Source organism: Halomonas sp. KO116, assembly GCF_000734975.2.
GTDB classification, from domain to species: Bacteria; Pseudomonadota; Gammaproteobacteria; order Pseudomonadales; family Halomonadaceae; genus Vreelandella; species Vreelandella glaciei.
In genome coordinates, this window is the sequence record NZ_CP011054.1 from 115,344 (window position 1) to 172,809 (window position 57,466).

Genomic DNA, 57,466 nt, shown 5'->3' on the forward strand with positions numbered 1-57,466 from the left:
AAGCTGCGGAGCATGCCAACGCAGCCAAAGATGCCTTTTTTGAATCCATGACCGCGATCAAAGACGAATTCCCTCGGCGTCTTAGTCACATGAAATACGAGCTTGCGCACCGTAAATCACGATTTGCCTACGTCAACGAACACATGCGGCGGTCGGGGCTGGCGCGTCTGAACCTTAAGCAAACGTGGCGCCACTTGCCGATACTAGAACAGCCTGCCAGCCGAATCCGTTTAGCGTGGTATAGCAATGGCCGATCTATAAAGCGGACTACTGTTCAGGAAGCTGAGCGGAGGCTTTCGTCATACGATACTGAGGCTGCGCACATTCAGATCCAATTAAGGGCTTTGGCCTCAATACCGTCCGGTGAACAACTGGCGTTTGTGCAGGACCAAACGCCAGTAATGCGTGCAAATATCTTTTATAGCGAGCCCTTGCCTGATGGGCGCCTTAGGCGAGCGATGAACTTGCCACTGCCACTTTTTGTTCCCTCAACGGACGGTCAGCTGCCTAGCCATAATCAGCCCCTACCCCAGCCTAAAAGGAATCGTATGCGCGCAATTCGCAACGACCTAAAGCTAGACGATACCCCATTCCTTCCCTCCATCCGGGTATACCGCTATCGCACTGAGAACGAGACATAACGCGAGCGCCGGTATACGCATATAGACATAAAAAAGGCCCGCTGCAGCGGGCCTGAGTTATTCGGAAAATGATTAAACCATTTGATCGGGATCGGTCGTTGAGCCGGTTGAACTACCGTTAGCTCTTGCTTGTTTTGAACGCTGCCTTTGCTGCTCGGTTGCCACGTTATCAATGAGTACCTTTTGAATAGCCATGCCTTCGTGAAGCCCGCGGCACATCCAGCGCAATACCTTTCTCTGATCAGCTTCATCGAGGTGCGACGTAATTTCTGGTACCTCAGTTATCTGGAGGTTGCTTAGTAGCGTATCCATATTAATCTTTGAGAAGTAGTCTCGGCCAGAACGCAACTTCGCTAAATCGTGATAGGCCAAGGTCCCATTTAAACTGTGTTGAACCGCGCTGGCTACTTCGGGGGTCTTTTCGAGCATCTTTACTTTTATGCTGCTCGGTACCAATGAACATGTGCGTATAGATTCGTGCCAGCCTGCATAGTGATGCCCTGGTTGCAGCCCGCCCTCTGCCCAGTCCGCCATCAGCTGAGCGAACGCGCCACCAGCCTGTAGGTTAGCGATCGGTTGGCAGACTAATCCACCTGCCGCTATCCGCTGGGGCTCGACTCGAAAGCCTGCTGCATTACTCGCCTCAAGTACCTCTTTTGGGAATTGTTCAGCCGCAATATAGGCACTTTGCTGCGTACCACCACTGCCCATATCGGTTACCTTGTAACCAAGGTTCCCCAGCATGCGCACAGCGGTTTGGAGCTGGTGATGTATCTTCTGAATGTGTTCCTGGCGCTGGGTAGCGCCAGCGATGCCATAAAACTTTTTTACTTGCTGACGAAACACCTGGCTGGAAGTAAACATCATCCAAAATTGATCAAACCACCTACCGTCAAAGTCTTTTAACCAAAGCTGAAATGATCCCCATAGCTTCGGTTGGTTTTCTTGCCCATCAGGGCTAAATAAAATACACACGTCGATGGTTTCTTTGAGCGGCGCTTCAAAGTACACCGCGTAGTCCAGCAAAATTGAGCCGCCCATGTCTGCCTGCCGACTTGCACGTTGTGCGTTGATGACTTTCATCACAGAGCTGACCATGTTGGTTACTACCAATTAGAAATCGGTATAATCTATATACCTAGTGGAGCGTTAAGGCATATTAAATTGAGCATTAATGCATCGTGTAGCGGTGCGCCTGTTTCTCCAAAGTGGATCACGCTCCCGATACGCCCATTACCTGCTGCCCGTCGATCTGGAATCCATTCTGCTTGGCCAGCAATTGAATAGCTCGCGATACCGTTCTGTATTTAGCCCGCTGTGCAGTGACTGCTTGCATTACATCGGATGGTAATTGCTCAGCGTGTTGGTCAATCAGCCGACTAAATTTAACCAAAGAGATAGGGAATCCCCCACCCTCAGCTTCAACAATACGGCGAAGTGCTTGGCCAACCTCCGTTAAATCTACTGGGTAGTGGTGCTTGGAGTTCTTAGGCGTCACCTCGTTACGACCACCTGGCGTACGTTGGTAAGGCTGAATATCACTTCTGGACACCGTTTGGTTACCAGTAGGGCTTATACCTGTCTTATCTGCCTTGGCAGCTACATCATGGTAGACCTCAATGTGCTTTTCCGGTTGCTGTAACGTGCAGGCTTTGCAGCGTCGAACGCCGTTGATGCGCAATACGGCCAATACAGCTTCGCTATCGTCACTCAGCACCAACCAGGGTAACGTTTTGAGTTTGGGTAATTCCTGCGCTAACGCAACGCCCTGTGCAGCGAGTGCCATGTGGGTACTAAGCTCTCCACCACCCACAAAAAAGCGAAATATTTCTGCCTGCGGATATTGCAGCCCTTTCCAGCGGTGTAGCCGGCGAAGTTCACCAACGATCACCACTATGTCATTACTGATATTGAGGAAAGCTAGGTCACCGGGACGGCGAAAATCATCAGCGTTGATCAGCACAACCCGACGGTCGGCATCGTAATTAAGATGGGAAATTAGGGTATCAATCTGATTCACGTCGATAGACTCACACGGCAAAATTTATGTCGCCTATGGTAGCTTGGCCTATCGTCATTCCTTGCGGCGCTAACGGTCCCTTAAGGGCAGCATCCGAAAAATGCCACAAATAAACGCTAGCGCAGCAAAAGCGGTGGGTAGGTATCCGGTAATGTGAGCGCTGCCAACTCTCTTATCCTGGTCATTCGCGCTTCGTTTTGTTGCAATATCTCCAGCGTTTCATGACTGTGCCTCGCCTCGATCACTAAGGCATCCTTATGGATATTTGATGCTTGTATTCGCAAGTTCAGATCGTAAAACTGCACTACTAACGGCTCCGAGGGAACGTCTGGCAAGTCTATAAGCGAGGTCTGTAACGCACGCCGTCGTATTCCTTGCCAAAGTTGTCGCGCAAACTCGACCCTCGACCGGGCAACGTTTTTACCCATTACCATGTGCGTGCGGTGCATAAGCTGTTCAGTGGTCACGATGTAGCTGTTGTCATACGTAGCGTGGTAGCGAAGGTGGTAGTACACCTTATGCAATAATCCGCTACGCTCTTTGATTAGTTGCGGATGTACACCAAGCCCCTGGCCTTCAATCAAGCCGCGCCATAAGAGAGGGTGCAAGCTGAATGAGAAATACCGCATCCCTGTCGTTGGTACCCACTCCTCAGACTCAACACTTGCACTTGATTCCCCCAGGTGTCGCCCTTCTGCAGGATTTTCTAGCAGTTGGAACCGCACCCGGCTGTTTGCTTTATTGCCGGTCGCCCCAGTTAGCCGTTTCGCCAGCTCTCCCTCACGGTTGAGGTCGAATGAAAAGACGGTATTAAGGATGCGAGCCATGCCTTTTTGCAGCGCTTGGTAGGCACTACGATCGGCATCTTCTCCCATGACTAATTGCGTGATGGGCTTAAGGTCTAGGAATTGCCGGTTAACAGGCGGGCGTCCTGCCACTAGATCTTGCTCAATGCTGCTAGCGGCTTTCATTAAGATAATAAGCAGTAGCTGAGCATCGTCAGCCGTCATGATTCCGTAGTCCAGCCCCTTCTCCCAGTGGTTATAAACCCGGCCTGCCGTGGTTTTAATGTTCTCACCGGCAAGCACGATTGTGCTCTCTACGGAGTCGGCATCTTGGCGAACCGTTGAGCGGACGCAACGCTCAACTAGCTGTGCCACTAGCGCCAGCGTCAACGGGTAGCTAGCTCCTGCTCCCATTGAAAGGTCTTTTGGCTGAACGTAATCTGTTACCAGTCGATAGGTTGCTTCTATTTGGTCGCGCTCTTTTTCGACGGCCTTAGGCGCTTTCCGTAACCCAGTTTTACGATCCTTACGCCAAAGAGCTTGGTTATCCTGTGTGTCTTGTCTTCCACCGCGCCATTCCTCTTTCACTTCATTATGGCTGCGAAGTTGGTACACCATGCCCCGCTCTGTCTTGAACGGTAGCTGCTTATGACCAGCGGCAGATTCACGCCAAACAACACCACAATGTGCCCAACGAGCAATTAAGACCTTCACGGAGTGCTTTAGGTAGTCGATATCGAGGCTGGCGCTATCATCGTCATCAAGCATCACCTGGGCTATCTCCGTGACAGAGAACCCGGCGGTTTTTGGGTTTCGCTCAGACAATGTTTTCCATGCCTCTAACAGCCAACGCTCACGCTGACCGATGCTATTCACATGAGCTGACGGCGTTCTTAGGCCAGTCGATAGCCACGCCTCGATGGTTTCACTTGAGGCGCGTAGGAAATAGGGAGATTCAAAAATTATCGTAGTGCTTTGGCTCATGCTCAATACGCTCAGACGCAGCCGACGTATAACATTGCTCTAAGGGCAAATTATAAGCCACTGATTTATATGGTTCTGCCAAATGAGCAAGCGCTAGAAATGACCATAAAGCAGGTGTATTGGTCACAATAATACACCCAATAACGTATTAAAAAAAGATTAAACAATATTGATCAGGGTTGCAGTGTTTGCTAATATCTTTGGCGGGAGAGGTATGTTGTATATGAACAACTTATGTAAATACGCTTTTCCAACATAAAAAAAATCGCCAACGCCGGGAGGCGTTAGCGATATTAGTAGTAAGCATATCGAACATACAGAAACTCGATCCTGAGTTTCCGACGATGCAAAAAGTTCCTGCCAGAACCCCGCATCAACCAACGCAACAACGTTTCAATTAGCAATAAGGAGGTCTGACTATGAACTAGCACATAATCCCATTACCAAGGCTCTAGCGTAGCTATTGCCTTACACCGAGAAGTCACTGACAGCTCGATGGCGTTGCGTCGAGAGATTTAATCTCTTGAGGTAATTTTACGCCATATTCTGTGCTGTCACAACAAAACGTAACATCGTTGGACAGAGCAATGACTGAAATGGCGAGAGAGTTTTCTGGTTCCGGCCTTACTGCCGGCTACCAAGCTCTTTATAACAAGAAAATCCCCCTCGATGGGGCAGTAATAATTCGCGCCATGCTTGCCTGGGTCTCCAGTTGCCCTGCCTCGGCTTCCGAAGCCGCCCCTATCTATATTCAACAATCCAAATCTAAACCCATGCGCCTTATTAACGGTGATGGTGACGCTGACCTTTATAAAAATTGCCGTTTACGATTAGTGCTAGCCAATACCCAGCATAGTGGCGAAGGCACTGGCTCAAAACCTCAACAAATGTTGCTACCTCGCCACTTGTACCGCCTTGGGCACCTGCTCACCTGTTATAAGTACCAAACACCTGGCACGCTGATCGAACTCAGTGCAGATGATAGGCACTACCAGGGCCATTTTTCCCCTTACGAATTTATCTGCGGGCGCCTGGGGCTCAGCTTGTCTGGATCGGCGTATTCCCTTCTGGAGCAAGATCTAGCTACCCTGGCCACCACCATGGTGCATCTTCAAGAACGTAGCCCACAGGGCGGCTGGCATACACGTCACAGCTACCCGCTAATACAACGTTTGGATACCGGTCGAGTCACTTCTACGGGAGGCCGTCTTGACATTCATCAAGCTGCAAGAAGGCGGCAATTCTGGAATGTCGAGCTAGGACAACCGCTTGTTGCGATGCTCAACACTAGCGCCAGCGAATTGACGGTGACTATGCCTCCCGCGTGGGGCTCTGCAGGTAAAAACCAGACCGCTCAATGGCTAGCACTGTTCGCTGAGTCGCATGGGTATGACGGGAGGACTGTGTTTGATCACAACATAGGCACTTTGCTGCAGCGAACGCGGCTGACGCAAAGCAAAGCTGGTGAGCTGGTCGCAAAACTCACAAAGCGCACCCAACGCCAATCGCAACCACACGCACAGCCCAGTCAACAAAGCCTGTTTACTCCTAATGCGCAGTCCGCTGACCCAGTTCATCTTAGAACCAGCAGCCAACTGCTCGATGCAGTGAGAGCTCACGGCCAACGAGTACGTACTGGTGCGCGCCGTATCAATATTGCGATAGAACGCCTTATGGCTGGCGCGATGTACCGCGACTGCTCGGTTGTTTCTTGGGGCAATGCCAACCGTCGTAGTGGTCGCCAACACATTACGACAACCCTTTTGAACAAAATGCGGCTCATCCATTGGCCATCCCAGCTTCAACAATCACTGCATACTCTCACCTACGAAGCACGCCAATCCGCTGCGGCATTGATGAAACGCATACCCAGCGAAACCTTGCACCTTTATGCCGCCACGCTGGCCTCGATCCTTACTACTCCACGGCCTCTCTACCATCTGAAAGAAACGCTGGCTCGACGCCTACAACTGCTCACCATAGATAGAGCGGTGCCCATCTAGCGGTACTTTACCTTTTAGCTCCCCTTCTCTATCGCATCCTCTGCGATGGTTTGCGTTGCCTAACGCTGCTCAAAAGCCCTTGTCTGTACTCATACTTACTACTTAATCCGCTTACTTACGCGAATTTTAACCGCTGTCATTGATAACTCATTTCCCGGCATCAATTGTGCGAACTTATCCACGATTATGATGATATTTTAATGAGGTAACTCCACTGTAGGTGAAGCACCTTATTCTGAAATGCGTTAGATCGTGAGTTAGCGAGAGACAGTGGAATCTATCGCGATGATAGGAAGTAAAAAGCCGCCAAGTTTTCCAAACAAGGCGGCTTTGGGTCGCATACTTTGATAAGTAACTGAAATTGATAAGTAAAAAATGACGCTATAGGTATGTTATAGGGGGTTTATTAGTAATTATTGGTAATTATGACAATTAGGCTGGTCGCCGTTTTTTTAAAAAATGAAGTGAATGGGACAGCAAGGGCACGTTGACCACCCCTGTTAAGGTCGCTTTAAGGTTTAGCATACAGTGATACTTTGGAGGGCGAATGGGTGAGTGAGTTCACGTATACCAGCGAACAGGCAGCAATCATTAGCTATGATGGCCCGCGCCTTGTCGTTAAAGCGTTTGCGGGTACCGGAAAAACCTTCACGATGGTTCATTTCGCCCTCGCTCGACCGCATCTAAAATTCCTCTACCTGGCGTTCAATCGTTCAGTTCGAGACGAAGCTGAATTGAAGTTCCCTTCTAACGTAACGTGCATGACCTACAACCAGCTGTGCTACCACCGCTGCGGTGTTCGGTACCGTCATAAATTGGTTCAATCTCTGCGCGTAGTGGATGTGGCTGAAATTCTAGGGTTACGCAACTGGATTGAAGCTCGGGATGTGATAGCGGCGATAGATGCGTTCTGCAATAGCAACGACGACGTATTGGATTACAGCCATTTCCGGTCCCAAGCTAAGCAATCCTCACAGCACTATGTTCGTTCGGTTATCGCAAATGCGATGGCGTACTGGGCGCAAATGATTGATCCCGACAACGCGACGCCTATTCACCATAACGGCTATACCAAGGTCTTTGAGCTGTCGCGTCCTGACTTATCCATCGACTTTGATGGCATCTTGTATGACGAAGGCCAAGACAGTCCTCCTTCAACGATCAAAGTGCTGGTCATGCAGCAGAACCTACAGCTGATTATCATTGGTGATCCCGCGCAGTCCATTTACCTGTTTCGTGACGCGGTTGATGCGTTGTCGTCTCCCGAACTGGAGGATGCCACCTGCCTGACGCTAACAGAGAGCTTTCGCTTTGGCCCTGGCATCGCCGCTGTAGCCAACGTATTTCTGTTACTCAGCGGTGAACAACGTCGAGTCAAAGGCTTGGCCTTGGGGGATAGTGTTTTAGAACCAGAAAAATTCAAGTGGTCATCACACCAGGGGCAAGTTTGCATACTGGCACGCACCGTTGCGATAGTCCTTGGTGTGGCTTTGTATTTTAGTGGTAAAGGTAAGAAAGTTGGTTTTGTCGGTGGATTCGATTCTTATGGCTTTGATGATATTGAACAGGCCTTCTATTTGTATCTTGGAGATATGCCCAAATTGAAAGGGACGCGCTTAGTCCGTGAATTCCCTACCTTTCAACAATATGAAGCTTTTGCCGAGGCTACAAAAGATAACGAAATGCTCCGCACTTGTCGGATCATTGCTGACTACCCTACGCTACCCATTCAACTTGCCACATTGAAACAGCAGCTATATGCCCCGGAGGAGTGCGACATATTGGTGGGCACTGCACATAAGTCAAAAGGTCTAGAATTCCCTACGGTCTACTTGGCCAGCGACTTTCCCGATCTGTTTTCACCGGATAGCCCCTACACTGATGCGGAACTTCAACAAGAGATCAATCTATATTACGTCGCGACAACGCGTGCCCAGAAGCTTCTTGTCTTGAATGAGGGGGCTGTAGAAGCTATCAAGCGTGTAGCTAAGTATCAGAAGGAAAACCCTCGTTCTACCCCAGTGGCGCCTATGTCAGTAGCTTCGTAAGAACCGCTACAAATGCTATTCCACCTGGCCTGTCAGACGCTCAAAGTGCACTGCATGCAGTGCAAATAAACATAGGACTAATACCCTAGCCTATACATAGCAATCAAATTGCTTTTCAGCTCCATATCCCACCGCACTCCCTTAAGGGTGCCTTAGCCGCCCCCCTCATTGTTGCGTTCCGTCATAGCATACCGTCAACTGCAAATACTTCGCGGACTGCTCATGCACGCTGGATACACGAATAAGCTGTTGGCACCTTTCGCCCTCGCTATCGCGCTAGGGCCATGGGCAATGGCTGCCATTGCGAACGATATAGCCGATGCCCGCTTTACGGAGCGTAAAGAAGAAGGCTGGTTTTTCTACAATGAAACCTATGAGGAGGAGCCCGAGATAGTGGAGCCACCGCCTCCCGAGCCTCCACCTACGGTTACTGTAGTAGAGCCCCCTAAGCCTCAGGAAATGGCGCCTGCGCCCAGTGAACCACCACCACCATTGTCTGCTGAGTGGATGCGCGAGAACCTTCCTAAATATATGGATAGGGCCTGGAATGATCCATCGCCTGAAAACGTTCAAGCATTCTTTACCCTCCAGCGATACGCGATGGACCGAAGTGGTGAATTTGCCGAAGTTGCGCAGAAAGTCACCATGGGCAACGCCATGCTGGATGAATCGTCACGACGCCCATTCTCAACTTTTGCAGCTCAAGACCTCGATCGTTTCGCCGGTCAACAACGTACCGCCTTGCTCGATAAAATCGCAAGTACGGCTGGTCTGTTTGTTATCTATTCCAGTGAATGTCGGCTATGCCAAACCATGGCACCAGTGCTGGCGCATTTGAATGGTCAGTTTGAAATGACACCAATCAGTATGGATGGCAAAGACCTGCCGGGTGCCCCCTTCCCCCGGATGCGTCCTGACCAAGGCCATGCAGAGCAATTAGGCGTCCAAGCACTGCCAGCCATTTATCTGGTATCCCAAGAAGCTGAGTTTATCCCGCTGGCGCAAGGCGCTACGTCACTCACTGAGCTTCGTGAACGAATTGTATTGGGCGCCATGCAAATGGGGCTGGTCACTCAGGAGGAGTACAACCGAACCCGGACCGTCAATAACCTCCACCTTAATTTGGCTAAGCAGCCGATTAACCTTGAGAGCAATCCTGACGATCCGACCGGCTTTATCGACCCCGCTGTGTTGATTCAATCACTACAAATACCTGCCCCGTCATCATTATCACCGGAGCGTCGCTAATATGCGTGTTATTGCTTTTGCCTCACGGTTTAAAAAGACCGCCCTAGCGGCGGTCTGCTCATCTGTATTGCTGATGCCCTATGCCGATGATGTGCGGGCAAGTGGCCTCCAAAGCCAAATGGATCGCATCTTTATGGGTATGACGCATACCACGCCTCCAGGTGTATGGGAATCCCAACGGCGAGGGGTCATCACCGGAGGTAGGGTTACAACAAAAAACCCGATCATGACGGAAAGCCTCGTTCGTGTTACCCCACCCTCTTGGGCCGCAGGCTGTGGCGGGGTGGATATGCATATGGGTAGCTTCTCGTTTATAAACTCCGACCAGATGGTACAAATGCTTCGTGCCATAGCGGCAAATGCGCAGGGGTACGCCTTTCAGCTAGCCCTCGATACGGTATATCCGTTGGGGGCTAAGTGGATCGAAAACTTCCAGAAAGTTGTTCGCGCAATGAATGGTTCAATGCTGAACTCTTGCGAAGCAGCACAAGGTGTTGTGAATGACACGATCAATGCGATTGGTTTTTCGGAACATGTTCAGGGCATGACCGAAGCTAGCTCTATGGGACTGGTTGATGGTTTCTTTGATAGCTTTTCCGAAAGCTCCGGTAAAAGCACCGGTCAGTTTCTCGATGAAACGGGGGCAACGCGCCGAGCTGCAGTTCGCGGCAATATCGTGTGGAAAGAGCTTAGAAGAAATGCGGCGCATTCTTGGTTCCCAGGCGGTGATCTCGCCCTTTTAGAATCCATTATGTCGATCAGCGGCTCTACTATTGTCGGCAAGTACAACGACGATGGTGAGCAGGATCTTAATATGTTGGCTGGCAATATACTGACGCTGGAAGATTTAATGCAGGCGGGCGATATCCGTGTCTATGACTGCTCAAGTGATTCTACAGAATGCAATATTTCATCAGGTGACACGAAAATAATTAGTAATTTCGTCGGCTTCACAGAGCTTTTCCGCCGCACCCTTCTTGGCCATGACGGCTCAGGCGGTGTTCCGGCCTCTCCAGGCATCCTGCCCAAAATGGCCGCTAACATCGGCACGCTGACGAATGAAGAACAAGACTTTATGGCCTCGTTGCCCGATAGCCTAGCGTCAATGCTGCGCAATCTTGCAGCGGTCAACCCAGGTGCAGCTCAGTTCTTTGTTAATCGCTCCTTGACGACGTTATCGCTTCACATGGCACATGGCCTTGCCACGAACATGATCCACGCCAGTATAACGACGGTAAGCAATAGCAATAACCCGTGGGCACCCCAGGTTGTCGAAAACCTAATGTCTTCACAAGCTCGTCTCGAAAGTGAGTTTGCTTCGTTATCACTGCTCTATCCAGACATGAACTCAATACTATCTGATTATCATCAAACGCTTGAGTCGATCAGCCTGAATCGCTACACGCTTCAAGACATGTCAGCGCAGAGGGCTAAGTAATGTTTACGATCTACTCCATTGGCGACTCTGCGTTTCTAGAGCAAATATTGATAGCTATTGCCATGGTGACGAACACTGGAGACTTCACCAAAATGGTCTCCTCCGGCTTATTGCTGGGTGTTTTAATCATGGCATTCCAATCTTTATTCCGTGGTGGCCAGACGATCCCCTTTCAGCAAATCTTGGTGTGTTGGATTCTCTATGCTTGTGGTTTTGGCCCCACCGCTACCGTCATTATTGAAGATGCGTATACCGGCGACGCACGTGTAGTCTCCCAAGTGCCGCTTGGCGTAGCTGGAGCAGGTAGTATCATTTCGACAGTGGGATACTCGATCACGTCGCTGTTTGAAACGGGTTATGGGGTAATATCACCGAGCGTTACATCAAACCACTTTGCAGATAGCTTGAAGCTCTTGAATGATGTGCGCAAAGGTGTGGCTGATCCTGCCGTTTTTAGCGCCATAAATGGCCAGATTGGCGGCGATGCTGATTTACGTAGAAGCCTTCACACCTACATCACCGAATGCACACTGGTGAAACTCGACCGTAATCTCATTAGTGCCGAGGAAATGTTTACCAATCACACTATGTCAGCGCTTCGCTTTGATAGTGAAATTTTTGGCACCAGAGTATACGACGGCCCAGTGGGAGGAACGCATGTAAACTGCTCCGAGGGATTTGACCGCATTCAAGATATGTTATCGACCATCGGAATGCCTGACTCCCAAGACGCAATTTCTGCAGTAATGCGGGATCACGATATCTATACCGATATTTTTTCCAAGCTTGATGGTGCGATGCATGCTCTTGGCCTTGGCATGTCTGATGCTCAAAACTATGTACAGTTATCTCTTATTGAACCTGTTTATCACGAGGCTGCCGCTGGCAAGTATCGTGACTTCCGCGACTTTACCAGCAGCATGATGGTGAACCAGGCGATCCAACAGCGAAACACCCAATGGTCGGCTGAATCTTCCATGTTTATGTCGATTGTTCGGCCGATGCTGGCCTTCATCGAAGGCTTTGTGTACGCCATCACTCCCTTTATGGCCTTTCTAGTGGTGCTAGGAGGGTTTGGCATTCAGCTAGCTGTTAAGTATGGCCAGATGCTCCTTTGGACTCAGCTATGGATGCCGGTACTCGCTATCATTAATCTGTTTCTACATATGGCTGCATCTAGGGAAATGGCGTCATACAGTATGGATACAGGGGGGATATCCACCTTTTATGCCTTGTCGCGGTCCAGCGATATATTGGAAAACTGGATTGCCACAGGGGGGATGCTCGCAGCGGCTACCCCGATCCTTACGCTGGTATTAGTGACCGGTTCATCCTACGCGATGACTTCGCTCGCTGGTCGAATGCAGGGGGGCGATCATATTAATGAAAAAATGTCTAATCCCGATGCCGCTACCAACGATGCGGTGCTGAAAAATATGCCTAAACAAACCCAGGACCCGACGCAAGGCCAACGGAATACAGGCGCCGAGAAAGCAGTGGGTACTTTTGCAATTGGCTCCACCGTTGGTAGTGCAGTTTCCTCCGCTGAATCGCATATGGCTTCTGCAACACAGAACTTCACTAAGCAATTGGGTAGCTCGATTCAAGAAACTGCCGGCACTAACAGTGGGCAAGCGCTTTCCAACGGTATTGCTGCCTCAGTGCAGAGCACTGGGTCTGAAAGCTCAGAAGCAGTGATGGGAGCCTCCCAGCGCTTATCGCGTGATCTAGGTTATACCGGATCGGAAGGTAATCAGGTGGCGAACCAGATTGCAGCTGCCGCAACCGCCAATGTCGGATTTAGCACTAAACTGGGTGGCGCTGGGGCTAGTACAAGCGTAGGGACAACGAATACCGACTCCAACCAGTTCTCAATTTCGGATTCGCAGCTTCAAAGCTATATGTCCGACAACGGTGTTTCCGAAAAGCAAATGGCCCAACTTTCTCGTTCAGTTGCCCAAGACCTTACGCGCAGTGATAGGCAAGAAGATGTTCATTCACTTGGTTTATCAAATAAAGAGGATCTACTTGAATCAGCGAGTGAAGCCACCCAGGCTTCACAAACATTCTCATCCATAGATTCCCTATCAAGCTCTTATGGAGCTAATGACAGCTATGATTGGGCAACGCTATCGCAAAACCTCGTTAAACCGTCTACTGACGGTCAAACCGCTGCAGCAAAACAATTACAACAGGAAGCGGCGTTCTTAAACAGTGGTGAGGTTAATGAACGTACCGATGTGCTCCAGGAGCATCACGGATTTGGTGAAGCCCAAGCGCAAGCAATGGCTCGCCTTGAAGTCATGACGAACAGAGGTTCCTATGGTAGTGAACAAGAGTACCTAAGTGGTATGTCAAAAGCCTTGAATATTGCCGGTGGCGCCATGGGTCGTGATTTTACCGGCCAGGAAGCACCCAATCCTATGGAGCACTCATCCCTTAGCGAGCGGACCCCTGACCTGGATAGTACCCCTGTCACTGATGAGGTTCGTGGGGGTGTTACGCCTCCTACTGCCCCGAGTGGTTCAATGACTGATCTTCGTAATAATGCCAATCGTGGTATTACTCCCGAAGATGAATATTCAGCTGTGAACTTTAGCGGAAGCACTCCAGCCGCCGTTAGCAGCGCACATGCACAAAATACGTCTGCTGTTGAGGAGACGGATAGAAACAATGTTCAAGAAGTCAGCGGCAAGTCATTTGAAGCTGCAGAAACACAGCTCTCAAGATCTGCTGAGAATGCTAGAACTGACTCAAGCACCATGGAAAACGTAGTTGCTAGTCTTGGCGGAAATGGGTCTGCACAGAGTATGGGAGTGAATGAGCGACATGCTGATCATCACATTGCGTCTATGGGAGCCGAAGAAAGAGCTGAGTTAATTGCCAAAATTGATAATGGCAGTGAAACAATGGGCAACTACTTATCTAACCTAAATTCGTTAGGGCATCGAGGGGCCAAGGACGCTGATCCAGCGGTCGCTGAGGCTATTCTTAGAACGGAAGATGGAGACTATTCCTCTGTTGGTAATGTAGACCCACAAACTCTCATGCAAATAGGTCAACAGCGGGATATTCGTCAAGAAGCTGAAAGTATAGGTTCATCGGTAGGTGGTTTATTCTCAGCGGCAAAGGATTTCATAAGTGGTGATTCTGGATCTGGAGAGCAGCCTTCTCCCACTGAACGCGCTCACAATGAGCAACTGTTTGCCGCACGCTTTGATGCAAATCAGAATCTCGGTTTGTCCGAAGGTGAGACAGGCATAGTTGCCGCTATGGGCACTGGCTCAGCCCAAGAAGGATACCTAAACCACTACACCGATAAGCTTGTACAAGAGCAAACGGCGCTGCTAGAGAAGCAAGGTATTGATGACCCAGAACGTGCTCAACAAAATGCAGAGAACATAAAAGCCAACCTTATTGATAGCGTAATATCTACGGGCTCAGCTACCCCGGCATTATCTGCTATATCACAGATGCGAGATTCAGCAGAAGGCGCTTCGACGGGACAGCGAGATATTCCTGCACATGAGGGCCTTGCTCAGGATGTAGACACCTCGACGTTACCGAAACAGAGCCCAGATTATGGCCCTTTAAATGTTCAGAGTAATCCTGACGCACCGCCTTCATCGCCCTCTAGTTCAGATTACACCCCGATAGAACTGCCCCCCTCTACTGGGAATCAAACGATGGGCGGTAATAGTGGAGAAAGTGGTGGCGGTTTCACCAATTTTTTAGTTAGTAGTGCAGGAGCATCCGAGCTAGCAGAAGATGCACCTCGTGTTCCATTTAATGAGCAACAAATGCAAAGTGGCCAACCGTCACCAGGCCCAGCAGCTATGGCAAGTGAGGCACCTGCCCCGACACAAGGTGGCCAAGGTTTTACTGATACAGTTTTGAGTTCTCCTGAGCCATTAACTCAGTCCGACACACAAAGCATGCAGTATGTTCTTGGGGATGATCAGTCATTTATGAATGCAGTGTCCTCAGAGCCATCATATACACCGTTGAGCAATGAGTTAGGAAATGGCCAGCCACAAGATCCAGACTTCCAGCAAAACACTTGGTCTGAGTATGGCAATGATCCAGTGGCTCAAGAGCCGCAAAATATGCCCCAACGCCAAACTAATAATCAGTCAACGCAAAGCAGTAGCGAGGAGATAAAACCGAAGGAAAGGCGCGCACCACCAAAACCTGAATGAAACAATGTCTGAAACTGCACCCCGTATTCTAAATACGGGGTTTTTTATAGTCTAGGCCAGGAACTTGCGCTAATAGATCAGGACTGTCCATAGCTCTATGCGTCATTGAATTGAGATCATCGGCAGCGGAGCCGCCGTGATTCAGTAGGAATCCACCTTTCACATTATTTTGGCCGGATGGCCATGCTCGTTCGCTGCTATCTGAAGGGTGAATTTGTGGAAGTGTTTTGAGTCTAGCAAATCCTCCGTATGAGGCGATATGTACGAAGCGCTGATCAACAGCGAACAATGTGGAGGCTAACAACGTACCGAACACAATGGCGTATTCATTCGGGATAATGCCTACATCAATAATGCTTAGAGCCAATACCCCCACCCAACCCATGATCAAAGTCACTAGGGCTATACGGGACGCCTGTAGCATTACCGTCAAGAGAGCATTCGAGGAGGCCAGCCAGCCTAGGAAATAGGCTTTGGTAGCCATATCATTAGGAAAGGCCAGCCATCCAAAATATACAAATATCAGTATGCCTGTACATAGAAGCCATGCTGCTAGGAATACATTTGTTTTAAGTGATAGAGATTTCACGGTCTGCCCTCGCACGTTTAGTTAACCCAATTATATATGCTGATTCGCGCAAGCCTAATTAAATGGATAATTCACTGCGTATGTAACTGAAAAGATACAAAAATGCCCTTGCCGGTATTCATTACCCATTGATAATTGCCCTCATCTGTCGCTGTCAGCTTACAGCCCAAAGGTAATTATTAAATGAAAGCCTCAAAAATCCTCTCTGCACTTGCTGTAGCGTCTACGCTGACAGCGTTTCCTCTTTCTGCATCGGCGTCACTGAACCACGCACAGCAAAGTAGTCTGTTGTCCGGCACTATGTATGAGGCTCCAGCGCGAGCACATAACATTGACCCCCTCCTTCTCTATTCTGTAGCACTAGCGGAAAGCGCATGGCGCGGAGCCAACGATGGTGAAATACAACCATGGCCATATACGCTTCGTGTGGTCAGTGAACCAGGAAACTACCAGCCCGACCTTTCAGCTGCTCAAAGTGAATTACAAGGGTATCTTGAACGGTATACCTCGATTGATATAGGGCTAATGCAGGTCAACAGTCGGTACCATGGCCATCGTGTCAGTTCGCTTGCTGAGCTACTAATTCCAGAGAAAAACCTACTGGTCGGCGCAGAGATACTACGTGAAACCATTGATTCGGCACCGAATGATTTGCAGCTCGGTATTGGCCGTTATCACCACTGGTCTGATGAAGTACGTGCTCGGAGCTATGGCGCCAGGATACTAGCGATCTACAACAATCTGCTTCAAGTATTGAAGTAAACTGGAGCATCTATGCCAACCTCGATACCACATTATTCGTCGTGCCTTTATCGCTGGGATTTGAGTGTCTGGCGGATACTCCATCAGATCTCAACTCAGCAACCTGAGCAGGCAGCAGAGGCTTTTGCATTAGAGCCGCATATCGTCAGTGCGATTGCCGAACTCTCTCCACGCGAATGCGAGCAATTGTCCTCCGGGGTGATTTGCTCATTCATACCGTTATTTTCGCACATAGAGCTGGAGAACATCGTAGCGATTGGTACGGCTGAATTAGTAATATCATCGAACTCTGAGTTGAATATGGTTGAGAGGATCTACTGGGAGCTGGTTGCACGGGCAGCGTTTCAAAATCCAATGCTTGCGGCCGTTCGCTTTGGTATATCCCAAGAAACAGCAATTCTCCTTGGACAGGCCTCGCCTATTGCAATCCATGATATTTGTACAGAATTACATCTGGATTTCCGGCTCAGGTTTGAGCCAAATATTATATTAGAAATGCAACATGCCTCAGCTACCACCGCTTTAATGAAGCGTGCAGCAGCGGCACTGGCTTAAACAAGGGGTCGGGTAATGCAATTAGGTGTCGAATCAATTCAACGCATCACACTCGCACGTGAGCTAATACTTCGTGGATATGTCAATAAAATTATTGAGATCGAGTCTGGGCTAGGTACGAAAACGCTCAACAGGCTAAGAATGTCGCTCAAAGAGGAAGGCAAATCCTGGCCACAGCCTCCAAGGGGCACACGGCAGGCGCAGACAATCATCAAGAGAGTTGCACATAGGCAAGAATTTTCGATAATAATGCTGGCCTATCGCAAGTATGGTGGTGATAGCATTTTCCAGCATGTCAGCATTACCGCATTGAATAGCGCTTATGACACGTATCGTCATTTGAAAGGTGAATTCGCTCCACATACGGAGCTAGCGAACATTAATGATTGCTACACGCTTGCTGTTGATCTGCGCTCCGCAGAAGCAGAATACGAAAATTGCACTGATTGTAACGTCAGTTATTTTGTTAGCTTTTCTCAAGAATCGAGCTATCGCTGCCCTTTCTGTTTGAACCGGGAAAATGCACAAAAGAACCAAGCCCCCGCCTCACTCGCTTCATAAGATAACGCTGCTAAATAACTACCCGCTCATGTATGGGCGGGCTGCCCTCCTCTAATCAATACCCTCCCCTCCGTTAAAAAAATCCAAATCATTACTGAATATCATCTCAATTACCCAATGCAAAGCTGACTATTATTCTGCTGTAAATATACAGTCATACAAATAAAGCCTGTGTTTATAATACAAACATATATGAATGTCTATCTGTATATTTGGATATGTCCAAAAGCACGAAAAACAGGGCTTTAACAACGGCAGAGGCCTACTTGGAACGGTATAATATACATCCATACAAATAGAAACGACATAAATATATACATCTATTCCTTAATATACAGATATAATGTATAATCATATCACCATGGATGGGCCAACATATCGAACATCAATGAGGTAAAAAAATGCCAAATTCTATGAACATAGGCAGTCTCGACATAGGCTTCCATAATCTAAAAGGTGGTAAAACAACGGCTGTCAGCGTCGAACAGCTGCGTGAACGGCTTGTGGCTCCTAATGACTCAGATATCGAGCTAGAGCTGTTTTTACTGCCAGCTGGGGCATGCCCCGTACGTGAGTTGCCACATAGCCTGGGTAACCAGATAGGTGGCGAAACAGTCCTAATTAACGGGGAAAAGTGGCAAGGGGGTATTGATTTCGGACTAACACCAAATATCAATAAAGACTACTCAGATGCTTATAAGCATACGAACGAGTGGAAGGCATTGCTTTATACCGGGCTAAAACGGCTTGGAATGGATCGAATTGATTGCCTCGTATTAGGACTACCCTGCGAAGAATTCTATAAATCTCCTGTTGCAGTTAAAGATGTAATAGAGCTTAGTGTTGGGAAACATAAAATTGATGAAGATTTAACTGTTGAAGTTAAAAAAGTAATAGTTATACCCCAGCCGCTAGGGTCGTTTCATGGTTATTATCTAGCTGAGCCTGATGAAAATATCCGAAAAATACTCAAAAAAGCTATAACCGTTGTTGCCGATCCGGGTTACGGCACGTTCGATTGGGTAGTTATAAATAAAGGAGAGCATGTATTACAGCAAAGTGCTGGTTCAACTCGCCAAAGTGTAAGAGCTGTATGCCTTGAAACTGAACGGTTAATACTTGCAGAGAACCCGAATTTAAAACTAGCACCAAACGATATTGAGCAATGTATCATTACCGATGACTGGGAAGTTCTCGTTAATACTAAGTTAGTAGATGTTAAACCTTTTTTCGAGAAAGCAGCTGATAATATTGGCAAGTCCGCCTTTAAATATCTAAGAACTGCGTTAAGCTCAAGCTCTATTGATCCGCAAATATGCATCCTAACAGCTGGTGGAGCTGAAATATTCAAATCAATAGCTCTTAAGGAATCTGGTGCTGATAGGTTACTTGTTAGTGATTATAGTATTTATTTAAATGTCTTTGGATATTTGTATGAGGCTCTTAAGCGGAAAGAAATAGGCGAATGGTAATGTCATTATAGTAAAACATGGGGGTAGTTCATCTACCCCTTTTATTTAATATTTATAAAACTTTGCGATGGTGATTATTATGAGTGAAGTTATAGCAATACGTGGGCATATCCGATCTGATGTGAATCCGCTGACATACGAATGGTCAAAAGAGGGCTCTCGTTATTTTCCAAAAGCAATGGTAAGCAATGCTGAAAATATTTTGCGATTTCTAGAGCTCGGTTATACTCCAAACGTAACTGATGCGCAGAATATATTAGGCTATTTCAATCACATTGATATGCATCAAAAGAGCTACTTGATACAGGCTGTTATTGATCCCTCTCAGCATCATTTTCTCTACCGAGTATTATCACCTATTAAAACAGATGAAGGCAGGTTGAGGGAATTGTTGCGTATCCATGATATGTGGGTTTTATATTTTGGAGCTGTAGTTTTTAAAAACAATCCCATTGAACGATTGGTAGGCAATGGTGTAACAAGCCATAGAAGATGGGCAATCGTGTCAGAGCTGGATAGAGATAATAGCGACAGTTCTATTGAGTCGAACCAAGAGAAATTGAACGATAATAAAGATGGTTATGCTGTGAGCAAGAAAGACTATAGCTCAACCCCGACGAATGCCATTGGCGGTGAACAAAAAATGCCGTCAAAGCATCAAAGCTATGATGCCGAAGAAAACAACAGGCCAAAGGAATCAATACCACAACCTTCAAAATCTAAAAAACAAAACAACAGTAAAGCACCAACGAAGCCTGGAAATAGCCTCCTCGATAGTGTTATTAAGAAATAAATAGGCTCTTTCAGCATGTGTTATATCATTATGTTTAGATGGTTGTTTGGGTAAGATTTTTCCTTCGCTCGAAGGGCTTAAGCCGCGCAACCATAGGCTTTTATTCTTGTTCAGGCGGAGGTATAGGTGATGAAAGTTGACAGTTATATACCAATAGAAATAGAATCAACAACCTGTGGGCTATATACCAATATTGGTATATATGCCCTAAGTTACTATATTTATACCAATAGAAATGGCTAATTGCTTTCGTGTGATTTCCTTTCCTATTGGTGCTGGCAATACAAGTTGACTGATTTATACCAATTATTGGTATATAAAATTTTATACCAATAGATAGTAATTGGTATTCATCCTAGCAGAGAGGTCCTACATGCCACTCCAAGAAATTGCATCCTTGAGCATGACCGGTATGCAAGCGATTCTCTCGGAGCTTGATGCGGAGCTAGAACGCACCTATCAACACGCCAAAATGATATGTGATATGCATTGGGAAAATATGCTTGAGGAGGCAGATGACCGTACGCCACGATTCATCACTAGAGTACGCCCCTATAAGGGCAGCTTGCAGTGTATTTGGATGCGTGCTGGATCTCGACCTCCGAGCACGAAGGGTGGTCAAATCAAGGCAACTCACATACCTAAGGGAACGGGACGTAACAACCCCAATTACAAATCCTCAGCTTTTAACAGAGCGGAAGCCTGGGAAAGGGAGCTGATAGATGAAACAGAAGCAAACTACGCACTGCTACGTGAACGGTATATGAAACTATCGAGCGTAAGAAATGAAATACTAAAAACAAATGCGTTAGCACATAAAGCCTTTGGCAGAGTTGGGATATTATGGAAATAGTCGATCCACGCCGGAGAGGAATTGAGGAGCATTCACGCTTTCATGACCTAGTATCGGCTCATCACAACAATATAGTACGCCGCTATAAATACTACTCTTATGGTATTTTGCTTGTATCGGCCTCATTGCTTGCCAGCATTGCAATCATTTTTACCAGTCAATGGCAGGTATATATATCTAATAGCGATCAAGTGTTCGTATTTGTATTGTGTGGCATACCATTGTTATCATTTTGTCTATATCTTTGTGACTTTTTAGTATTATCGTCCGTATTTGATAGTAATGAACGTCTTTACATAAATGAAATGCCACACAAGCTATTAAGATGTGATATGTATGCTAGTGAAAAGCGTTATATAACTAATAGTCAGCCTAATGGGTTTATTCCTGATCAGCTTTTTTACAATGATGAAGCGCAGATTGTTATCTGTGATACAAAGACCCGCGATAAACTAAAAGTTTACAGTTCTGATGTAGAGCAGTTGAGCCGGTACGCCTCAGAGCTTGGCCCGATCGAAGGCCGACCTATCTGCCCAACAGCCTATATCCGCTGCGTTACGCCTTCCACAACACGATTCTTGCCGGTCAAACTCCGCTTTTAGCTCTGAGCATGCCCTTAAGGGCATGCTCAGGCCCCCCGCTACTTTCTTGTCCCTGCTACAATTCCGATCATTGTCTGATTTGGTATTTTTGCCCGTGATCTTCAAATTTTTGCGCGTTGAGCTTTCAATAAATCCTGAATCCGTGAGACCGGCCCCGGAAGCACTTCTAACCCACTGACCTGCATGGCAATATAGCCATTATCGCCATTCACCCAGACAGTGCCATGCCCAACATAAAGTTCCGCGCCAGTTGCCGCACCCTCACTAGCCACGCCGGGCTGTCCATCATCGGGCAGTGCTTCGAGATCGCTGGCGTCGACAGCATCGACAGCCGCTTCCCCACCACGCTGGGCATGCGCACCAGTGACGTGATCAAGAGCTACCTGGGCCTGCTGTGTCTGGGCATGAGCGACTATGACGCTGTCGAGAACTTCCGCCGCGACAAGCCCTTCCAACAACTGCTGACCCTGCAGAAGGTGCCGAGCGCGGCGACGCTGCGACAGCGGCTGGAGAAACTTGCCGCCAACGACCTGCAGGCGCGCACCGCCACCTGGTCCACGACCCTGCTGTCACTGATCGAAGCACCGATCACCGCCGAGACGACGCACGTCTGCCTGGACATCGACACCTTCGTCATGGACAACAGCAACTCGAAGAAGGAAGGCGTCTCGCGGACCTACCAGAAGGTCGATGGCTACACCCCGATCGCCGCCTATCTGGGCAACGAAGGGTGGTGCCTGGGTCTGGAACTGCGGCCTGGCAAGCAGCACACCATGAAGGAGAGCAACGCCTTCCTGGAGCGGGTACTGCCTCGCGCCCAATGCCTGACCAAGCAACCGATCCTGTTACGCGAGGACAGCGGCTTCGACAGCCAGGCGCACCTGGCGCTTCTCGAACAGCAACGCCAGGTCTTTGCCGACGAGGGGCGCCGGCTCGACTATGTCGTCAAATGGAACCCGCGCGGCTCGGCCACGGCTGATCGAGATACCTGGCTGGCGGTGGCGGCGGACTACTGGGAAGAGCTGCGTCCTGGCAAGCGCCAGGCGCTGTGGCCGCAGACCGTCTCGATCCACGACGACAACAAGACCGAATACGTCGTCCAACGCGTGATGCGCCTGGTAGAGCGCACCGCCGATCGCGATGGCCAGTTGCTGCTCGAACCGGACTATGAGTTGGAAGGCTGGTGGACCAGCCTGGACGAGGCGCCGGAGGCGGTGATCAAGCGCTACCAGGCGCATGCCACCCATGAGCAGTTTCACAGCGAGATCAAGACCGATCTCGACCTGGAGCGGCTGCCGTCGGGCAAGTTCGCCACCAACGATCTGATCCTGCACCTCGCCCAGCTGGCCTACAACATCCTGCGGCTGATGGGGCAGCTGGGCATGACCGGCGAGCTGAGCCCGGTTCGCCACCCGGCCAAGCGGCGCCGGCTGCGCACCGTGCTACAAGAGTTGGTGCACCGTGCGGCTCTCGTGATTCACAAGGCACGGCAGATCATCCTCGACTTCGGGCAGGACATCGGACGCATGACGGTATTGAACACCTTGCGAAGCCGCCTGCGCTATCCCCGAGGCACGCCATGCTGATCGTCAATCGGCGACACTCTATCCACAAGCAGTTCCAAGCGACACGCGATCGCCAGATATGTCGTGCCTGGCGGGTGGAAAGGCATGACAAAACGGGCCGTCAGCACCGATCAGCACGGTGGGTTTTGGCAATAACGGGCTTGCGAAAGCCAACTTGCACGGGGCGAATGATCAAAAATGCTCGCTGGCGGTGATAGGGAAAGTGTCGGCGCCGGCTTCACGGATTCAGGTCTGATGTAAAACGTCCTCGTCCTGCATACATAGGCTCTGGCATTGAAGATGTAGAGAATGAACACTTATATGAGAGTGGTCCAAACCATTTGCTTAGCTTGGGTCTGCTAAGAAAAAATTATGGAACCGTTAAAAAAGGTCAACTGCCTGACTTCGAGCCAAAGAAAGGTGATTTCAAACACAGAGTTGAAATCTCGCTGCTGGGACGGATGTTACTCAAAGAAGTCGGCATGCCTACGGCTTTCGATAAGCGGCATGACAAGTCCTGATATCCGGGACAGATACTGTTTCGTTCTATTCAAAACGTCATCTTGAGGCTCCACATGGAGCCTTGTCATATTCTACCGCCGTGGAACAACAGCTATTTACTTTTCCCTCCTCCCTGAAATTAAACTTCATCACCACGGACACAGTCCATAAAGGCGGCTGAGTCGATCTTTAATCTCAGAGAGTCAGTTCGGCAGAGTTAGGAAATTTCCATTGGTATCAAATTGGCAAAACGCAAAGATAAAGGCAACAAAACGCAACATCTGTGGAGAAACGCAACGGCTGGCCAACTATGAACTTTCGTAGTGAACGGCAGCACCGGATAGCCCCAATTAAAAACGCTTTGGGATTGCTTTTTGCAGTTACCAGTGTGGTTATAGTGACCGTTACCAAAAAACAAAAGGGCTTACGCATTAACGTAAGCCCTTGATATGTATGGCGCGCCCGGCAGGATTTGAACCTGCGACCCTCGGCTTCGGAGGCCGATACTCTATCCAACTGAGCTACGGGCGCTTGTGGGTGCGTATCGTAACTGTGCAGGGGCGCTGTGTCCAGCCGTATGGCGCTTGAGTACCTTTAGTCAATTGACCGTTTTCCCTGGTGTGGTGCATGCTTTGGGAGCACTTTTGAACCTTTGTCCATTGGGAACACAATAATATGAAAACATTTGCACGTAGCACGCTGGCTCTAGGCATCTCACTGGCGCTGGTAAGCGCCGCGAACGCTGCTGATTTTGCTGATATGGATCCCGTCACCCTGCGCCTGGCCCATGTGGTCAATGAGCAGGATGGTTTTCACATTGCCGCCACCAAGTTTGAAGAGCTGGTGGAAGAACGTACCGACGGCAAGGTGGGTATCGAACTTTTCCCCAACGCCACCCTAGGTGATGAACGCACGCTGCTGGAAGGCATGCAGATCGGCACGGTGGATATGGGTGTGATTACCAACGGCCCGGTGGCTAACTTTGTGGAAGAGATGGCGGTGTTCGAGCTGCCGTTCCTGTTCCCCTCCCCGGAAGCCGCTTACGAAGTGCTTGATGGCCCGATTGGCCAGGAGCTGCTCGATAAGCTATCCGAAGTGAACCTGAAAGGCATGGCCTACGCCGAGCGCGGTTTCCGCAACCTGACCAACAGCGAGCGTGCCGTAAACTCGCCGGAAGATCTGGACGGCCTGCGTATCCGCGTGATGGAGAACCCGGTCTACACCGACACCTTCCGCGAGCTGGGCGCCAACGCGATTCCCATGGCGTGGACCGAAGCGCTCACCGCCATGCAGCAGGGCACCATCGACGGCCAGGAAAACCCGGTGAACGTGATCCACTCGTTCAACCTGGATGAAACCCAGAACTACATGACGCTTTCCCGCCACACCTACGCTCCGGCGATTTTTGTGATGGGCATGCCTGCGTGGAGCCAACTGCCGGAACAAGCCCAAGAAGTACTGCTTGAAGCCGCCCAGGAAGCCGCAGAGTATGAGCGCCAAGTGAACGCTGAAATGGAGAGCGAGCAGCTGCAGGCCCTGCGCGATGCGGGCATGGAGATCAACGACTCGCCCAACATGGCGGCCTTCCAAGCGGCTGTCGCGCCGGTGTATGAGAAGTATGGCGAGCAGTTCGGTGATTACCTGCCGCGCATCCAGGAAGCGCTCAAGTAACTCGCCTGCTACAAGAGAATCGCCTGATGGCTGACACCACCCATATGAAGCTGGCGAATAGACTCAATAAGATAAATCTCAATTTACTATTGGTCTTTCACACACTTTATTGGAAAAGGAGTTTGACGCTGACCGCAGAGGCGCTCTGCCTGACGCAACCGGCGGTCAGCCACTCGCTGAAAAAGCTGCGCCTGTTAATGGATGACCCGCTGTTCATCAAGACGCTGCTCGACGAGGGCAAGCTGATCGCCCGTCCCGCCGACCCGGCCCTGGGCCATGTGCTGCGTATCACCGCTGTGGAAGATGCCTTGACACCGGGACGGCTAGCGACCCTGGAGGCGGCGATCAAGACCTCCCGATAAGCACCGGGAAGATACCAGGCTACCAGTTAGCTTCGGCGTCTTTGCTATACCACAGGGCTATACCAGAGGAGAGTAGCCGCCCGGTTGGCAACGTGGGATAGTGGCGGCCATTAGCCTGCAAACCGCCACCCAGATCAACGGACCCGCCGATGGACACGCTACGCCGCCACTCCCTGATGATCCTCGTGCTCGGCAGCCTGGTGGTGACCCTCGCCATGGGCCTGCGCCACGGCTTCGGTCTCTTCCTCGAGCCGATGAGTGCCGAGCTGGGCTGGGGGCGCGGCGTCTTCGCCTTCGCCTTGGCCATCCAGAACCTGCTGTGGGGACTGTCGCAGCCCTTCGCCGGTGCCCTGGCCGACCGCTACGGCGCCGCTCGTGCGGTGGTGGCGGGCGGTGCCCTCTATGCCCTGGGGCTGCTCTTTATGGGGTTCTCCGACTCGGCGCTGGGCATGACGCTCTCGGCCGGCGTGCTGATCGGGCTGGGGCTCTCCGGCACCACCTTCTCGGTGGTGCTGGGCGCGGTAGGACGCGCCGTGGCGCCGGAGAAGCGCAGCATGGCCATGGGCATCGTCAGCGCCGCGGGCTCCTTCGGCCAGTTCGCCATGCTGCCCGGCACCCTGGGGCTGCTGGAGTGGCTGGGCTGGTCAGCGGCGCTGCTGGCCATGGGTGCCATCGGCGCGCTGATGCTGCCGCTGGGGGCCCTGCTGCGCGACCGTCCGGCCGCTGCCGCCGCCGGTGACCTGCCGCTGCGCGAGGCGCTCGACGAGGCCGCCGGCCATCGCGGCTTCTGGCTGCTCTGCATGGGCTTCTTCGTGTGTGGCTTTCAGGTGGTGTTCATCGGCGTGCACCTGCCCGGCTACCTCTACGACAACGGCATCGCGGTCCAGGTAGGCAGTACCGTGCTGGCGCTGATCGGGCTGTTCAATATCTTCGGCACCTACGTCGCCGGCTGGCTGGGCGGGCGGTTCTCGAAGCCGCGCCTGCTGAGCGGGATCTACCTGACCCGGGCGGTGATCATCACCCTCTTCCTGATGGCGCCCTTGAGTCCCACCACGACCTATCTGTTCGGCATCGCCATGGGCCTGCTGTGGCTCTCCACGGTGCCCTTGACCAACGGCATCGTCGCCTCGGTATTTGGCGTCCAGCACCTCTCGATGCTCGGCGGCATCGTCTTCCTCTTCCACCAGCTCGGCTCCTTTATGGGCGTCTGGCTGGGGGGCTATCTCTACGATCTGCAGGGCGACTACGAGGTGGTCTGGAAGCTCGCCATCCTGCTCGGCGTGATGGCCGCCGCCCTGCACTGGTGGATCAGCGAGGCACCGGTGCAGCGTGAACTGCCTCAGGAGCTTGAAGCATGAGTCATCGCCTCACCCTGCGCATCGCCGCTGCCCTTATCACGGCCGCCACCCTGGCCCTGGTGTGGTGGGGCTGGCACCAGCTGGATGGCGCCCTGCTGCTGCTGGGCAGCCGGCTGTGTTGATGCTCTCTGCTAACCAATAAGGTGTTCTTCCGGTCAGTTCGGATCGCCCCGGGCTAGTGTGCCGGATGCGGCAACGTGCAAAGCTTCATTTCACATTGAAACGCTTCACAAAAATAGCCGTTGGGCACGACGTTAGTCGTGCCCAACGAAATGGCGCCACCGCCTTACTGCAATCAATTGTCGATGACGCGGATAGCTCTCAGAAGAAGCCCATCGGATTAATGTCGTAGCTGACCAGCAGGTTCTTGGTCTGCTGATAATGCTCGAGGGCCACCTTGTGGGTCTCGCGGCCGACACCGGACTTCTTGTAGCCGCCGAAGGCGGCGTGGGCCGGGTACTGATGGTAGCAGTTGGTCCACACGCGGCCGGCCTGGATGCCACGCCCCATGCGGAAGGCGACGTTGATATCGCGACTCCACACGCCCGCGCCCAGGCCAAACTCGGTATCGTTGGCGATGGCCAGCGCCTCTTCCTCGTCCTTGAAGGTGGTCACCGCCACCACCGGGCCGAAGATCTCCTCCTGGAAGACCCGCATCTTGTTGTGGCCCTTGAGCAGGGTCGGCTGGATATAGAAGCCCTTGTCGATGCTCGGATCCAGGCTCTCCTTCGCACCGCCGGTCAGGAATTCGGCGCCCTCCTCCCGAGCGATCTCCATATAGGACATGATCTTGTCGAACTGCTCCTGAGAGGCCTGGGCACCCACCTGGACATCGGTATCCAGCGGGTTGCCACGGGTGATCTGGCCCACCTTCTCCATCACCTTGGCCATGAAGGCGTCGTACATCGACTCCTGGATCAGCGCCCGGGACGGGCAAGTGCACACCTCGCCCTGGTTGAAGAAGGCCAGCACCAGTCCCTCGGCGGCCTTGTCGATGAACTCCGGCTCGGCGTTCATGATGTCGGCGAAGTAGATGTTCGGCGACTTGCCGCCCAGTTCCACGGTGGAGGGGATGATGTTGTCGGCGGCACACTTGAGGATATGCGCGCCCACCGGGGTAGAGCCGGTGAAGGCGATCTTGGCGATACGCTTGCTGGTGGCCAGTGCCTGGCCGGCCTCGGCGCCATAGCCGTTGACGATGTTGACCACCCCCGGCGGCAACAGGTCGCCGACCAGCTTCATCAGCTCGAGGATCGAGGCCGGGGTCTGCTCGGCGGGCTTGAGCACCACACAGTTGCCCGCTGCCAGCGCCGGTGCCAGCTTCCATACTGCCATCAGCAGCGGGAAGTTCCACGGAATGATTTGACCCACCACTCCCAGTGGCTCATGGAAGTGGTAGGCCACGGTATTGGCGTCAATATCAGCCGCAGTACCCTCCTGGGCACGTATGCAACCGGCGAAGTAGCGGAAGTGGTCTACTGCCAGGGGCAAATCGGCGTTAAGGGTTTCACGCACCGCCTTGCCGTTGTCCCAGGTTTCGGCAACCGCCAGCTTCTCGATATTCTGCTCGATGCGATCGGCGATTCTGAGCAGCACGTTGCTGCGCTCGGCGGCAGAGGTCTTGCCCCAGGCCGGGGCGGCAGCATGGGCGGCGTCCAACGCCTTGTCGATATCCTCGGCGCTGGAGCGGGGAATTTCGCAGAACACCTCGCCAGTGACTGGGCTGACGTTATCGAAATATTCACCCTTCACCGGCGGCACGAACTCACCACCAATGTAGTTGCCGTAGCGTGATTCAAAGGTAATGACAGAACCAGCCTGACCGGGGTTGGTATAAATCATGGCACTCACTCCTGATTGGTTTTATTATCTCTGTATCGCAGAGGGTAAAAGCTTATACTTTTCTGGCACTACCGCAACACCACTTGAGAAAGATCATTAAAGCAACAGAAAATCAAAAATAAACTGCCAGTAAGCAGTGCCTGGAACAAAGTTCCCATAGCCAGGATCAACCTCTACCTCTCCATCTTGGGCAACCACTTCTTACAGGCTACAGTATAAACAATCATACCTTCGTTTTCATACCTTCCCAGCTAGTATAGCCAGCTTTCGATAGCATACCCTTTTTAGTAAAATTACTTGGCGCTGCATATCTACAATCGGAAAATCTGCATCACCCCTTTTCTCGGGAAGAAACCAAACCTCCTCACCGGATTTTCCGCTGTGAGGCGGGCAACCTCATTGAGCGTGAGTCGACCTTCATTGACTGCATTCAACATCATCGAAACAAGTTTTTATGCATCAATCATGCCTAGCGGTATGGAAAACGTATCCTTCCAATCTAGCTGAATTTCTTCATAAGTGTGAGGTGCATGTGAAGTGCCCTCCTCCATACCTGCACTATAGCCTTTGCAACTATGGAGGGAGTTACTTCAACCTTACCGCTCTGAGTCAGGCCTGGGTAGGTGTGATTAGTAGACCGCTTACAGAGTTATCGGCGTCGGCCACGCCGCCCGACTGTCAGTATCAGGTGCACCACCCTCGGCGCATACTCCTTCTACGGCAGAGGGATCACGCCGCCCTCTCCGGTGATTATAACTACGTGGGCGGTCAAGCCGAGTTTCATTTCCCCATAATTAAACTTTCGTACGTTACACGGCGCTTGGCTAGAACAGCAATTTCGGCAGCCACAGAGCGATTCCCGGAAACGCTATGATCAGAAGCAGGCCAAACAGAATCACTGCAGCATACGGAAGCGCCGAAATGTAGATGTCCCCGATGCTGATACCGGGTGGTGCGACACCTCTTAAATAGAAAAGATTGAAGCCAAAAGGAGGGGTCATATAACCGATTTCGACCATGATGACGAACAGCACACCGAACCAGATCGGGTCAATCCCGTACATCGTGATGATTGGCATGAACACCGGCAGCGTGATCAGCATAATGCCTATCGGGTCGAGCACCATGCCCATGAGCATGAGGAGCAGTAACATCGCAGCGAGCGCGCCCCACTCGCCGCCTGGGATGGCTGCCATTAGGTCCATCACCACCTGCTGGGCGCCCATAGCGCTATAGGCCGTGCTGAAGACTTGAGCGCCCAGGATGATCCACATAATCATGGAAGTCAGGCGCAGAGTCTGAAGCAAGGCTTCCTTAATCAAGTTCAGCGAAAGGGTGCGGTGGACCATCGCTGACAGTAGGGAGCCGAGCACGCCGATGGCGGCGGCTTCGGTGGCAGTCGCGATGCCGGACAGAATGGAGCCGAGGACCATGACCACGATGCCGATGGGCAGTGCGACAGCCATTAGCGAACGGAACCTTTCGCTCCAGTCTCCGCGTTCCTCTTTGGGCAACGCGGGGCCCAGCTCGGGCTGTAACCAGCATCGTATTGCGATATAGCCCGCAACCAATACGGACATGAGAAGCCCAGGTATCATGCCGGCGGCAAAGAGAGCACCAACCGATACGCCAGTAAGCATGGCATAGACGATCATCACGATGCTGGGCGGGATCAGAACTCCGAAGCCGCCGCCTGCATTGATGCAACCCAGGGCGAGCCGCTTGTCATACTTGCGCTCTAACATAGCGGGCAGGGCGATGGCACCCATCGCCACGACTGCCGCACCGCTCACACCCACCATCGCGCCAAACATTGCGCAGATCAATACGGTGCCGATCGCCAGTCCGCCCCGCAGACCGCCAGACCAGAGGTGGATCATGCGAAACAATGCCTGCGCAACGCCTGTGCGTTCCAATATCAGCGCCATGAACATAAACAAGGGGATGGCGATCAAAGTAAAACTGTTCATGGCCGTCCACAGCCTGTTGGCGACCAGGAAAAACCCATCTCCGCCCCAAGTCAGGTACAGGAATATGGACGAGATGCCACCAAGGGCGAATGCAACAGGCACCCCGGCGAAGATCAGGGCAAACATTCCCCCAAAAAAGAGGATTGTGATCAGTTCACTACTCATGACTTACCCCTCGGTACCCGCACGTTCAGCTCGCTGTGAATCAGAGCTAAATAGGATGGTTAGGTCGTCGATCAGCTTTACCACGCCCTGAAGAATTAGCAGGATCGCGCCGATTGGAACGCAAAGTCTTAGAGGCCAGACAGGGGGATTCCAGGCAGAATGCGAGTGCTCCCAGCGAGTGATCGCCGCCCACGCCATACCCTGCCCTTCCACCAAAACTACGATCGTGAACACAAAGAAAAAGACGGAGGTCACGACGTCTACAGCCGCTTTTGTTCGAGGCGAGAATTGCTGATAAAAGATATCGACTTTTATGTGTCCACGATGTAGGAGCAGATAACCTCCTGATAAGATCGTATAGGCTACGAACAACATGGTTGTCGCTTCGGTCGCCCAAGAAGTAGGCGAATTGAACATATAGCGTGCAACCACTTCGAAAAGTAGAAAAGCGAACATTAAGAAAGCGAAATAGGATAAAACCCATCTGCCCAGCCGATCGTTCAGCCATGAGATAGCGTGCAAGATTTTTCGCATACGGGCCCCGCTGACCTAGTTCTTCCTATGCCGCGCTTGTGCTTGGGTAATCACGGCAGTTAGAAAAGCGGCTCGCATGGCGAGCCGCGCTCATTCATGCTTATAAGTAGCCGAGTACGCCCAGGTAGGCTTCGAGGCGTTCGACGGCCTCAGCGGTGTACTCACTCTTCTTCGCCTCGGAGTGCCTGAAGTCGTGCGTGGCCTTGTCCATGCGCTCCACGATCTCTTCCGGAAGATCGATAGTTTGCACACCCTTTTCGCTGGCGAGCTGGTTGAGCATTTCCAGCTCTTCGATCTCGTACTGGTTGGTGCGAGCCCAGAAGTGTTCCTCCAGCGTAGAACGTACCGTCGTCTGAATGTCTTCGGGCAGGCTGGACAGGGCCTGATCGTTGATGATAAAAATCTCGTTTGCGATACCCAGCACCGCAGATGCGTGGTACTTTGCCGGCTCATAAAGGCTCAAGTCATTTGCGTTCTGGGCTCCGCCCCAATGCGCTCCATCCACGGCGCCTGTGCTGAGAGACTGGTATAATTCGGACCCCGATACAAAAGCCGTCGCAGCTCCACTGTCCGCTATGAATTTAGCGAGGCTACCGGAGGCGCGGATGCGCAATGCCTCAAAGTCTTCATTAGTCTTGACCGGCTTGTTTAATACCAGCCTAGTGAAGTACAGAAGGTCCGTGAAGTAGTGTATATTGTGTTTTTCTAGGGCTTCCCGGCGGATAATGTCTTCGAAGCCCAAGTGTTTCCAGAAGTAGGCGGCCTCGGAAACGTTTCGGAAGGAGCTGGGACCCCAGGCAAGCGACGCCGTGGAGATATAATCCATTATGTACGCTGGCGAAGTATGACCGATCTGGATTACCCCGCGACTTACAGCGGGGAAGATCTCGGAAGACCCCATCAAAGATTCCGCTGAGTGTAGCTCGATGTCTAATCGACCGCCTGTGCGCTCGTAGAGTTTATCCCGCAGCGCGACAACACTCTTTTTCCAGTCGCTGCCGCCAGAAGGCACGAACGATTGTAGTCGCCACTTGATGACGTCGTCTTGGGCAGCCGCGATAGCGGGCACCAAAACCATTGCGAACAGGCCGACTAGAATTATGGCCTTAGCAGTTTTCGTAATATTCTTGGACTTATTCATTCTTGCTTCTCCGCTGTTATTTTTTTATTCACATTAGCTCAGGTTGCTGAGAAATTCATAGCCAAGCTTATCCTCGCCGAGCTTTCTACGTTTTCCAACAGCTCCTCAAACACACGTTGTCCTCCCTCCTCGTCTCCAATAGCCATCGCGGCGGCCGTATCAGCATGCAGCAGCGCCAAAGGCGGTAAGGCAGCTCCGCATTGTTGGTGGTGGAAGAGCCAGAAGCGCCGGGACAGCCCCATGAGGGGACGCATCGCGTCCTCCGCGTATTCATTCTGTGCTGCGGTAATACATAACTCATTAAACCCCCTGTCACAACGTACAAAGCCCAGACCATCATTGGCGAACGCAATTTCCCGAAATTCCGCGTCAAGCTGAGCGAAGGCTCTCCTATGCTCATCAGATGCTCGTTTCGTCGCTAACCGGATAATAAGCCCCTCAACTTGGCGACGAACTTCGAGGAGCTTCATCTGGCCCATAAGATCAAGTGGCGCGACTAACAATCCTCGTTTTGGTAGCACTCGTATTAGTCGATCCCTGGCTAGCCTCTGTATGGCCTCTCGGGTTGGCGTTCTACCAATGCCTATCAACTCAACCAGCTCCGTCTCAGAAACTATGCTTCCTGGTGCAAGTTGTAGAGTTACGATGGCCTCTTCAATTTGTTTGTATGCCTGATCGGCTAAGGTCTTCTTTTGGTCTTCTCGCTTCAATGTCACTCTTTCCTTCATATCCCGAATTTCTGTGCCTGTAGCCTTGGCTCTAGCTTTGATATGACTTGACTTATTGAGTCGCCATACTTATGCAGGTATTGAAGCGCGACAATGGCGCCCATACTCCAGCCTGTGATGCTTACTGGCTTCCCGAGATAGGCTATCACCGCGCAGCCTCGGTAGCTGCCGAACTGTCTCCCGCCATACCTCCATTGAACTCTGCAGGCCGTGAAGCAGTATCAGAAAACCGCCAGTACCGTTGCATTGAAGCTCAATGGGCCCCCAAGCCGTACTAATAATAGTTTTATCTGCACTCGGAAACGCGCCCTCTCGATGGTATAGGTCAAAGTGCTTCTGTGACATGACCTGCCCTCGCGTAATGCTTGCCTTGCAGGATTGCAATGGTTTCGTCAAGTTGGTCCCCCGAGATATCCCACTCATTCGCAAGGTTGGCAACGATGTGCTTCATTAGGACCGGCGCCAGCTCACAAGCAGCCTCAACATCTCGTAGCCTCGAGTACAGAAGCGCGAATGCCAGTTGCACCGGTTCCGCACCCTCGTAACCCCATTCGAAACCTCCTTTGGAGTACGTAACAAGATCATCAAAGGTCGGCAGTGCTTTGCCATTGACCGTCACGCAAAGCCCATCGATTGTTCGCTCGCCTGCGTAGTGGTCCGCAGGGTGATTGCTTTTAGCTGGGTTATTCATTCGCGCCTCGCTTTGGCTGGAGTCAACTCCTCACGATCTACCGGAGATAACGCCCACAGCCCGACCATCAGCAGCACCACGAGTGCGCCCAGGTGTCCGAGCAGGTCCTCTCGCCCGGTTTTTATCTCAATTAGATATCCGATCACTCCAGCGATAAGAAGTAGCGCAGAGAATACTAATTTTTTTGAGGCCGGCATAAAATCTTCTCCATTATTTTCCGACAGCAGTCAACGATTTGCAGGTTCCGGACCGGGCTTCGAAGAAGCTTTTGAAACATGTGGCAGCAGGTGCGGAGTCTTCGCCGTCTGACGTAGATCCTTTTTAATATGCTTGGTGCTGTAACCGTTGAATAAATGACCGATCAACCCCCGATCAAGGTCAGAAGTACCGTAGACCCAATCCCAGAACGGGAACACGATGCTCATGTTGGTTTCCATCATGATCGAGTGGTTGTGATGGGCGGTGTGGTGGCGCCTCGCGGTATTGACGATAGGGCAATGCCGCACGAACCAATTGTCACCGACGTGGCAAAGAAAGTGCAGAACCTCGTAGAATAGGTAGGTACCGATAGTCGAAGCCATGAGTAGCCAGCCGACATTGCCGGATATTACCCACCCTGCTACGAGCGCCGACGGTAACATCATCAGCGTAGAGATGGTGAGAGTAAATGGTGGGAAAAGCGTGACTCGCCAATCTCGATGATTCGCATATCGTGGCTCTTCAGCTGTAAAAAACTGGTGGTGCATGAGTGTGTGACGTACATATAAAAGGCGCCCCATGCCGGACTTCTTTGGCCTGTGCAAGAGGAAGCGGTGGGTATAATATTCGACCCACTGTCCGCCTAAGAATACTACCGGTATCGTCAACCACTCCCACCACAAAACCTCACTTAGGTTCATGGTGAAAAAAAAGATTGCGTAGAGACCAATTCCGAAGATCAAGAATGCGTGCACATATCCATTATACCAACCGCTCGTGCGCGAACGGTAAACTTCGCGATATCGGCGCTGCCGTTCATTCATCGGGCTTTTATGTATCTCCATGGGACGTCCTCCAAACATTGTTGAAGCGTGCTTTGTAAGGCGCGCGGCAATCTAAGGCTGCATGAAATATATTAGACGTATATTTCTTGCTTTTCAAGCAAGTCTACTCACTGACGTCTTCCTTTTTTGACACGTCGTTGACATACCTCTCATTCCTGAAGGAAAAAATCTCCCTGAATCCGTGAGACCAGCCCCCAGAAATGCTTCTAACCTACTGAACTGCATGGCAATATAGCGAATATCGCCATTCACCCAGATAGTGCCATGCCCAACGTCAAGTTCCGTGCCAGTCGCCGCACCCTCACTAGCCACGCCGGGCTGTCCATCATCGGGCAGTGCTTCGAGATCGCTGGCGTCGACAGCATCGACAGCCGCTTCCCCACCACGCTGGGCATGCGCACCAGTGACGTGATCAAGAGCTACCTGGGCCTGCTGTGTCTGGGCATGAGCGACTATGACGCTGTCGAGAACTTCCGCCGCGACAAGCCCTTCCAACAACTGCTGACCCTGCAGAAGGTGCCGAGCGCGGCGACGCTGCGACAGCGGCTGGAGAAACTTGCCGCCAACGACCTGCAGGCGCGCACCGCCACCTGGTCCACGACCCTGCTGTCACTGATCGAAGCACCGATCACCGCCGAGACGACGCACGTCTGCCTGGACATCGACACCTTCGTCATGGACAACAGCAACTCGAAGAAGGAAGGCGTCTCGCGGACCTACCAGAAGGTCGATGGCTACACCCCGATCGCCGCCTATCTGGGCAACGAAGGGTGGTGCCTGGGTCTGGAACTGCGGCCTGGCAAGCAGCACACCATGAAGGAGAGCAACGCCTTCCTGGAGCGGGTACTGCCTCGCGCCCAATGCCTGACCAAGCAACCGATCCTGTTACGCGAGGACAGCGGCTTCGACAGCCAGGCGCACCTGGCGCTTCTCGAACAGCAACGCCAGGTCTTTGCCGACGAGGGGCGCCGGCTCGACTATGTCGTCAAATGGAACCCGCGCGGCTCGGCCACGGCTGATCGAGATACCTGGCTGGCGGTGGCGGCGGACTACTGGGAAGAGCTGCGTCCTGGCAAGCGCCAGGCGCTGTGGCCGCAGACCGTCTCGATCCACGACGACAACAAGACCGAATACGTCGTCCAACGCGTGATGCGCCTGGTAGAGCGCACCGCCGATCGCGATGGCCAGTTGCTGCTCGAACCGGACTATGAGTTGGAAGGCTGGTGGACCAGCCTGGACGAGGCGCCGGAGGCGGTGATCAAGCGCTACCAGGCGCATGCCACCCATGAGCAGTTTCACAGCGAGATCAAGACCGATCTCGACCTGGAGCGCTTGCCGTCCGGCAAGTTCGCCACCAACGATCTGATCCTGCATCTCGCCCAGTTGGCCTACAACATCCTGCGCCTGATGGGACAGCTGGGCATGACCGGCGAGCTGAGCCCGGTTCGCCACCCGGCCAAGCGGCGCCGGCTGCGCACCGTGCTACAAGAGTTGGTGCACCGTGCGGCTCTCGTGATTCACAAGGCACGGCAGATCATCCTCGACTTCGGGCAGGATATCGGGCGCATGACGGTGCTCAAGACGCTGCGGAGCCGACTGCGTTATCCATGAGGAACGCCATGCTGACCGTCAATCGGCGACACTCTATCCACAAGCAGTTCCAAGCGACACGCGATCGCCAGATATGTCGTGCCTGGCGGGTGGAAAGGCATGACAAAACGGGCCGTCAGCACCGATCAGCACGGTGGGTTTTGGCAATAACGGGCTTGCGAAAGCCAACTTGCACGGGGCGAATGATCAAAAAGTGCTCGCTGGCGGTGATAGGGAAAGTGTCGGCGCCGGCTTCACGGATTCAGGTAAATGCTAAAGCACTACTTGATAGTGCTATGAAGTCTCCAACGATTATCGAAGATAAGCGTATTTCTATCATTCCTCTTTATGGTGTAGATAGTAACGAAATCGCTTATGTCAAAAACCTTATTCGCATCAATGAACTTGAAAAGATGCTCTCTGCCAAGCGGCCATATTACACTTTGATGGAAGCTGATAGTAGAGATGTATCCACTAACGGTACTTGGGTAAGGTTTTCAGGGGGCTCAAATATTGTAGAGCTTGCTCTGCAAGAATTAACCAACGGCAAAGTAACTCCTGAGGATGAGACGATATTTTCTCAAATACTTAATTTGTTACCTCCACAATATAACCTGATTGTTAGGAGTGTGTGATATGACAGAGAATGTAAAGCTTGGTGACCGTTCGGCATTTATAGCAGCTTCGGTGTCTCTTTTTGCTGTGCATGTTCAATCCATTCTCTTTTATCAAATGGGTTTTATACCTTCGATCATCACGGCAATTGGTTTTTCATTGCCTCATGCCTTCAAGCTTTCAAAAATCTCTTTAGTGTCTGGGTTTCTGTGGTTGTTACTTATCGGGTTAGCTGGCATCGCGATAAATCTGCTGACCTATTTTCTCTTTGTGCTTCCTTTTACTAATTAGGAGTTGTTATGAATAAGCGTCTTGTAATAGTTGGTTGTTCGTTAGGAGTTGGTGCCTTTATTGCTTTAGGCGCCTATACCTTCACGTCTATTACTCAACAGAGCAAGGCAATGAGCGAACTTACAGCTTCGATCCAAAGCCTCGCGAATAACCAAGGGCTCTCAGGTGCTGAACTTGATGAATCCGTTCAACGCTCGCTCATGGCTATGCAAGATCGTGAAGCAGCCGAAATTCGAGAATCAATGTTTTCTCGTTATGCCCAAGCCTCTAATGATTGGGATGGCGATAACTGGTTATATGGAAGTCCAGAAGCCCGGTTCACGCTCGTTGAGTACGCTGATACAGAGTGTGGCTATTGCAAACGCTTTCATTCCACCCCAAAAGGAATTGTTGAAGCGAGTAATGGTAATGTGAATTGGGAATATCAACACTTAACGGTGATGGGTGAGCGTTCAATAAAGCAAGCCCAGGCTGCAGAATGTGTTGGTGATCAATTGGGTAACCAATCGTTCTGGGTTTATTTAAGTGAAATATACGAACGCACTGGCAGCAATGGTCAAGGTGCCGGAGATCTAAGAGCACTCGCCCAGGAAGTAGGTGCCGACCTGACAGACTTTGATTCATGCGTATCGAGTGGTACGCACATTGAAGATATCCAAGCTTCAACCACCCTGGCGCGCTCTATGGGTATTTCAGGTACTCCAGCAACGGTACTCGTTGATAACGTGACAGGTGAAACACAGATTCTTGGTGGAGCCCAGCCTACTGAGGCCTTTGTTCAAGCCATGCGCCAGATGATGCAGCGCGATAGTTAAGCGGAGGCTTTCATGCCTATTCCAGTACCAGCTCTCATTATCGGGGCAGGATTATTTCTTATGCGCAGTTCGTTCAGCGGTATTTTACTTGGTGGTGTGATGACGATGGCTGCTATGCACCTCTGGCCAGAGCACATGGCGATGCCTTATGAGTGGGTTGGAAAGGGATTACAGCTGCTTGGTCTCTGATTCCCTTGCTTTGTAAGCTTATGCCACTTCGGTGGCATTTTTTTATGGGTGAACTAAAGGGGCAATTTCAGGTCTTACCAGCCGCACGCATTGTGACTTTTTGCAAATTTGTAAGAAGGTAACAGTTTCGGAATGGCGTTTGTCTGCTCATAACACTATTATCTGTAGGGTGGGTAATAAGGTTGTGGTCATTTCACCGTCACTAACCCGAAAAGCGCCCGCGTAATGAGACTATAAAAAGCAAGAGGCAATACATGGAACCTTTTTCTTTTCTGACCGAGTGGTGTTTCCAGGCGGTAACCGAGCGTATGACATTAACGCGCTTGGAGTTGTGGCATCGTTTTCAATCAGCCACAGACGAACAAATTGCTGACGATATAATGCCAGCCAACAGTGCGTACGATCGTGAGGACGTTGCACACGCCCTAAGTTTGATCCGCACAGCGAATGCCGGTGACCTCGGTGAATTTGCTCTTTTTGCTTTAGGTCTAGGAAGCGTACCGTTACGCCCTTCTGAATTAACGGATGAACGTCGCGACATACTGATCAAGCTGGAAGTCATTGCGTTACGTACACCCAAAGACAACCCATCGGTGAAAGCACTGGCTCAGACTGCTCAACCGGTACCTCCAGCATCATTGAAAGAACTAGCCACCAAGTACAATGTTTCGCTCGAACATATTGAACAGCTGTCACAAAAGGAGTTTGAAACGTCTCCGGCTGGCTGCGCGGTCCAATCGAAACTACCTGATCTTGTGATGCACTCACGCGACCATAACGCTGAGTACGAGAATGACCGGCGCATGGCCCAGGTATGTCGTTTACTGAGTATGTCCGAGTAGCACCAAGAACATCCGCTCTTTGTCACGTTGGCACTCCTGTATATACTGTATGTTCATACATACCTATATGCAGCGTGCCCCATGACAATCATCAGTACCGTATGGCCGATTAACACATATCCCCAGGCCGTAAAGCAGACAGTCCCTATGTTTGGCTGTGCAGTTAGAGCAGGCTTTCCCAGCCCTGCCGATGATTTTCTTGAGCCCCCATTAGACCTTAACGAACATCTCATTAAGCGCCCAGCGGCTACCTACATGGCCCGCTCCGAAGGTGACTCAATGATAGGTGCTGGCATTTACGATGGCAGCCTTTTGATCATAGATCGCAGCCTATCCTTTGAGCATGGACGCATTGTAGTGGTGTGTCTTAATGGTGACCTCACCGTGAAACGGTTTGAGAAGTCGCCCACACCACGTTTAGTAGCACACAACCCCAAGTACCCGCCTATTCTGCTAGATTGCCAAGACGCGGTTTGTTGGGGTGTTGTGACGCACGTAATCAACGCCTACCCAGGCGCCTAACGTTATGTACGCGCTACTTGACTCCAATAACTATTACGTCTCCTGCGAGAGAGCATTCAATCCGCGCTTGGAAGGAATCCCAGTGGGGGTATTGTCGAGTAACGACGGATGTATTGTCGCAAGATCAGATGAAATGAAAGCTCTCGGTGTAGAGATGGGCACACCACGCCATTTGTTGCCTAAGCACATACAACAACAATCAGTATTCCTATCTTCAAATTATTGCCTTTACGGTGACATGGCACGACGCATCACTGAAATTCTCAGAATGATGACGGCGCACGTTGAGGTGTACTCAATTGACGAAAGTTTCTGTTCGCTTATCGGCTATCCAACCGACACGCTAGAAACGCACTGCAGAAATATACGCGAAACCATATATCAATGGACGGGGATACGTGTATCCGTTGGTATTGCCTCCTCGAAGGTACTTGCCAAAGTCGCTACTCGGGCAGCCAAGAAACAGCCCTGGCGCGACGGTGTTTGTCAGCTCGAAACAGACAGTGAAGAAACCCGCCAACTACTAATGAAGCAAGCGACAAACGATCTCTGGGGTATTGCCCACCGTACAGCCAGTAAGCTTGAATTGATGGGCATTAAAAATGCCTATGACCTTCGACAAGCTGATCCAAAGCTTATACGCAGTAAGCTAGGTGTTGTGAACGAACGGATCATTTGGGAACTACGTGGTTATAGCGCCATACAGATTGAAGATATGGACCATCCGCGCCAACGCATCATGGTCTCACGCTCATTTGGGCGAACGACTGGCATACAAGCCGATGTAGCCGAAGCCGTGCGTGTCTACACCTCGCGGGCAGCTGAGAAGTTACGTAGACAGAAAAGCGTTGCTAGCGCCCTTCTGGTCTTCATACGGACAAATTCATTCCACACAAGCTCACCTCAGTATTCCAACCGTATCGTAGTGCCCTTAGAGCCTGCCACTGACGACACCCTCGCATTGAATGCTGCTGCCCAACGTGGATTGCAGAGCATTTACCGACGTGGATTCGGCTATCAAAAAGCTGGGGTCATGCTGATGGATCTACAAAGCAAGCAGCACCGGCAGTTAGCACTAGGTGAACAAAGTGACTATGTAGAAGATGCCAAACGCGAACGGCTGATGGGCGTAATGGACAAACTTAATGCCACCATGGGTAAAGGCACCATCAAGATCGGCTTGCCGCGTAGCAACGGCGCAAGCCAGGCCAAAGTTAATCATCGCTCGCCACGGTATACGACGCACTGGAACGAACTGCCGATCATAAAAGCGAAGTAGAAGTGCACTGCATGCAGTGCAAACGAACTTAGGATTGTTACGTCACTATATAACCAGGCATTGATCAGCTTATTAGCGATCCGGCATAGCATTGGTCGAACGGCTCACGATAAGCAAAGCATTCCGTTAGGACCACCAGCGTAAAGCCTGGGGCATGAGAGCAACACCGCCCGCCAAGCGCGTCTCATTTAATTAGGCATTCCTCTTTTGTATGGGATACTCATCTTTGAGGCAATTGACCTCAACGCAAAGGGAGACCTGTTAGCCAACGTTACATCGCCTTTGATCGCGGATAGAAAGGCTCAATCCCTTACCTAAACACTCACCCCTAAAAATCGCCGTGGTGTGTTCAGTGTAAGTGCACTGCATGCAGTGCAAGCGAACTTAGGAATCGAACGAGTAGGGGCCTGCTGTGCCGGTACCGATATTTCCGAAAGTGCACTGCATGCAGTGCAAACGAACTTAGGAATAGAACGAGTAGCGACCTGTGGGGCATGCACCGATGCTTGATCCAGTGGTGCATACATGACTGGCTTGCATTGTTCGAGAGGTGAGCCGCTTGCCCTATGCCGATATAGCGGACCCGATGCGTTGAACAGATATTGCTTAAATGGTAATTTAACTTAACCCTAACTGGATGACCCATACCGAATGAAATTCTTGAATTCACAATTGCTTGTTACGGCTAAACGCTCCTTACTTCCAGCACTAGCGGCCGCAGCTTTATTTGCAAGCCCGGTTCATGCCCAAAGTGGTTTAGACGCGGAAGACGAGCTGTGCCACGTATATACAGAGAATGTCGCATTATCCTATTACCTTCAAAAACATGGCGCCTCCAAAACACAGGTTGAGACCGCATTGAATGAATACTTTGCGTATACCTATGACAATGCAGATGTGACGGATTTCCTGGGGGAGGTGACTGGGCCATCGGTTGGGGCAGTCGGAACCTTCCCTAAGAATTTGAGTGAAGCGGAAATTGCGTCACGAACAGATATCTTCGATACCCTCTGCAGAAGAAACATTGCTTTGTTTAAAGAGAACGGCACCATCCATCAATAGGCCTATCACCTTATTGATATGAGAGCCCCGCCATGTGCGGGGTTCTTTTATTGCGATGTAGCAAACCACAAACTAAAAAGCCCCAGCGCATTCGCCAGGGCTCTCATGAACGATACCGCATTAATGGCTTATAGCTTGTAAGCAGCTGATCGGGCCTCATCATAATAACCGTAACGCTCCATACGTCCTTGGACCGTCTCAAGGCACCATGGCGCCTCTGGTGTATGCCCTGTATCGCTGGCGCTAGTCTCGTACAGCATCGCTACCAACACACCAAACCTCTCTACTCGACGCTTACCGTCTACCGGCCTTTTAACCCGGTACGGCCCTCCCATTAGGCTACCCTAACTAGTGGGCCCGATTCGTCCGTAGGTGCCTCCACCGGGCCAGCTTGAGCCGTCTCACTGGGCGCCAGCAATTCACGCAAGGCAACCAGCGCCTCCACTTCCTCTTTTGTAAGCTGCACGGTCGTCATATCGGATTCGTCATACTCCAGGTCGGCAAACTTGGGGCCCCACGTTGCGGCATGCTCACTCATTTTAGAAATTACCTTTTTCGTGATCTTAGGCTTGACCGTCGCATGGCCATTCGCCTCCTGGTGTGCCACCAACGATTTCTTGGTCAGCTTCTTCTTGCCCGCTTTCAAAGAGACCTCCACACCCTCTGCCAGCATATTAATCGCCGCAGTACCAAACTCGTTGAACGTTTCCAGTGCAAGGCTCATAGAGACAACGTTCTCATCAATGAGCTGCTTAATCTCCAAGGGCATCTGATGCACCGTTAGGTACTGGCCAACGTTTTGTGGCGTTTTGCCCACTGCCTTTGCGATCTCTGCCTCTGTTTTGCCACGGTTGACCATGCGGGAGTACATGAACGCTAGCTCAGTGGCCGTCAGCTTCTTACCGCTTTGGCTAGTGACCACGAACAGGTCTGCATCGTTATCGTCACCTGTGAACTGTTGCACCGGCTGCAATCCAAGGTCTGCACCTTCTTCAATCGCCAACAGCATTGCACGGCGACGGCAATGGCCATCCCTAATGTAGATCTGACCGTCGATGACCTTTACGACCACTGGGGGAACAAACTGCCCGCTCTTGTAAGCATCTGCCAACTGACGAATGTGAGCCACGGTATCCGGCTTGCTGTAATCACGCGGGTTAAACCCCTCCTGCTCAAGAAGGTCAATGGGGCGAACCTGGAACATGTTCCCCTTGCCGATCTCCATTTGCTTGGTGCGGTGTAACTTGTCGAGTGATTGAGCTTGAGCCATGGTCATGTGGTGAATCCCCTATTGAATGTTGAGCTGGAAGGCAGTCGGCAAGACCACCTGCCAGGTATGAATTCACCTTATCATCGAAAATCATGAAGCCTAATTAACTCGCCTGTCTCAACCATCGTCTTTTTTAGCCGGCAGCTCCTAACTTACCCATAAGGGCCATCACGCCACACCGCCATATTCGCCTTAGCCCGTAAACTGGTAGTAACCAACACTACGGCACCAATGTTCATACCTAACAAAGTGGCATCCAGCGCCAGCGTGTCACCGGCACCTGTTTAATTAGGCATTTTAGGATCTTGGGGTAGGGTAGTGGCGAACCTGTTCACAACAGCCTCATCTTCGAGGCTTTACCAACGACGAACACGACTGACCGGGGAATGACGTTGAGCAACTTAGTAACCATAGAACAAATGATCTGCGAAGGTTCTTGCACTCCTGCCTGGGCGCAGCATTCGGGCTATTGCTGGGAGTCCGTGGTTATTGGTGGTGACGCCCTGGAGAAGCGTGAGGACTGGTTAGCCCAGCAATCACAACAAAACGACACGGACACCTAAACGAAATGGCGATGGATGAAATGAGCAAAGAGGAAATGGAACGCTTATCAGCAGAGTCAGTAGAGCGGGCTATTACTGCAAAGCTGGAGGAGCTTGAGGATGATGACACTACGCGCTGGCGCAAATTCACGGCACGTAACCAAGCGGGTCCAGTAGCAGGCCATGACGCGCTACGCGAGCTAATGCGCTTAATGATTAAGGGGATGGGCTTTGAATTCTTCCTCACCACCCCAGCAGCCATTCTCGAACAGTTCGCGCTCTCAGCGGTGGCACGCAATGAAGATATTCCATCATTGCTCGAAATGATGCTCCGAGCGCCCCTGATTGCTTATGGTCACCCCGACACGGCAGCCGAACTGATTGACCGAGTGACTGACATTAGCAATTTGTGCAAACCCATCATAGAAGGGCACCTAGCGGAAGAACACGGCGCTGGCCACCAAGCCGAGCTATCTGTCAGCACCAATAAGCCCATCCTCCACTAAAGGAATACCGGGCATCAGTGAATGGCGCCCTACAGAGGAAGCACAGGAAATTAGTCACTATGTCCCGTAAACGCTTTACACGTCGCAGGCGCCCCATTGGAGGGCTACCTAAGGCCATCATTAACGCGCCCTGGCAAGGCTACCTTATTGCTGGAGGCGTGGTGTTTATGCTGAGCATTAGCGATCCTCTCGCCTACGCCCTTTGGGCTGTGGCCCTTGGCAAAGCTATTTGGCGTGACAGCTGGACTAAGCGGCGTAAGGGCAGTGCTGCACCGGCACGGAATGATGGTCTACAGGAAACCCGTAGCCAACAGCTACTGCGGGACGGCAAGGCTTACGTGCGTACACGAACCTTGATGACCGACCACGAAAAACGGTGCTACCACCACCTTATGGCGCGTCTGCCGTCCATCGCGGTGGAACTAGGGTATGAACCTAACCAGCCTAGCGGTCAGCTGCGCATTCACAGCAAGGTCCGTGTAGTCGATGTGGTTCAGCCAAATGCACAGCGCTATACGGAAGGGACGCGGAACCACACCGGCCTGTTTCGACAAATCAGCCAATGGCATTTCGACTTCATCATCTGCGATGACGTGACACAGAAGATACTTATCGCCATGGAGTTGGATGATAGTAGCCACCAATTACCTGACCGAGTACGCAGAGATAACATACTTGATGAGGTATGCCGTGATGCGCAAATGCCCTTTACGCGCTTACTCATCGAGCGCCAGCAAATCACCTACCAGCCTGTATACCCCAACAGCTCGCCTATCCTTCGGGATTTGAAAACTGGGGAAGTGAAAACCGAGACACCCACGGCAGCCTAGTGATGGTCGCTAGGGTAGAGCGGTGATGCAGGTGCATTTAATTAGGCTCTTGAAAATGAGCTGGTAAGTTAATGGCTGACCAATCTTCGACTGGAAAAAATTAGATGAATACGCACAGTCAAAACACCTCGTCCGTTGTTCCTTTCTATTTTGACCAAGAGGTGGTCAACGTCGCAACGGCTGACGCGATGCGTTATTTAAGCCAGTATGAGTGCTTTAGCGTATTTATCAGCTTTGTTCACCCCGCAACCGGCATCCTTATCGAAGAACGTGCCACCTTCTACCCCAACCCTCAAACGTCTTACGGGCAGGGTGGGTTTGGCGGGCAATGCTTTTTAACTGAGATTCAAGGCTTGCTCATAAGGATTCCCGCCAACATGGAGTTCTGGAGCCGTGATCAAGGCCCCCGGAAAGAAGCAACCTTTCAGCAGCAGCTAAGCTATTTGCATAGAGGAGAAATTGCGTCGGCTGCGGTCGAGTTTGAAGTTTTGCGCTACATCCGCATTCCCAGAAAACCAATAAGCCAACCGACCGCCGTGACTGGCCGTACAAGCTTGCAACACATTGCCGAGACGCAATGACAGGGAGGTGAACGTGAGTTACACCATCAAATGGAAGCATCGCATCACAGCGGCCAATCAAAAGCTGCCTGGGGCAGGTATGCGCTCGACAATGGCATGGTTGCTAAGGCGAATGGCCGATCGCATTGATGGTGGCAAGAGCATCCGTTACGACTACGACACGTCACCCCATATAGGCGACCACCAAGCAGCTGAATGCATAGAGCGAGGCTTTCAGCACGCTAACTGCCTACTGGCGGAAATGGCCCATCTACAAGCTTGTGAAGATGCATTGATGAAACAGCACAAAGCGCTGTTTGCTGATCATGCTTCTGGCGCTGGCGCCAGCAAACCCTAACGCGATGTTTATAATCGTCGCGTTGGTCTGTACAGCACCCTATATCGAGACGCTAAACCTGCAATATGTCTCGCTATAACGCCCTTAAAGCCCTTAAAGCCCTTAAAGCCCCTCTATGCACCCCTTTGACTTCCGCATCGCCAAGTACACTTCGTAATTAATTAGGCTCCCGCAAAAACCATGAGAAAATTGGGGTATCAATGGCTTTCGGTCTATTGATGCCCCTAGAAGGATACCCAGTGACTACGAACTACCACCAGCAGGTCATACAGCAGTACCGCGAGACGTTTTACCAAGTGAATGGACGCGAACCACGCGTGACGATCAACGGGCATCGAATCGTCGTGGATGGGTGCGCAACCTTCACCATCGGCAAGCTTCGTGAGCTAACCGCCACCCTTCGCTGGCGCATTACGGGTGAACACGATGCGTACTGTGCGTAACAATCAGGAGAGAACAATGACTTCATCGAAGTGGATTATCGCGGCAGTCGCCACCGGGCTATGGGTGGCAGGGTGCAGCAACACCCCAATGGAGCAAGCCATCGAAGACAGCGAGCGGCTAGAGCGGCACCTGACCGCCCAAGAGGCGAAGAGAGCCGAGCGGCAAATTGCAGCTGGGGATGAACAGCTGTCCACGCTACCGGCCTGGATTGTGACCAAGCCACGGCCTGATGGCACTGGCATGTACGGTGTCGGTATTGGTGAAAGCCGGGATCTAACCAACGCCATTCGTAAGTCCAACCTCCAGGCGCGCTATGACGTGGCCAAAGAAATTCAGAACGAGCTCACTGCGGAAGAAACCATCACCGGCTCCAGCGATGCTCAGTACCGTTACATCGTTAACAGCTTCGTCAATCAAGTCGATCTAGCAGGTGTAGAAGACGTGATGCGCGAAGTGCAGTCCGGGCCACGTGGTTACCGTGCCTACACGCTGGTGAAATTGCCCTATGACGACTTCAACGAAGCCTTGCAAGGCTTTGGCCAGCGTGGGGAGCTAGAAAGCGCTTATCAGCAGCTAATGGAGCGTGCCGCTAATTCCACAACGCCCAATTTAGATGACGATCTCCCCGAAGGGGGAGACCAACAAGGGGGTATGCCCCTGACAGGCCCCCTGGTTAACGAGCTATCGCTATGACGACTCGCTGTACTGTGGCGATCACCGGCACCCTAGTCATGCTCATGACCATGACCGGGTGCCAAACCACACCGCCTTCGCTTGATCTGGATAGGCGGGGCGGGTGGGTCGAAGGCAACACCGGGTACTGCGTGACAGGACAGAGCCAGTATTCCCAGCTCAACGCCCACGCGGGTTGGCTCGAAACGTACGCCGAGGAAGACTACTTGTTACTCGGTGGCCACGAATCCCAAGTGGGTTACTGGCTTAAAGCGGACGTAGAGCATATCTGGGCCATTGGAGAGCTGCGCGGGTATGTAGCAGACCATGAGCTCATTACCTCACGGGAACAGCACACGTTGGCTGGCGCTATTACCTGTGTCTCGCCGCGCTATCCCTAGCGGATAGCCCCTAACTTAATACTGCGTCTGTAGAGCGCCAGCACCAAAAGGAATGGCTATGTATCACGCATTACCCTGGCAGTCGTTAAAACGCCTTGTTGGTGTCTCTACGCTGGCGCTGATGCCGCTTATGGCGAGCGCCCAGACCGTGACGCTATCCGACGCCTATGTGCTTCATGATAACGACACCCTCAGCATAGCTCGCGCCTTGCTGGCCGATCGCATCATTCAAGAGGCGGTTAAGCAAAACGGCCAATATGTCGCCATTGAGCAGACACTGACCCAAGACGGCTTTGCGGGGGAAAGTATTCACGTTTTGAATAGCGGCTTAGTCGAGGTGTTGGATACGCGGGAACAGGTCGCCACCAACGAACACGGCCGTATGGTGCTGACGCTCGAAAAGACCCTGCAGCTTGACCCGGATAGCTTGCAGCGCCGCATCGAGGCACTGCATACCAATCACGAACAAGCCGTTGCATTGCGCCAGCTGGCTACTGAAAACCAGCGTCTTCGCGAACAGCGGGGAATACTGATGGATCACCAGCGCTTTGGAGATCCGGTCGCACGGGCCCAAGCCTTTGAGCGCTGGCGTCATGAACTAGCCAATTGGGAGCAGCGCTCCGTAAGCCTGGAACAGATTGCTCAGGCGCAAGAGGCCTTAGTCACCAACACACAAGACCCATTGCAGCTACGGGATGCCCTGCATTACCGGCTGGTTCAGGCGGGACGCCAGCTTGAAGCACAGCTTAAACCGGAAATCACCAATCAAACGGTGGTGGGGGAGCATCTTGAGCTTGAGATACGGGTTACCGGCCTGAGGAATGCAGCGGCGTTAATCCGTGATGCACTTGGGTTCCCGCTTGCCAATGACGGCTTACTGTATCCTGGCGACTATAGGCAATGGCCCCAAGATCAGCGCAATCAGTTGCGCCAGGTATTACCGGTGCTGGCCATGTTGCCGATCTACCTCACGGTCGAGGCAGGGCATGAACGGAACACGTTTGGCGGCTTTGAGAAAACAACGCGGCGTGGCTATTTCGATGGACGCTATGCAGGGCAGTCGCACTTACTGTTTGGCACCATGATGTACGCACCGGGCAAAGGGCTTAACAGCGTACGGCAAATGCCGATCCACGCCGCAATGGCCAATGACCTAGCGACTGATGATTACTTTGCCACCGATACAACCGGCTTCGCGGGGTCTACCGGGCGACGACTCACACTAGGCTTAATGCCATCGTCGCCGCAGCACACATCACGCTACGTGACCGTTGAAGACGCCGATACGATCCGTGTATTGCTAAAGCTGAAAGCGGACCGGGGCATTCCGCCTTATATCCTAGCCCGAGTGGCAGTGGGTGGCTGGGATCACTACGAAAGCCAAGACAGGCTATGAATCAATAGGAGGGGAGTTATGCAGTGTTCCTGTGGCGCAAACGCCGACCTCACAATGCAGGTGAATCGCAAGTGCAAAGCCGAACTGCGTTTCTATTCGTGTGATAAGTGCGGGAAGGTGAGTGATGGCGTGCTGGCTATCCGCGATATCGACGTATCTTGGGATGTGGCCGGGGATGCCATCGCACGGCGCTGGTTTACCACGCTCACGCCGGAGAGTGCGGAAGACCTCTATCAGTCCGTGACGGCACTACAAAACGTCTTACTTGACACAACTGCAGCGGGTGGCGAGGGCGCAGCGGATAACGGCGACCTGCATACTCAGGCAAGCTTTTCTTTCTAACGAATCAAAGGATACAACTGTGGGTAATACATCCATAAATGACATTGCCGGCATGAAGCTAACGCTGAACAAAATTGTGCGTAACACCACCTACGTCATTATCACCATGGGGTTGCTGTTCATGGCCGTAATGCCATTTATGGCAGGCTATTACGATAGCGCTCTACTCTTTGCCATGGCCATCTTGTCTGCCCTGGTGGTCTTGTTGCTGCTCCAGCGTCAACGAAAGCAGCTGGTCAAAAAACTCGAGTCTTTTCTGCGAGAGCAGCCGGTAGAAAGCGACCGCCAGGGGGCCGCATGATCTCGCTATTGGAAAAGTCTATCCCGCTTAGCGATACCCAGGTGTAGCCCCGTATGTATCGCTACCCTTGCTCTACCCACATTACCTAGCCCATCCCCCCTAAGACGTAAAGATAAACGGCAGTAAGCCGACGTTAACCAGATGCCGTTCTACGACTCAACAGCTAGATGGCGCATTACCTATAAAATTAGAACACAAGGGATTATTACGTGGCGACGCTACAAAGTTACTCTGGCTTAAAAAATTTAAATAATGCTTGGCTGGTTCGGCTCGGCATTGTCTCTGCTGGCGCCGTACTTTGTGCCGTCGCTGAATATCTAACGGGGCATCATTTCCTGCTCACCTTAGTGGCACTTGTTTGTTATTTCTTTGGCATAGCCCTATTTGTCTTCTCAGGAATATTAGCCATCTTTGTCGCTTTGGACATTGATAAAAGCGCCCGAAGGAATGACGACGAGGATTGGATACAGGGCTTAAGCATCTTCTGTATTTTAGTCATCGCTATTCTCATGATCTGGGTAGATTGGAAGTGGTTTGCGGCAATCGCTGCTTGCGGGTCCTTTGTGGGAGCTGCTACCCAGACTACCCCCGCGTGGTGGAGAACGCTTTTCTATGCTGGCATTGGCGCCATCGTCGTTATCCAGCTTTGGCTTAATACCGCGTTGATCCACTTAATGTCTTCCGGGGAGTCCCTGGTCGCTAATAGTCATGTAGAAACACAGGCTCCACTACTCGCGGCGCTAGGTTTCGGTCTTGCCACTGCCCGATGGGTATCCGTTCGAGGTACTAACCGGGTGGCGGTGTTTTTAATCGCCTTTTTAGTGTTCTTTTACGGCCAACGTCTCGCTGTCGATGTGTGGGCTGAGACGCGATCCGCCGATACACAGAACCGAGCGATTGCTTCACTTATGCTCGCCAACCGCCTAGCCAACAGTAGCGATGGAGGGCAGACGTTTCTAAACGCGGATAATCGCCTTGAAGCGAGAATTAAAACAGCCTTGCTACCAGGGAAATTAACCCTGATGGGGTTCCCCACCGAATACTACAAGCAACTACAAGGCAATGATGAAGCGCTTCTGGAAATAGGTAGGGAGCTGCTATCTCGCGAAAGTTACGTTAAGTTTAAGCCGGTTCTTGACGATATGAAGGACTACTATCGCGGCTATTTATTCACGCAGCTAGCTGCCTTTACAGATGAAAGCGTGGCACAACAAGTAGCGCGGGAACATTTCCCTGTGATGGCGGGAGGTGAGCCCCTGACGCGGGGCGCCATCGCTGACAAAATATTGACGGAAATTTGGGAGAAGACGCCAGAAAGATACCGCACAAGTAATGGCATGGGGTATGTGTTGAACGGTAATAGGGGCAGAACGCAGCTAGCGAACCATCTTGCCCAGTACGAGCTATCAATGCCTAGCCGTTGGCGCTATGAGGGCTATGAACAGTTTCGAGCGCTGTTAATGGAGGTGGTCGATAGTAGGGCAGCAGAGGTACGCGTCGAGCTTAACAACATAGGCATAGACACCGATGAACTCGCTAAGGACGTAGCCGGAACGCGCTTAATGATGTGGGGGGCTCTCACGCATGATCGTATTGGATTAATCCTTCCTCCCCCTACCACGATGGGAGACGACTATACCTACGAAGCTTATAAGAGTGATATCCAAGCGATATTTAAAAACCAAGAAGGAATTTTTCTAGCCCGTGGTCTTTATAAACTGTATAGCCTGGAGGAAAAGGGAGCGCCGGTTAAGGCCGCAATCATGCCGATGGTCGGCATTTTGGCAAGCTTTGTATTTCTGCTAACAGTACAGGTAGTGGTTATCAGAAAGCTTGTTATTCAACTAATAAACTTCCTCTATGAGCGCCTATCGGCCACCATCATATTGCGCCGCTCCGTGTATGTGATGGAACATAAGCTCAAGAAAAACCCGGTCCATTACGTTATGTACGTGACTTGGGTTTCCTTAATACTTTTGCAAAATATAGTAAGGTCAAAATTTACGACTTATGTGGTGTTGCCCAACCTTGGCCTTATTTTATTTGCTTTAGGCAATGAACAATTCCTCTATGCAACCACCACATCCGCTTTATCCGTGCTCGGGCTGGAACCTGGCTTTCCATCGTTCATTCCTGACTTTTTACTCTGATACCCAACGCAACGATACTTGATATAAGGGATGCTATGGCCAATGGGACACCCGATCTACCACGCTTCACCATTCGCCAGTTCTCCAGGCGGGTAGGGTGCAACAGCCTGTCTGAGCTTAAGGCGTCACTGAGCGAAGCCTTTGCGGGGGAGTCGGTGAGCATTCAGTACACGCGAGCGACGGGCTTGTCTGCGACCTTGTTTGTCGATGTAACCCAACAAGGGATCTTTGAAAGCTATGGCGAGCAGCGCGCTATTGATTGGGGCTTGCTTGAAGATGGCCACGCATAACGATGCGCGACCTTAGGTGTTACAAGCGGGGAGAGGGTAAGCCAGCCGGTTATCGCACAATGGTAAGTGGCTGGCGCTTTACGTCTGGCGGGGCATTCAGGAATTGGGTAAGACCTGATGTGTGTTTAACCATGTGATTTGCACTATTTGACGTATTTTTAGCAGATTCCCAAAGAGCCGCCTCATGGACGAAGGAGGCCATGCTACTAGCTTCAAACACCACTCCATGTGTAGCCATGTCCGTGACCCTAAAACGGTGTAGCGCCAGCTCAGCGACCGTTGTATGGCGTGTTTCATTCATCGTGATCAGCCTCTACCGCATCCGCCTTTTCCGCATCGTCCAATATGTGTTTCACGCCAATGCAGAACGCATCAAAGGCTAGGTCGGGCATAGGCTCATAGTCGGTGTAACCAGTGGGTGTATATGCTGGACCCTTGTTGAGCTCTTTACCGGCGCCACGCAGCCAGTGATCGGACTTTACCCTAGAGGCTTTATCATATCCGCCCGCTTTGCAGGCCTTTGCTATATCGGCACGATCTAAGCGCATGGCATGGGCGAGGGCCTTTAACCGTTGGTTATTGTCCATTATCGACACCTTTTGAGAGCAGCTTACTTTTCGCTCTCTGCTATGATTTTTTGTGCTGTAGCTTTTGCATCCATCCCCTTGCTCCAGGACTGCGCCATGTAGAATGGTTGTGCTCCGACAATACCGGTAGCGTCGGAGTAGGTGACCTCTAACGTGGCCGCGATTTCATCAATAATGCCAGCTTCCCAGCTTAAGTATTCAGACATTGAAATTAATCCCTTTCAGAAAAGCCCGTTAATGAGTGGGAGCGCTGGGTAGCAGCTGACGCAAATCCGTGGGGTGTATCCGCGTGTCATAGGCTGCCCAACCGCCATCACGACCGCCCCAGCCATCGGTCCAATCAAACACATACCAGTCCGTACCATCCCCAGGCACAGGTCGATCAAGCTGCACTACACCACCATCCTCAAGCTCGAAGATCATGCCTGATTGCAGTAGATGATGATGTTCGTACCAATAATCAGGTTGCTGGACCTTTCCTTGTTGCAGCACAGTCACGTTAACCCGCCTTATTCATGAGGCCGACCTGAAAACGAAGATAGCGGATGGTATTCTCTTGAGAAATCAGAACGTTCCGGCAAGAATCTGAACCAAGAGAGCCATCCGCTATGGGTGAAAGCCTATCCACCTGGACGCCCTCATGCAACGGCTCTGTCCGTGTTGAGCTGAGCGGCCAGCGCACTACCAGCGACAGCGGCGCTCTGCTGTTGCGTGAGGCCCTCGACAACAGCGGCGTGATTGAGGCGCTGGAAGACAATCTGGTCGATCGACGCCACCCGCTGCGCATCCTTCATTCGCTGGCCAGCCAGTTGCGTACCCTGGTGCTGCAGCGTGCGATGGGCTGGATCGACCTCAGCGATACCGACACGCTGCGCCGTGATCCGCTCTGGCAGCTGGCCTGCAGCGATGCGCGCGGGACAACGCCCCTGGCCCAGGACCGGCCGTCTCAAGCCACGCTGTCGCGGCTGCTGAGCTGCCTCGGTCGTAACGACAATATCGATGCCGTGCACGAAGGCCTGCTGCGGCTGGTGGTCTGGCGCCTGACCTCGCTGCAGAACGGTGAACGTCCCAAGCAGCTGACGCTGGACATCGACGGCCTGCCGATCAAGGTGCATGGCCACCAGGGCGGGTCGGCCTATCATGGCCTTTACGGGGCCCGCATCTACTCGCCGCTGGTCGCCTCGCTGGCCGAGACCGGCGACATGGTGGGTGGGCTGCTGCGCGAGGGCAACGCCGGCCCGGCCGAGAACGCCGACACTTGGATCCCGCACCTGGTGAAGCGACTCAACGAGAGCACCGGCGCCCAGGTTCGGGTGCGCATCGACGCCGGTTTCACCGACAACGCGACGCTGGAGGCCCTGGAAGAGCGCGACATCGAGTACCTGGGCCGACTGCGCAGTCACTCCGGCCTGCAGAAGCTGGCGGCACCGCACCTGAAGCGGCCACCCGGCCGGCCACCCGAGCAGCCTCGCGAGTGGTGCCACGATCTGGAGTATCAAGCGGGCTCTTGGTCGGCACCGCGTCGCGTGGTGCTGGTGGTGCAGGAACGCCCCGATGACCTGCTGCTGCATGCCTTCTTCCTGGTCACCAACCTCGGCAAGTTCGACTGGCCGCCGGAGAAGGTCCTGGCGCTCTACCGCAAGCGCGGCAGCGCCGAGGCGCACATGGGCGAGGTGAAGTCGGCGCTGGACGTGCACCTCTCGTCGACCGATCGTGGCGCCTCCACCGTTCAGGACGTGATGGCCCGCAACGAGGTGAGCCTGCTGCTCAGCCTCTACGCCTACCAGGTCCTGCATGGCCTGCGCTGCCTGCTGGAGCGGCAGACCCGGCAAGGCTGGAGCCTCAGCCGGATGCGCGAGCAGGTGCTGAAGGTCGCCGCCACGCTGAGGCTGCACGCTCGGCGAATCACGGTTCATCTCGGAGCCGCTGCCGACAAGTGGTGGCCGACCTTGCTTAAGGGGCTGCCGAAGCTGACCGCACTGAGCTGACGCTCCTGCGAGACCACCACAGCATCAGAAAGCGAGCGACCGGAGCGGCGGTCGGCGATCACGGCTGCTTGGACGGCCGCCATTGATTCCAAAGAGCTATAAGTAAGTAGGAAAAGGGCTGCGTTCTGGCATTACTCAACAGCCACTCGCGCTGAAGATGCGAATCCTGATAAGCAATGCCAACAGCCAGTACCTTCAGACCGCTCAATCAGCGCCCTCGTGAATAAGGCGGGGTTAAGCACCCTCCATAACCAGCGCCTTGTAGGTATAGTCGGCGTTATCAAGCACCTCTGCGCAAATTTTCGATGCCATGCGCTGCAGGCTTTCAATGACGTGTTCACGGGCAATCGCATCGTATTGCTTAGCCACCAACTCAGATACAACGCCCAGCCGGGTATCAATCCATTTCGCCTCATCTGATTCAGGGGTGCGCCAACCCACACGGGTTTCAGACCACATAATGTCACCACGCAGATGGCCGCAATGTGCCATGGTTCTATCGGCACTCCATTTGACCGTACCCAGGCGTAGCTCCTGTTGGTGTTCCGGTGTGATGTGGTGGTTTAGCTGGGCCATGTAGGGTCTCATTTAGTGTGTTAGTAAGTTGTATTTTCACATTAGCATCCAAAGTTTAAATGCCTAATTAAATGTGCGAGACGCCGCTAAATATAACCTGGAGACAATAACTAGGGTTTTATAAAGCCCCTTTTCATGTATTATTTGAACGGGTTAAGTAAGTCCGTTCGTATAAACTCAATAATGATTTCACCGTATAGGTGGCTTGTTATAAGTAGAATGTTTCGCTTGAGCATAGGCGAGTCAACACCGAACAGGTGGCTTTAAGAAACAGATAGCAGATAGAACGCTATCATCAGGCTTTGGAAATTGCTTTTTGCCGGTAGGCGGCTTGGTACACTAATAAAGAGACTGACATTGAAAGCAACGAACAGACCCACTTGGTGGGGCTATGCGGTTTATGCAGGAATTATCGTTGGTGTCCTTTACCCGCTACTTATCATTGTCGATGGTGGGGTAGGGCAGGCGCTCTTTCATTTGTGGCCATTAACGACGCTGCTACTCACCAGACCTACTTCGCTCATACAAGATCCCGGCAAGGGGTTCATTGCCTCACTTGCTGTCCTGGGGGCCGTATTGCTAAGCCATATACTGCTCGTTCAGCACCTACACGGGTACGCCACGTTTGGCTTCTCTATCCTGTTCACTCCCCTAGCGGCCTGCATTCTCGTCGGCACCGTACTGATAGCGCGCAAAGCTGCACGTAAAGTCACACCTGGCTTTGTCATTGGCTACGATTTCGCCTAATCAGCCATTTAATTACAGCTGGCGCCACATAGCGCCTTTAAAGGCGCGGTAGCCCCCCACTAGAACCCCGTTACCTAAGACACAATGGCCCATTCCAACCAAATTTAGGAGTGGGTCACTATGTCGTTGGGTTTAATCCGCATGAGCGCAGCCATCGGCGGGATTCTAATCGCCCTGGTCACGGTGACAATGCTGCCGATCTGGCTGGTGCGTGAAGCGTGGTCGTATCTAGGCGAGTGGTTTGGCTGGCAGTATCCCTATCTCTGGCTACCTGATTGGCCATTGCTGGCGCCTCTCTGGCAGTACCCACCGTTTTCGTTAGGTGGGCAGAGCATCCCGATCCCACCCGGTGACCTGTGGATTATGTGGGCATCGCTTGCACTAATGACTGCCGGCATCCTGGCATTAGGCATTCTTACCACGTCGCTTCCCCTGGGTTACCGGGTCAAAGCAGTGTGTGGTCATCCTGGCGTTCGACTACCGCCTCAGCATACTTATCAGCGCTACGTGAATGGTTTGGCACAACAGTACATGACAGGCCCTGTTCAAGTGCGCACTGTGCCTCATGCGTCCATTATGGCATTTGTAATGAGCTCACCCCGTAACCGCCACGTCATCGTGGTATCTGATGGGTTATTTGCCCAACCGCCAGCGATCGTCCAATGGGTAATCGCCCATGAAGTCGGTCACATACGATTTGGCGACACGCAAAGCACTACGCTATGGCTCTTGGCGTTTAAGAGCATCCGGCTGCTCGATGCCGTCCGCTTACGAATCATGAACGTCATTCTCCGGTTGCTGGCGCGCATCCCGCTGCTTCGGCTCATTGTATGGCCGGTTTACCTTGTGTTTAGAGCCCTGTCGTTCATTGCATGGTTAGGGCAATCGCTCGGGAGCTTGATTTTTTTAGCCGCGGATCGCTGGGTAAGCCGACGCATGGAGTTCCGGGCAGACCGGTTTGCTGTGCACCATGAAGGTACCGCGCCAGGATTACATTTCTTCAAGTATTTAGTGGGCTCATTTGAACCCACGTTCGACCTCCTGGCGACGCACCCGAACAATATCCAGCGCTATGAGGCCATTATTCAACTCATGGAAGATGCGGACGTTAAAGAAACACCGACTAACGCACTGTGATTACACGTCGCGTTAATTAATTAGGCTTTTAAAAAAAGAC

59 protein-coding genes and 1 tRNA gene (1 of these 60 running past the window's edge) are annotated in these 57,466 nt (G+C 51.8%); 42 read left to right on the top strand and 18 right to left on the bottom strand.

Annotated features, from left to right (window positions below; all coding sequences use genetic code 11):
- On the top strand, positions 1-641 hold the 3' portion of the coding sequence (locus KO116_RS23550) for a DNA replication terminus site-binding protein (RefSeq protein ID WP_035564265.1). Its footprint begins 244 nt before the window's first position; 641 of the gene's 885 nt are visible here — the last part of the coding sequence; its start codon lies off the left edge, out of view; its stop codon occupies positions 639-641.
- Positions 642-713: 72 nt separating this feature from the next.
- Here KO116_RS23550 and KO116_RS23555 read toward each other — a convergent pair whose 3' ends face one another.
- The 3 genes from KO116_RS23555 to KO116_RS23565 all read right to left on the bottom strand — a co-directional run bounded on the left by KO116_RS23555 (position 714) and on the right by KO116_RS23565 (position 4,430).
- Positions 714-1,724: a hypothetical protein gene (locus KO116_RS23555; RefSeq protein WP_144408670.1), complete on the bottom strand. Its 1,011-nt coding sequence runs from the start codon at positions 1,722-1,724 to the stop codon at positions 714-716.
- Positions 1,725-1,854: 130 nt separating this feature from the next.
- On the bottom strand, positions 1,855-2,661 hold the full coding sequence (locus KO116_RS23560; protein WP_094584663.1) for a hypothetical protein: 807 nt from the start codon (positions 2,659-2,661) through the stop codon (positions 1,855-1,857).
- Positions 2,662-2,777: 116 nt separating this feature from the next.
- A complete protein-coding gene (locus KO116_RS23565; protein ID WP_035564271.1) occupies positions 2,778-4,430 on the bottom strand; it encodes a hypothetical protein in 1,653 nt (550 codons plus the stop codon).
- Positions 4,431-5,017: 587 nt separating this feature from the next.
- Here KO116_RS23565 and KO116_RS23570 point away from each other — a divergent pair.
- The 5 genes from KO116_RS23570 to KO116_RS24390 all read left to right on the top strand — a co-directional run bounded on the left by KO116_RS23570 (position 5,018) and on the right by KO116_RS24390 (position 15,366).
- Positions 5,018-6,433 (top strand): hypothetical protein, encoded by a 1,416-nt coding sequence (locus tag KO116_RS23570; RefSeq protein ID WP_035564272.1) that lies wholly within the window; start codon positions 5,018-5,020, stop codon positions 6,431-6,433.
- 551 nt (positions 6,434-6,984) lie between these two features.
- On the top strand, positions 6,985-8,481 hold the full coding sequence (locus tag KO116_RS23575; protein WP_045812351.1) for a 3'-5' exonuclease: 1,497 nt from the start codon (positions 6,985-6,987) through the stop codon (positions 8,479-8,481).
- 222 nt (positions 8,482-8,703) lie between these two features.
- Positions 8,704-9,729 carry a conjugal transfer protein TraF gene (traF, locus tag KO116_RS23580; protein WP_052703883.1) on the top strand — a complete coding sequence of 342 codons (1,026 nt, stop codon included), beginning with the start codon at positions 8,704-8,706 and terminating at the stop codon, positions 9,727-9,729.
- 1 nt (position 9,730) lies between these two features.
- A complete protein-coding gene (locus tag KO116_RS23585; RefSeq protein WP_035564274.1) occupies positions 9,731-11,167 on the top strand; it encodes a conjugal transfer protein TraH in 1,437 nt (478 codons plus the stop codon).
- The gene (locus KO116_RS24390; protein WP_052703884.1) at positions 11,167-15,366 is read left to right on the top strand and encodes a conjugal transfer protein TraG N-terminal domain-containing protein; all 4,200 of its coding nucleotides are present in this window, start codon (positions 11,167-11,169) and stop codon (positions 15,364-15,366) included. The genes KO116_RS23585 and KO116_RS24390 overlap by 1 nt, the downstream gene beginning before the upstream one ends.
- 28 nt (positions 15,367-15,394) lie before the next feature.
- Here the strand turns inward: KO116_RS24390 and KO116_RS23595 are convergent, their stop codons facing one another.
- Positions 15,395-15,955: a hypothetical protein gene (locus tag KO116_RS23595; RefSeq protein WP_144408671.1), complete on the bottom strand. Its 561-nt coding sequence runs from the start codon at positions 15,953-15,955 to the stop codon at positions 15,395-15,397.
- Between the two features lie 300 nt (positions 15,956-16,255).
- Between KO116_RS23595 and KO116_RS23600 the strand changes: the two genes are divergently transcribed.
- The 8 genes from KO116_RS23600 to KO116_RS23635 all read left to right on the top strand — a co-directional run bounded on the left by KO116_RS23600 (position 16,256) and on the right by KO116_RS23635 (position 23,139).
- Positions 16,256-16,717: a transglycosylase SLT domain-containing protein gene (locus tag KO116_RS23600; protein WP_082072733.1), complete on the top strand. Its 462-nt coding sequence runs from the start codon at positions 16,256-16,258 to the stop codon at positions 16,715-16,717.
- A gap of 12 nt (positions 16,718-16,729) precedes the next feature.
- Entirely contained in the window at positions 16,730-17,272 is a 543-nt protein-coding gene (locus tag KO116_RS23605; protein ID WP_035564278.1) for a hypothetical protein, read from the top strand.
- Between the two features lie 15 nt (positions 17,273-17,287).
- Positions 17,288-17,833 carry a FlhC family transcriptional regulator gene (locus KO116_RS23610; RefSeq protein ID WP_035564281.1) on the top strand — a complete coding sequence of 182 codons (546 nt, stop codon included), beginning with the start codon at positions 17,288-17,290 and terminating at the stop codon, positions 17,831-17,833.
- A gap of 401 nt (positions 17,834-18,234) precedes the next feature.
- A complete protein-coding gene (locus KO116_RS23615; RefSeq protein ID WP_035564283.1) occupies positions 18,235-19,305 on the top strand; it encodes a ParM/StbA family protein in 1,071 nt (356 codons plus the stop codon).
- A gap of 79 nt (positions 19,306-19,384) precedes the next feature.
- Positions 19,385-20,098: a hypothetical protein gene (locus KO116_RS23620; RefSeq protein ID WP_035564286.1), complete on the top strand. Its 714-nt coding sequence runs from the start codon at positions 19,385-19,387 to the stop codon at positions 20,096-20,098.
- Between the two features lie 373 nt (positions 20,099-20,471).
- Positions 20,472-20,951 (top strand): conjugative transfer protein MobI(A/C), encoded by a 480-nt coding sequence (gene mobI, locus KO116_RS23625; protein ID WP_035564288.1) that lies wholly within the window; start codon positions 20,472-20,474, stop codon positions 20,949-20,951.
- A complete protein-coding gene (locus KO116_RS25265) occupies positions 20,942-21,553 on the top strand; it encodes a hypothetical protein (RefSeq protein WP_144408672.1) in 612 nt (203 codons plus the stop codon). The genes mobI and KO116_RS25265 overlap by 10 nt, the downstream gene beginning before the upstream one ends.
- 224 nt (positions 21,554-21,777) lie before the next feature.
- Positions 21,778-23,139 (top strand): IS1380 family transposase, encoded by a 1,362-nt coding sequence (locus KO116_RS23635; RefSeq protein ID WP_045812082.1) that lies wholly within the window; start codon positions 21,778-21,780, stop codon positions 23,137-23,139.
- A 934-nt stretch (positions 23,140-24,073) separates the two neighbouring features.
- Here KO116_RS23635 and KO116_RS23640 read toward each other — a convergent pair.
- Positions 24,074-24,150 (bottom strand) — tRNA-Arg (locus KO116_RS23640).
- Positions 24,151-24,294: 144 nt separating this feature from the next.
- On the opposite strand from KO116_RS23640, the gene KO116_RS23645 reads away from it, so the two are divergent.
- The 4 genes from KO116_RS23645 to KO116_RS26160 all read left to right on the top strand — a co-directional run bounded on the left by KO116_RS23645 (position 24,295) and on the right by KO116_RS26160 (position 27,132).
- Positions 24,295-25,290, top strand: coding sequence for a TRAP transporter substrate-binding protein (locus KO116_RS23645; RefSeq protein ID WP_035564157.1), 996 nt, complete (start codon positions 24,295-24,297; stop codon positions 25,288-25,290).
- A gap of 26 nt (positions 25,291-25,316) precedes the next feature.
- Positions 25,317-25,652: a helix-turn-helix domain-containing protein gene (locus tag KO116_RS26020; RefSeq protein ID WP_035564159.1), complete on the top strand. Its 336-nt coding sequence runs from the start codon at positions 25,317-25,319 to the stop codon at positions 25,650-25,652.
- Positions 25,653-25,801: 149 nt separating this feature from the next.
- Complete coding sequence (locus KO116_RS23655) at positions 25,802-27,010, top strand: MFS transporter (protein WP_035564161.1); 1,209 nt, start codon at positions 25,802-25,804, stop codon at positions 27,008-27,010.
- On the top strand, positions 27,007-27,132 hold the full coding sequence (locus KO116_RS26160; protein ID WP_268762352.1) for a hypothetical protein: 126 nt from the start codon (positions 27,007-27,009) through the stop codon (positions 27,130-27,132). The genes KO116_RS23655 and KO116_RS26160 overlap by 4 nt, the downstream gene beginning before the upstream one ends.
- 199 nt (positions 27,133-27,331) lie before the next feature.
- On the opposite strand, the gene exaC is transcribed toward KO116_RS26160, so the two are convergent.
- The 8 genes from exaC to KO116_RS23700 all read right to left on the bottom strand — a co-directional run bounded on the left by exaC (position 27,332) and on the right by KO116_RS23700 (position 35,124).
- The gene (gene exaC, locus KO116_RS23660) at positions 27,332-28,852 is read right to left on the bottom strand and encodes an acetaldehyde dehydrogenase ExaC (RefSeq protein WP_035564163.1); all 1,521 of its coding nucleotides are present in this window, start codon (positions 28,850-28,852) and stop codon (positions 27,332-27,334) included.
- Between the two features lie 824 nt (positions 28,853-29,676).
- On the bottom strand, positions 29,677-30,987 hold the full coding sequence (locus tag KO116_RS23665) for a TRAP transporter large permease (protein WP_035564165.1): 1,311 nt from the start codon (positions 30,985-30,987) through the stop codon (positions 29,677-29,679).
- A gap of 3 nt (positions 30,988-30,990) precedes the next feature.
- Positions 30,991-31,521 carry a TRAP transporter small permease subunit gene (locus KO116_RS23670; protein WP_035564167.1) on the bottom strand — a complete coding sequence of 177 codons (531 nt, stop codon included), beginning with the start codon at positions 31,519-31,521 and terminating at the stop codon, positions 30,991-30,993.
- A gap of 100 nt (positions 31,522-31,621) precedes the next feature.
- Positions 31,622-32,662 carry a TRAP transporter substrate-binding protein DctP gene (gene dctP / locus KO116_RS23675; RefSeq protein WP_035564169.1) on the bottom strand — a complete coding sequence of 347 codons (1,041 nt, stop codon included), beginning with the start codon at positions 32,660-32,662 and terminating at the stop codon, positions 31,622-31,624.
- Positions 32,663-32,700: 38 nt separating this feature from the next.
- The gene (locus KO116_RS23680) at positions 32,701-33,378 is read right to left on the bottom strand and encodes a GntR family transcriptional regulator (protein ID WP_442905838.1); all 678 of its coding nucleotides are present in this window, start codon (positions 33,376-33,378) and stop codon (positions 32,701-32,703) included.
- Positions 33,379-33,715: 337 nt separating this feature from the next.
- Positions 33,716-34,081 (bottom strand): DUF6166 domain-containing protein, encoded by a 366-nt coding sequence (locus tag KO116_RS23690; RefSeq protein WP_045812353.1) that lies wholly within the window; start codon positions 34,079-34,081, stop codon positions 33,716-33,718.
- On the bottom strand, positions 34,078-34,278 hold the full coding sequence (locus KO116_RS23695; protein ID WP_035564173.1) for a hypothetical protein: 201 nt from the start codon (positions 34,276-34,278) through the stop codon (positions 34,078-34,080). Before KO116_RS23695 ends, KO116_RS23690 begins: the two co-directional genes overlap by 4 nt.
- A 30-nt stretch (positions 34,279-34,308) precedes the next feature.
- Entirely contained in the window at positions 34,309-35,124 is an 816-nt protein-coding gene (locus KO116_RS23700) for a sterol desaturase family protein (protein WP_035564175.1), read from the bottom strand.
- Positions 35,125-35,388: 264 nt separating this feature from the next.
- Here KO116_RS23700 and KO116_RS23705 point away from each other — a divergent pair, with 264 nt between their 5' ends.
- From KO116_RS23705 to KO116_RS23740, 9 genes are all read left to right on the top strand, one after another.
- The gene (locus KO116_RS23705) at positions 35,389-36,735 is read left to right on the top strand and encodes an IS1380 family transposase (RefSeq protein ID WP_045812354.1); all 1,347 of its coding nucleotides are present in this window, start codon (positions 35,389-35,391) and stop codon (positions 36,733-36,735) included.
- Between the two features lie 8 nt (positions 36,736-36,743).
- Positions 36,744-37,349 (top strand): hypothetical protein, encoded by a 606-nt coding sequence (locus KO116_RS23710; protein ID WP_035565274.1) that lies wholly within the window; start codon positions 36,744-36,746, stop codon positions 37,347-37,349.
- A gap of 1 nt (position 37,350) precedes the next feature.
- Positions 37,351-37,620: a hypothetical protein gene (locus tag KO116_RS23715; protein WP_035565277.1), complete on the top strand. Its 270-nt coding sequence runs from the start codon at positions 37,351-37,353 to the stop codon at positions 37,618-37,620.
- Between the two features lie 8 nt (positions 37,621-37,628).
- On the top strand, positions 37,629-38,435 hold the full coding sequence (locus KO116_RS23720; RefSeq protein WP_235272590.1) for a DsbA family protein: 807 nt from the start codon (positions 37,629-37,631) through the stop codon (positions 38,433-38,435).
- Positions 38,436-38,447: 12 nt separating this feature from the next.
- A complete protein-coding gene (locus KO116_RS25390; protein ID WP_157738130.1) occupies positions 38,448-38,624 on the top strand; it encodes a hypothetical protein in 177 nt (58 codons plus the stop codon).
- A gap of 254 nt (positions 38,625-38,878) precedes the next feature.
- Positions 38,879-39,466, top strand: a complete 588-nt coding sequence (locus tag KO116_RS23725; RefSeq protein WP_035565281.1) for a hypothetical protein — start codon at positions 38,879-38,881, stop codon at positions 39,464-39,466.
- Between the two features lie 81 nt (positions 39,467-39,547).
- The gene (locus KO116_RS23730) at positions 39,548-39,988 is read left to right on the top strand and encodes a LexA family protein (protein WP_045812355.1); all 441 of its coding nucleotides are present in this window, start codon (positions 39,548-39,550) and stop codon (positions 39,986-39,988) included.
- Positions 39,989-39,992: 4 nt separating this feature from the next.
- Entirely contained in the window at positions 39,993-41,267 is a 1,275-nt protein-coding gene (locus tag KO116_RS23735) for a Y-family DNA polymerase (RefSeq protein ID WP_035565284.1), read from the top strand.
- Between the two features lie 651 nt (positions 41,268-41,918).
- Positions 41,919-42,329 carry a hypothetical protein gene (locus tag KO116_RS23740; protein ID WP_035565287.1) on the top strand — a complete coding sequence of 137 codons (411 nt, stop codon included), beginning with the start codon at positions 41,919-41,921 and terminating at the stop codon, positions 42,327-42,329.
- 334 nt (positions 42,330-42,663) lie between these two features.
- On the opposite strand, the gene KO116_RS23745 is transcribed toward KO116_RS23740, so the two are convergent.
- Positions 42,664-43,605 carry a ParB/RepB/Spo0J family partition protein gene (locus tag KO116_RS23745; RefSeq protein ID WP_235272591.1) on the bottom strand — a complete coding sequence of 314 codons (942 nt, stop codon included), beginning with the start codon at positions 43,603-43,605 and terminating at the stop codon, positions 42,664-42,666.
- 568 nt (positions 43,606-44,173) lie between these two features.
- Here KO116_RS23745 and KO116_RS23750 point away from each other — a divergent pair.
- The 12 genes from KO116_RS23750 to KO116_RS23805 all read left to right on the top strand — a co-directional run bounded on the left by KO116_RS23750 (position 44,174) and on the right by KO116_RS23805 (position 52,391).
- Entirely contained in the window at positions 44,174-44,647 is a 474-nt protein-coding gene (locus tag KO116_RS23750; RefSeq protein ID WP_035565290.1) for a hypothetical protein, read from the top strand.
- A gap of 59 nt (positions 44,648-44,706) precedes the next feature.
- On the top strand, positions 44,707-45,477 hold the full coding sequence (locus KO116_RS24395; protein WP_052703886.1) for a DUF2726 domain-containing protein: 771 nt from the start codon (positions 44,707-44,709) through the stop codon (positions 45,475-45,477).
- A 104-nt stretch (positions 45,478-45,581) separates the two neighbouring features.
- Entirely contained in the window at positions 45,582-46,058 is a 477-nt protein-coding gene (locus tag KO116_RS23760) for a hypothetical protein (RefSeq protein ID WP_035565293.1), read from the top strand.
- A gap of 13 nt (positions 46,059-46,071) precedes the next feature.
- A complete protein-coding gene (locus KO116_RS23765) occupies positions 46,072-46,395 on the top strand; it encodes a hypothetical protein (RefSeq protein ID WP_052703887.1) in 324 nt (107 codons plus the stop codon).
- Positions 46,396-46,634: 239 nt separating this feature from the next.
- A complete protein-coding gene (locus KO116_RS23770; protein ID WP_035565295.1) occupies positions 46,635-46,838 on the top strand; it encodes a hypothetical protein in 204 nt (67 codons plus the stop codon).
- A gap of 16 nt (positions 46,839-46,854) precedes the next feature.
- Positions 46,855-47,532, top strand: coding sequence for a hypothetical protein (locus tag KO116_RS23775; RefSeq protein ID WP_035565297.1), 678 nt, complete (start codon positions 46,855-46,857; stop codon positions 47,530-47,532).
- On the top strand, positions 47,529-47,912 hold the full coding sequence (locus KO116_RS23780) for a hypothetical protein (protein ID WP_035565301.1): 384 nt from the start codon (positions 47,529-47,531) through the stop codon (positions 47,910-47,912). The genes KO116_RS23775 and KO116_RS23780 overlap by 4 nt, the downstream gene beginning before the upstream one ends.
- Positions 47,913-47,970: 58 nt before the next feature.
- Positions 47,971-49,308 carry a hypothetical protein gene (locus KO116_RS23785; RefSeq protein WP_035565304.1) on the top strand — a complete coding sequence of 446 codons (1,338 nt, stop codon included), beginning with the start codon at positions 47,971-47,973 and terminating at the stop codon, positions 49,306-49,308.
- An 18-nt stretch (positions 49,309-49,326) separates the two neighbouring features.
- Complete coding sequence (locus tag KO116_RS23790; RefSeq protein WP_035565306.1) at positions 49,327-49,650, top strand: hypothetical protein; 324 nt, start codon at positions 49,327-49,329, stop codon at positions 49,648-49,650.
- Between the two features lie 19 nt (positions 49,651-49,669).
- Entirely contained in the window at positions 49,670-49,951 is a 282-nt protein-coding gene (locus KO116_RS23795; RefSeq protein WP_035565308.1) for a hypothetical protein, read from the top strand.
- Positions 49,952-50,160: 209 nt separating this feature from the next.
- Positions 50,161-52,101: a hypothetical protein gene (locus KO116_RS23800; RefSeq protein WP_035565310.1), complete on the top strand. Its 1,941-nt coding sequence runs from the start codon at positions 50,161-50,163 to the stop codon at positions 52,099-52,101.
- Positions 52,102-52,136: 35 nt separating this feature from the next.
- A complete protein-coding gene (locus KO116_RS23805; protein WP_035565311.1) occupies positions 52,137-52,391 on the top strand; it encodes a hypothetical protein in 255 nt (84 codons plus the stop codon).
- Between the two features lie 293 nt (positions 52,392-52,684).
- On the opposite strand, the gene KO116_RS23810 is transcribed toward KO116_RS23805, so the two are convergent.
- Genes KO116_RS23810 through KO116_RS23820 form a run of 3 tightly spaced genes read right to left on the bottom strand, consistent with a single transcriptional unit; the run spans position 52,685 to position 53,476 of the window.
- On the bottom strand, positions 52,685-52,978 hold the full coding sequence (locus tag KO116_RS23810; RefSeq protein ID WP_035565313.1) for a hypothetical protein: 294 nt from the start codon (positions 52,976-52,978) through the stop codon (positions 52,685-52,687).
- A gap of 23 nt (positions 52,979-53,001) precedes the next feature.
- A complete protein-coding gene (locus KO116_RS23815; RefSeq protein WP_035565315.1) occupies positions 53,002-53,184 on the bottom strand; it encodes a hypothetical protein in 183 nt (60 codons plus the stop codon).
- A gap of 28 nt (positions 53,185-53,212) precedes the next feature.
- Positions 53,213-53,476: a hypothetical protein gene (locus KO116_RS23820; protein ID WP_035565317.1), complete on the bottom strand. Its 264-nt coding sequence runs from the start codon at positions 53,474-53,476 to the stop codon at positions 53,213-53,215.
- A 110-nt stretch (positions 53,477-53,586) separates the two neighbouring features.
- On the opposite strand from KO116_RS23820, the gene KO116_RS23825 reads away from it, so the two are divergent.
- On the top strand, positions 53,587-54,966 hold the full coding sequence (locus KO116_RS23825) for an IS1380 family transposase (protein WP_035564251.1): 1,380 nt from the start codon (positions 53,587-53,589) through the stop codon (positions 54,964-54,966).
- Positions 54,967-55,200: 234 nt separating this feature from the next.
- Here the strand turns inward: KO116_RS23825 and KO116_RS23830 are convergent, their stop codons facing one another.
- Complete coding sequence (locus KO116_RS23830) at positions 55,201-55,542, bottom strand: hypothetical protein (RefSeq protein ID WP_035565690.1); 342 nt, start codon at positions 55,540-55,542, stop codon at positions 55,201-55,203.
- 357 nt (positions 55,543-55,899) lie between these two features.
- Between KO116_RS23830 and KO116_RS23835 the strand changes: the two genes are divergently transcribed.
- Both KO116_RS23835 and KO116_RS23840 read left to right on the top strand, forming a co-directional pair.
- Positions 55,900-56,289, top strand: coding sequence for a hypothetical protein (locus tag KO116_RS23835; protein ID WP_035565688.1), 390 nt, complete (start codon positions 55,900-55,902; stop codon positions 56,287-56,289).
- Positions 56,290-56,409: 120 nt separating this feature from the next.
- Positions 56,410-57,426, top strand: a complete 1,017-nt coding sequence (locus tag KO116_RS23840) for a M48 family metallopeptidase (protein ID WP_035565687.1) — start codon at positions 56,410-56,412, stop codon at positions 57,424-57,426.
- Positions 57,427-57,466 lie beyond the last annotated feature (40 nt).

Excerpts from the sequence above, each read along its gene's own strand:
- KO116_RS23725 (WP_035565281.1), top strand. The coding sequence starts at position 38,879 with ATGGAACCTTTTTCTTTTCTGACCGAGTGGTGTTTCCAGGCGGTAACC.
- KO116_RS23840 (WP_035565687.1), top strand. The coding sequence starts at position 56,410 with ATGTCGTTGGGTTTAATCCGCATGAGCGCAGCCATCGGCGGGATTCTA.
- mobI (WP_035564288.1), top strand. The coding sequence starts at position 20,472 with ATGCCACTCCAAGAAATTGCATCCTTGAGCATGACCGGTATGCAAGCG.
- KO116_RS24390 (WP_052703884.1), top strand. The coding sequence starts at position 11,167 with ATGTTTACGATCTACTCCATTGGCGACTCTGCGTTTCTAGAGCAAATA.
- KO116_RS23565 (WP_035564271.1), bottom strand. The coding sequence starts at position 4,430 with ATGAGCCAAAGCACTACGATAATTTTTGAATCTCCCTATTTCCTACGC.
- KO116_RS23585 (WP_035564274.1), top strand. The coding sequence starts at position 9,731 with ATGCGTGTTATTGCTTTTGCCTCACGGTTTAAAAAGACCGCCCTAGCG.
- KO116_RS23665 (WP_035564165.1), bottom strand. The coding sequence starts at position 30,987 with ATGAGTAGTGAACTGATCACAATCCTCTTTTTTGGGGGAATGTTTGCC.
- KO116_RS25390 (WP_157738130.1), top strand. The coding sequence starts at position 38,448 with ATGCCTATTCCAGTACCAGCTCTCATTATCGGGGCAGGATTATTTCTT.
- KO116_RS23785 (WP_035565304.1), top strand. The coding sequence starts at position 47,971 with ATGTATCACGCATTACCCTGGCAGTCGTTAAAACGCCTTGTTGGTGTC.
- KO116_RS23740 (WP_035565287.1), top strand. The coding sequence starts at position 41,919 with ATGAAATTCTTGAATTCACAATTGCTTGTTACGGCTAAACGCTCCTTA.
- KO116_RS23715 (WP_035565277.1), top strand. The coding sequence starts at position 37,351 with ATGACAGAGAATGTAAAGCTTGGTGACCGTTCGGCATTTATAGCAGCT.
- KO116_RS23825 (WP_035564251.1), top strand. The coding sequence starts at position 53,587 with ATGGGTGAAAGCCTATCCACCTGGACGCCCTCATGCAACGGCTCTGTC.
- KO116_RS23635 (WP_045812082.1), top strand. The coding sequence starts at position 21,778 with ATGCCCAACATAAAGTTCCGCGCCAGTTGCCGCACCCTCACTAGCCAC.
- KO116_RS23555 (WP_144408670.1), bottom strand. The coding sequence starts at position 1,724 with ATGAAAGTCATCAACGCACAACGTGCAAGTCGGCAGGCAGACATGGGC.
- KO116_RS25265 (WP_144408672.1), top strand. The coding sequence starts at position 20,942 with ATGGAAATAGTCGATCCACGCCGGAGAGGAATTGAGGAGCATTCACGC.
- KO116_RS23810 (WP_035565313.1), bottom strand. The coding sequence starts at position 52,978 with ATGGACAATAACCAACGGTTAAAGGCCCTCGCCCATGCCATGCGCTTA.
- KO116_RS23805 (WP_035565311.1), top strand. The coding sequence starts at position 52,137 with ATGGCCAATGGGACACCCGATCTACCACGCTTCACCATTCGCCAGTTC.
- KO116_RS23735 (WP_035565284.1), top strand. The coding sequence starts at position 39,993 with ATGTACGCGCTACTTGACTCCAATAACTATTACGTCTCCTGCGAGAGA.
- KO116_RS23695 (WP_035564173.1), bottom strand. The coding sequence starts at position 34,278 with ATGCCGGCCTCAAAAAAATTAGTATTCTCTGCGCTACTTCTTATCGCT.
- KO116_RS23615 (WP_035564283.1), top strand. The coding sequence starts at position 18,235 with ATGCCAAATTCTATGAACATAGGCAGTCTCGACATAGGCTTCCATAAT.
- KO116_RS23720 (WP_235272590.1), top strand. The coding sequence starts at position 37,629 with ATGAATAAGCGTCTTGTAATAGTTGGTTGTTCGTTAGGAGTTGGTGCC.
- exaC (WP_035564163.1), bottom strand. The coding sequence starts at position 28,852 with ATGATTTATACCAACCCCGGTCAGGCTGGTTCTGTCATTACCTTTGAA.
- dctP (WP_035564169.1), bottom strand. The coding sequence starts at position 32,662 with ATGAATAAGTCCAAGAATATTACGAAAACTGCTAAGGCCATAATTCTA.
- KO116_RS23815 (WP_035565315.1), bottom strand. The coding sequence starts at position 53,184 with ATGTCTGAATACTTAAGCTGGGAAGCTGGCATTATTGATGAAATCGCG.
- KO116_RS23610 (WP_035564281.1), top strand. The coding sequence starts at position 17,288 with ATGCAATTAGGTGTCGAATCAATTCAACGCATCACACTCGCACGTGAG.
- KO116_RS23745 (WP_235272591.1), bottom strand. The coding sequence starts at position 43,605 with ATGACCATGGCTCAAGCTCAATCACTCGACAAGTTACACCGCACCAAG.
- KO116_RS23700 (WP_035564175.1), bottom strand. The coding sequence starts at position 35,124 with ATGGAGATACATAAAAGCCCGATGAATGAACGGCAGCGCCGATATCGC.
- KO116_RS23655 (WP_035564161.1), top strand. The coding sequence starts at position 25,802 with ATGGACACGCTACGCCGCCACTCCCTGATGATCCTCGTGCTCGGCAGC.
- traF (WP_052703883.1), top strand. The coding sequence starts at position 8,704 with ATGCACGCTGGATACACGAATAAGCTGTTGGCACCTTTCGCCCTCGCT.
- KO116_RS23790 (WP_035565306.1), top strand. The coding sequence starts at position 49,327 with ATGCAGTGTTCCTGTGGCGCAAACGCCGACCTCACAATGCAGGTGAAT.
- KO116_RS23600 (WP_082072733.1), top strand. The coding sequence starts at position 16,256 with ATGTATGAGGCTCCAGCGCGAGCACATAACATTGACCCCCTCCTTCTC.
- KO116_RS23750 (WP_035565290.1), top strand. The coding sequence starts at position 44,174 with ATGGATGAAATGAGCAAAGAGGAAATGGAACGCTTATCAGCAGAGTCA.
- KO116_RS23670 (WP_035564167.1), bottom strand. The coding sequence starts at position 31,521 with ATGCGAAAAATCTTGCACGCTATCTCATGGCTGAACGATCGGCTGGGC.
- KO116_RS23570 (WP_035564272.1), top strand. The coding sequence starts at position 5,018 with ATGACTGAAATGGCGAGAGAGTTTTCTGGTTCCGGCCTTACTGCCGGC.
- KO116_RS23780 (WP_035565301.1), top strand. The coding sequence starts at position 47,529 with ATGACGACTCGCTGTACTGTGGCGATCACCGGCACCCTAGTCATGCTC.
- KO116_RS23760 (WP_035565293.1), top strand. The coding sequence starts at position 45,582 with ATGAATACGCACAGTCAAAACACCTCGTCCGTTGTTCCTTTCTATTTT.
- KO116_RS23710 (WP_035565274.1), top strand. The coding sequence starts at position 36,744 with ATGCTGACCGTCAATCGGCGACACTCTATCCACAAGCAGTTCCAAGCG.
- KO116_RS23690 (WP_045812353.1), bottom strand. The coding sequence starts at position 34,081 with ATGAATAACCCAGCTAAAAGCAATCACCCTGCGGACCACTACGCAGGC.
- KO116_RS24395 (WP_052703886.1), top strand. The coding sequence starts at position 44,707 with ATGTCCCGTAAACGCTTTACACGTCGCAGGCGCCCCATTGGAGGGCTA.
- KO116_RS23830 (WP_035565690.1), bottom strand. The coding sequence starts at position 55,542 with ATGGCCCAGCTAAACCACCACATCACACCGGAACACCAACAGGAGCTA.
- KO116_RS23730 (WP_045812355.1), top strand. The coding sequence starts at position 39,548 with ATGACAATCATCAGTACCGTATGGCCGATTAACACATATCCCCAGGCC.
- KO116_RS23620 (WP_035564286.1), top strand. The coding sequence starts at position 19,385 with ATGAGTGAAGTTATAGCAATACGTGGGCATATCCGATCTGATGTGAAT.
- KO116_RS26020 (WP_035564159.1), top strand. The coding sequence starts at position 25,317 with ATGGCTGACACCACCCATATGAAGCTGGCGAATAGACTCAATAAGATA.
- KO116_RS23775 (WP_035565297.1), top strand. The coding sequence starts at position 46,855 with ATGACTTCATCGAAGTGGATTATCGCGGCAGTCGCCACCGGGCTATGG.
- KO116_RS26160 (WP_268762352.1), top strand. The coding sequence starts at position 27,007 with ATGAGTCATCGCCTCACCCTGCGCATCGCCGCTGCCCTTATCACGGCC.
- KO116_RS23645 (WP_035564157.1), top strand. The coding sequence starts at position 24,295 with ATGAAAACATTTGCACGTAGCACGCTGGCTCTAGGCATCTCACTGGCG.
- KO116_RS23605 (WP_035564278.1), top strand. The coding sequence starts at position 16,730 with ATGCCAACCTCGATACCACATTATTCGTCGTGCCTTTATCGCTGGGAT.
- KO116_RS23705 (WP_045812354.1), top strand. The coding sequence starts at position 35,389 with ATGCCCAACGTCAAGTTCCGTGCCAGTCGCCGCACCCTCACTAGCCAC.